The organism is candidate division WOR-3 bacterium (assembly GCA_039803925.1).
Classification (GTDB): Bacteria; Hydrothermota; Hydrothermia; order Hydrothermales; family JAJRUZ01; genus JBCNVI01.
This window is the reverse complement of the sequence record JBDRZL010000010.1, coordinates 1-57,671: the sequence shown is the minus strand read 5'-3', so window position 1 is coordinate 57,671 and position 57,671 is coordinate 1. Positions and strand designations below refer to the sequence as shown.

The following is a 57,671-nucleotide window of genomic DNA, read 5'->3' as shown; positions in this document are numbered from 1 at the left end:
TCGCCCTGATAGAGAATCCTCCCCCATTTTTCCTGCACGCTACCATTTGTTTGTACGGGCACCGGAGGGTATTTTTGTCTCACTTTACCCTGAACCAAAAATATTTTTGGAAAGACGAGAATTAACGGAAGAGGGCTATCCAGTCTTTGAACTGGCATCTTGTCGCCGATGTGGACAAGAATATTTGGTTGGTGATGTTAAGGAAGGAAAATTGAAGCATTCTTTAGCTGAGGTAGACACTTTAAGGAGAAACAAATTCTTTCTTTTGTGGGAAGAGGATACCCAATTAGAGGATGATGAAGACCAAGAAGTTGCAGTGCCTGAGGAAATTACTGAAAGAGGTAAAACTTGGAAATTATGTATAAAATGCGGAGCAATATGGGATGACAAACCTGTATGCGCTTGTAACCACGAAAGTAACACGATACGAACCTTGATCGAGATTACCCCTAAGGGTAGTATCCTTAATAAATGTTATTTGTGCGGGTTGCGTTCTATTGACATCGTTCGAGAATTCATTTTTCAACAAGATGCACCAGCTGCAGTATTGGCTACAGCTTTATACCAGAATCTTGAAAAGGAAAGCATAAAGGAGAAAAAAATACTTATCTTTTCAGATAGCAGGCAGGATGCTGCATTCTTTGCTCCATATCTGGAATTTACATACAAAAGGATTCTGTTTCGGCGATTGATTGTTGAGGCATTACAGAAAAATAGAACCGAATCTGATTATAGACTTAAATCACTATGCGAAGATGTTTTACAACTTGCTGAAGAAAGTAATGTGTTTGACTCAGACATAGATAAAAAAGAGAAGAAAAAAGAGACCTGGAAATGGATTCTTCAAGATTTTTGCGGCATTTGGGATAGAAGAAATTCCATAGAGGGAGTTGGATTAGTATCGTTTATACCTATTATCCCTAAAGATTGGAAACCGATTAAAGAATTACAAGAGCCTCCATGGAATCTTAGTAATGAAGAGGCAATAGCTATATACCAAGTATTGCTTAACACTCTGCGTTTCAATATGGCTATTACTTTTCCCGAAGATGGTCCAGACCCTCAAGACGAATTCTTTTCTCCAAGAAACAAGGAGTATAAATTTAGAGGCGAGGGTTCTGATATAAGAAAAGGAATATATTCTTTTATTCCTGCTCCTGGGAAGTTAAATGCAAGGTTAGAATATTTAATCAAATTATATAAGAAGATTACTAAGAAAAGTGATGACAATGAGGAATGTAGAAAACTTTTAGGGAAAATATGGGAAGACCTTAGCAGAAACTGGACTGGAAAAGGTATCCATCAATTTAGTAATTCAAGGGACGGAGTGCTTTATAAACTTGACTATAAATATTGGAAAATTATTCAAGAAGATCAGAATTCTCCATGGTTTATATGCGATCGATGCGGGACAATTACACCTATAAGTGTGAAAGAAATTTGTCCTACTTTCAACTGCAATGGTAATCTTGAACCAATAGATGCACAAAATAGAGATGAGATTTTGAAAAATCACTATCGCTACCTCTATACTAAAATTTCTCCTGTAAAGATGACATCGCACGAGCATACAGCTCAACTTACCACAGATTATGCATCAAATATTCAACAGAAATTTATAAAAGGAGAAATAAATGTGTTAAGTTGCTCAACAACATTTGAATTAGGAGTTGACCTTGGCGAGTTAGAAGCAATATTTCTGCGTAATGTTCCACCCGAGCCATCAAATTATATTCAACGGGCTGGAAGAGCAGGCAGAAGACTTGATACTATAGGTTTTACATTGACTTTTGCCCAACTCCGTTCGCACGACCTTACATACTTTAAAGAGTCTGAGAAAATGGTGGAAGGAAGAATAAAACCGCCTGCAGTTGAAATCCGCAATGAAAAAATCATCTCTCGCCATCTTTATTCTGTTGTTTTAGCAGACTTCTTTAGAAATTATCCCGATTATTTCGGAAGTGTAGAATCATTCTTTAAACTGGAAAGTAAAGAAACTTCAGGAACAGAAAAATTGAGAGAATATCTTAAAACAAAGCCAAAGTCTATTTTGAAGTCATTAAAGAGGATTATCCCTTATGACCTCCATGCCATATTTGATATAGAAAATTGGGGTTGGGCAGATAGACTAATTGGCAAGGATGGAGCACTTACTATTGCTGATGAAAAAATAAGAGATGAATTTATACGTTTAAAAGAATATTATAAGAACAAGGAAGAAGAGTGGAAAGGCACGACTAATCAGAAAAAGAGAAATGAATTAAATAACGATATGGATTGGGCAAGCCGAAGATTAGAAGAGCTCAAAAGAAAACAACTTATAGATTTTCTCGCATCACATATTGTTATCCCAAAATATGGTTTTCCTGTCGATGTTGTAGAGCTCGCCATTTTATCCCATATCCCTGCCTCTAAGAATATACAACTAGAAAGGGATTTACGCATAGCAATCTCAGAATTTGCACCTAGTAGCCAGGTGGTTGCAAATGGATATGTATGGGAAAGTGCTGGTTTAAGAGTTGTAAAGAATAAAACTTGGCCAATTTATTGGTATGCTATTTGCGGTCAATGTGGCCGATTTTACATCAAAACAGGTACAATTGAGGAGACGCCACCTTCTTTCGTGTGTCATGGAAGTATTCCACGGGAAAAAGTGTACAAATTCATTACACCTATATTTGGTTTTGTAACTTCTAAAGATTTTAAGCCAAGAAAACCAGGTGAGACACGGCCTAAGAGAGAATTTACTACAAGACCTTATTTCTTTTCGTATAAAACTCCTGAAAAAAAGGAATTTTCTATCGGCAAATTCAAGATCAAGTGTAGGTATTCCACAGATGGTGAATTAGCTGTTATCTGTAAAGGAGGAAAAGGAGTTGGATTTTGGATTTGTTTTACTTGCGGAGCAGCCTTTTCTGAAAAGCAAAGAGGAAAACATAAAACGCCTTACGGAATAGAGTGTTCATCTCCACTAAGGGGACCGTCACATCTTGGACATACTTTTAAAACGGATGTACTTTCTATATTTTTTGAAGAACCACAGGTTAGACAAGAAGATGATAGTTTTTGGTATTCTTCGCTTTATGCAATTCTTGAAGGTGCAAGTCAAGCCTTTGGAATAAGAAGGCAAGATTTAGATGGTTGCCTTTATCCCTCTGAGGAGGGAGTTATGCTTATTCTATTTGACAATGTTCCTGGTGGGGCTGGGCATGTGAAACGCTTAATGGATGAGGAGAACTTTAGTGAAGTTCTTAAAAGTGCTTTGGCTCGGGTGAAAAATTGTTCCTGTGGTATGGAAACAAGTTGTTATGGTTGTCTTAGAAACTATCAAAATCAATTCTGTCATGAACAATTAAAAAGAGGAGTCGTTTTAAAATTTCTCGAAAGTAATCTAAACGGCGAGAAATGAAAGAAATGATAGAAATACCGCCAAGCAAAACGCTTCGCCACTATCGTGGTTTGCCCTCACATTTGTTCCTGTCGCCTAACCGAGCGTATTTGAGTCTGTGCCTTCAAGAGTAGTCCAAATTCCTCGCTTCGCTCGGAACTTCAGATACGCTCAGCCGTTATATGAAAAAAATTCACAAAAATAAGTTCTCTTAAGAATTTTTATCCACGAGAAGTTAATGATAAAGATTTTTAATGGTGGCTTACAATGTTGATAGAAACATCTAACGAGGCGAATTGGAACAAATAAGAATAAACTCTCTCAATGGAATTATAGGATATAAAGGGAAAGCAGTGCGAGGAAAATTGCCAAAGGCGATCGTTCGAGCCTGAGAACTGTTACTTTATTTTTGTTTGTATTGTGTGATAAATCTCATTTTTAAATTTCAGAAATATGGTTTGAAAGTTGTTTAATATCGGTAGCCAATTTTGATAACACGAACTGTGGATTTTTGGAAGGATAATCGGAAATCCCTTTTTTCTTTTTATCCCCTCAATTTCTTTTTGCTGGGCAAGATTTTAAAGATATTTGAGGATATTTTGAAGCATTTGAGAAGAAAGAAAAAAGATTAAAAAAGAACTCTCTAAAAAATTTTAAAGAAATATTAGATAGGGAGGAAAAAGTAAGGGGGGTTGCTTTAAAGAGACTTGAGATTATCAAATTTTTTGAAAAACATGCGGCGAGGCAACAAAAGATGCTTTTGGAGTTAAGAATGGCTACAGTAGATTTATGGAAAAAGCAAAATCAATAACATTTAGTAGACACTCCTTGTAATCGTATTGAACAAAAAAAATTCAATATTGAGTTAATCAATTACCTTTTCTTTTATAATACTAAAAAACCTCATAAATCTTTAAATAACTTTTCTCCCCTTCTTTTATTTTTTAAAAACATATATTAATAATCCTTATCAGTCTAAAATGTTATGGTATTCTACATCGTTTTGACTTTTTAAATAAATTTGGAGCAAAATTTAATTGTTAAAATTAAAAGGAGGTTAAATATGTGGGTATTTATAATAATCCAAATAATAAATGGGTTCCCTGTTGATAAAAAAGAGGTAAAAGGAGGCTTTGATTCACTGAATGTCAGATTCATAGGTAACTGGCCATTTGGTCCTTCTTATGCAGTTTCTTTTGATCCTTCAAGAAATCTTGTATTTTTAGGTTCACGTGGTGGTGTATATATTTTAGATGTTTCAAATCCTTCTAATCCTCAAAAAGTTTCAGAAAAAATTCATACAAGGGGGATTGTTTATGGTCTTTTTTATGAATCAGTAAATAAGAGATTATATATTGCAGCAAGACAGGGTGGACTTGAGATATGGGATGTTACAGATGCATCAAATCCAATCAAACTGGGTTATTATTTCACACCAACCTATTCTTACGGTGTTTATGTTTCAGGAAATTATGCCTATGTTGCTGCTGGGAGTGCTGGTTTAAGGATAATAAATATTTCAAATCCTTCATCACCATATGAAGCAGGATATTATGATACACCTGGATATGCATGTGATGTTTATGTTTCAGGAAATTATGCCTATGTTGCTGATGATTATGCTGGTTTAAGGATAATAAATATTTCAGATCCTTCATCACCATATGAAGCAGGATATTATGATACACTTGGATCTGCATATGGTGTTTATGTTTCAGGAAATTATGCCTATGTTGCTGATGCTTATGCTGGTTTAAGGATAATAGATATTTCAAATCCTTCATCACCATATGAAGCAGGATATTATGATACACCTGGATATGCATGTGATGTTTATGTTTCAGGAAATTATGCCTATGTTGCTGATTATGATGCTGGTTTAAGGATAATAAATATTTCAAATCCTTCATCACCATATGAAGCAGGATATTATGATACACCTGGATATGCATTTAGTGTTTATGTTTCAGGAAATTATGCCTATGTTGCTGATTATGATGCTGGTTTAAGGATAATAAATATTTCAGATCCTTCATCACCATATGAAGCAGGATATTATGATACACCTGACCAGGCATGGGATGTTTATGTTTCAGGAAATTATGCCTATGTTGCTGATTATGATGCTGGTTTAAGGATAATAAATATTTCAGATCCTTCATCACCATATGAAGCAGGATATTATGATACACCTGGACAGGCATGTGGTGTTTATGTTTCAGGAAATTATGCCTATGTTGCTGATGGGAGTGCTGGTTTAAGGATAATAAATATTTCAAATCCTTCATCACCATATGGAGCAGGATATTATGATACACCTGGCTCGGCACGGGGTGTTTATGTTTCAGGAAATTATGCCTGTGTTGCTGATTATGCTGGTTTAAGGATAATAAATATTTCAAATCCCTCACTACCATATGAAGCAGGATATTATTATACACCTGGATCTGCATGTGGTGTTTATGTTTCAGGAAATTATGCCTATGTTGCTGATCTTGATGCTGGTTTAAGGATAATAAATATTTCAGATCCTTCATCACCATATGAAGCAGGATATTATGATACACCTGGATATGCATTTGATGTTTATGTTTCAGGAAATTATGCCTATGTTGCTGATTTTGCTGCTGGTTTACAGATTTATGAATTTTATGGAGTAGGAATAAAGGAGAAAGATTTTTCAAAAGAAGAATTCAGATTATTAAATAATATTGTTAAAAACGAAATAAAGATTGAATTAAGTCCTTTGATTAAAGATAAAATAAGTCAATTTGAACTTTATAATGTTCTTGGTGAGAAAGTTAGAACTTATATGGTGAATAAATTAAATTCAAAAATTTCATTATCCGTGGATGGAATTTGCCCGGGTATTTATTTTTTAAAATACAATAAGGAGGAAAAAATTTTAAAAGTTATAGTTAATAGGTAAATTTAGTAGAAAGGACAAATAAGGAACTATTTATTTTTGGTGCCATATGAGGTAAATGGTATTTTATAAGGTAAAAGAAGTGGCATCTGAAACATTGAGATTATAAATAAAAGGAAAAATTTTTTTATGCAAAACAACATCAAGTCTTTAACACTTTTTCACCCCTTGAATACTTTTTGAAAAATTATATAAGGAACAATTATTATTCTAATATGTATATAAATTGTACATTTACTTGACAAATTGAATTTAATATTGTATAATTAAACACCCCAAATAGGCCCGTAGCTCAACAAGGTAGAGCGTCGGATTCCAAATCCGATGGTTGGGGGTTCAAATCCCTCCGGGCCTGTTTTTAATAGAAGGAGAATTACCTCTGAATGAGGGAATTATTTTTTTTAACCTGTTCAGTTTGTAAAAGAAGGAATTATAGAATTACAAAATCAAAGGATAAAAAGATGGTAAAAATGGAAATAAAGAAATACTGTAAATGGTGTAAAAAGCATACGGTGCATAAGGAAACTAAAATTAAGTAATAAATATGAATCCAGTTTTAAAATTTATAAATTTTTTGCGTGAGGTAAAGGTGGAAATGGATAGAATGGCATGGCCTGAAAGAAAAATAGTTATGAGTGCTACTATAGGTGTAATTATATTTTCGATTATTGTATCTATTTTTATTTTTCTGCTTGACTTTATTTTTTCAAGACTAATTGGTTTAATACTAAAATGAAAGATTTAAAAGATTTAAAAGAAGAAACTCAGTGGATAGTTTTCTGGACACTGTCAGGAAGGGAAAACAAAGTGAAAAAAATCCTTGAAAATTTTATAGAGGAAAAAAATTTAAAAGATAAAATAAAGCAGGTTCTCGTTCCTACAGAGACAAAAATTAGAATTTTGAAGGACGGAAGAAGAGTGCCACACCAGAAGCCCCTTTTTGCTGGATATGTGCTTGTTGAAATAAAAAAGGATGCAAGGGAAGTTATTACAATGCTTCAAAATTATGCAGGTTTAAGGCCATTACTCGCAAGAGACCCTACGAAAGATATTCCAATTCTTAAGAGAGAGGAAGTTGAAAAACTTCTTTTAACAATAAAAGAGGAGCAGGAAAGAAGAAAGGCAGAAAGTCCTTTTTTGCCAGGAGATAAGGTTAGAATTCTTGTTGGACCTTTTGAAAATTTCACAGGTATAGTTGATAAGGTATTCCCTGATAAAGGAAAATTAAATGTAGTTGTAACAATTTTTGGAAGAGCAACAATGGTTTCTGACCTTGATTTTGATATGGTTGAAAGAGTGAGGTAAAAAATGAAGGGAAAAAAAGAAATAGTAACCCAAATAAAATTACAAATACCTGCGGGGCAGGCCAATCCTGCTCCTCCCATAGGCCCTGCTCTTGGGCAGCACGGAGTTAATATAATGGAATTCTGTAAAAGGTTTAATGAAGCTACAAAAAAGATGGAAGCAGGGCTTATCATCCCTGTTGTTATAACTGTTTATAAGGATAGGTCATTTGATTTTGTTTTGAAAACACCTCCGGCATCTGTTCTATTAAAAAAGAAGGCTCAAATAGTAAAGGGTTCTGGAGAGCCCAACAAGGTTAAAGTAGGTAGAGTCACAAAAAAGGATATTGAAGAGATTGCTAAAATGAAGATGAATGATTTAAATGCAACTACCTTGGAAGCAGCTATGAGGATTATTGAAGGAACAGCAAAAAGTATGGGAATTGAAGTTGTAGAATCTTAAAGGAGGTAAAAATGCCAAAACATAGTAAAAGATTTTTGGCTTTACTTGAAAAAGTAGATAGAAATAAGTATTATAAACCTGAAGAAGCTATACCTCTTTTAAAGGAACTTGCGACAGCTAAATTTCCAGAAACAGTTGAATGTGCTATCAAGTTAAATGTTGATCCAAGAAAGGCTGACCAGATGGTTAGAGGAACATGTCTTTTGCCTTATGGAACTGGTAAAAAGGTTAGAGTTTTAGTTTTAACTCCTGGTGAGGGAGAAAAAGAAGCTCTTGATGCTGGAGCTGATTATGTTGGATTTAAAGAATATATAGATAAAATTAATCAGGGCTGGCTTGATTTTGATGTTGTTGTTACAACACCTGAAGCTATGAAAGAAGTTTCAAAACTGGGTAAAATTTTGGGTCCAAGAGGTTTAATGCCCTCACCTAAAACAGGGACTGTTACAAAAGATATAGGAAGGGTTGTGAAAGAACTTAAAAAGGGAAGGATAGAGTTTAAGGTTGATAAAACAGGTAATATTCATGCTCCGATTGGTAAGGTAACTTTTTCTGAAGTAGAGTTGATTGAAAATTTTTATGCTTTTTTAAATGAAGTTTTAAATGCAAGACCACAAGGTGTAAAGGGGAATTATATTGAGAAAATTACCCTTTCAACAACTATGAGTCCTGGTTTAAAAATAGATTTAAATTATTCAATTGAAGAAGCAAGAAGGAGGAAAACATAATGCCCTCAGCACAAAAAATTAAATCTGTTGAAAGTTTCACAAAAATTTTGGAAAATGTTAAGGCTATGTATGTGGTTGATTTTACCGGTTTTAATGTGGCTGAGCTCAACGAATTAAGAAAAAAAATAAGAGAGGAAAAAGGACTTTTAAAAGTTGGTAAAAATACTCTATTTAAAATAGCCCTGAATAAATTGAAAATAGAAGGGATTGAAAAGTTTCTTACTGGTGTTTCTGCTCTGCTTTTGGCTTATGATGATCCTGTTTCACCCTTAAAGGTTTTTTATGAATATTCAAAAGAGAAGGAAAAGGGAAAAATTAAGGGTGGTTATATAGAAGGCAGAATAATATCCGAGGAAGATGTAAACATACTTGCAAAATTACCTCCCAGGAATGTATTAATACAAAATTTACTTTCAAGAATGGGGGGGCCTCTTTATGGATTTTTATTTGTTTTAAATGGACTTTTAAGAAATCTTTTATATGTTTTGGTTGAAATTAAAAACAAAAAAGAGGGTTCTAATCCCTGATTAATTTTTTAAAAGGTTAAAAATGGCACAAAAATTAACCTTGGAAGAGATAATAGGTGGAATAGAAAACTTAACAGTACTGGAACTTGCGGAGTTAATTAAGAAACTTGAAGAAAAATTCGGAGTGTCCGCACAAGCTCCTGTTTTTGCAGCAGCTCCTGGTGCTGTCCCTAGTGTGGTTTCTGCTGAAGTAAAGGAAGAAAAAACTGAATATACTGTGATTCTCCAAGATGCTGGAGCTGAAAAAATAAAGGTTTTAAGGGAAGTAAGAGCAATAACAGGTTTAGGGCTTAAAGAGGCTAAAGAATTGATTGATTCTGTTCCAAAACCTATCAAAGAAGGTGTATCAAAGGAAGAGGCTGAAGAAATAAAGAAAAAACTTGAAGCTCTTGGTGCTAAAGTAGAGTTAAAATAAAAAGGAATTTTTCTTGATATAAAAAATATAAAAAAGCCGGTCCAATACCGGCAGAAAACTTTTTATAAATTTTAAAATGTTAAGAGAAAGAATTGGAACAAAAAAAGAAATTTTACCCATACCGGATCTATTAAAAATTCAAATAAGTTCTTTTAAGGAGTTTCTTCAGGAAGATGTTGAGCCAGAAAAAAGAAAAGATGTTGGTTTAGAAAGTCTTTTTAGGGAATTTTTCCCGGTTGAAGATCCAGGTAAAAAATTTGTTCTTGAATATGTAGGATACAGGGTAGAAAAGCCAAGGTTTACTCCTGAAGAGTGTATTGAAAAAAATTTAACATACAGTGCACCTATTTATGTTAAATTTCTTTTAAGAGAACTTGATATAGAAACAGGTAAAACAAAAAAAGTAAGGGAAGAGGAAGTTTTCTTTCTTGATTTGCCTCTAATGACTCAAAGAGGAACTTTTATTGTAAACGGTATTGAAAGAGTTATAGTTAACCAATTGCACAGATCCCCTGGAGTTTATTTTGATATAGATCAGGAAGAGGGAAAATATAAATATATTGCTCTTTTTGTTCCCTATAGAGGCCCATGGATTGAATTCTCAATAGATTCTCAGAAAGTATTTGGAGTTACTATTCTTAAAAGAAGAAGATTTCCAGTTACAAGGATTATAAGAGCAATGGGGTATGATACCAATTCAGATATTTTAAAACTGTTCTTTGGCGAACCAGAATTAAAGCCTATAAAATCAATTGAACCAGAACTTTATATACTTGCCGAGGAGATAACAGGCCCAGAGGGTGAGCTCCTTTATGATACCTTGGATTTAATTACAGAAAAAGTTATAGCAGGTCTTGAGGCATTGGGTATTCAAAATGTAAAGGTTTATAATGTAGGAACCCCTGGTCTTGATGTTATTGTGACTACAATAAGCCATGATAGGGCTAAAACAAGATATGATGCCCTTAATGCTATATACAGGTTGCTAAAATATATTGCGCCACCAAGCTTAGAAGAAGCAGAAGAATTTTTTAATGAGACATTCTTTTCAAAAGTTAGAATGGAGCTTGGAGCTGTTGGAAGATATAAACTTAATGCAAGACTTGGACTGAACATTGATGAGAATGTTCACGAATTAACTAAAGAAGATTTAATAGCTCTTTTCAAAAAACTTCTTGATTTATATAATGGAAATGAAAAGCCTGATGACATAGATCACCTTGAAAATAGGAGAGTAAGAAGGGTTGGTGAGCTTCTTACAAATCATCTAAGGATGGCTTTTATGAAACTTCAGAGGAACATAAAGGAAAAAATGCTTTCAGAGAGAGATCAGATTATGACTCCAAGACAGCTCATCAATCCAAAGATTATTGCAAATCTTTTAAAGTCCTTTTTTACAGTTAACAGGTTATCCCAGTTTCTTGACCAGACAAACCCTCTGGCTGAATTAACTCACAAAAGAAGACTTTCAGCTTTAGGTCCAGGAGGTTTAACAAGGGAAACAGCAGGTTTTGAGGTTAGAGATGTTCATCCAAGCCATTATGGAAGGCTCTGTCCAATTGAAACTCCTGAAGGTCAGAATATAGGTCTTATTACTTCTTTAACAACCTATGCTGAAGTTGATGAGTTCGGTTTCATAAAAACCCCTTTAAGAAAAGTGGTTAATGGAAAAGTAAGAGACGAAATTGTTTTTATGACACCTGTTGAAGAAAAGAATTATAAAATAGCACCTGCGGATATAGAAATTAACGAAAAAGGTGAAATTGTTCAGGATTTTGTTCCTGTAAGATTTGGAGGAGGTTATCCTACTGTTAGAAAAGAAGAAGTAGATTTTATTGATGTTTCACCAAGACAGCTTGTTTCTCCTTCGGCTTCTCTAATTCCTTTCTTGGAACATGACGATGCTAATAGAGCTCTTATGGGTTCAAACATGCAAAGACAGGCTGTTCCACTTATTGAACCTGAAGCCCCATTAGTAGGAACAGGTATGGAAAGAAAGATAGCATATGATACGGGAATGGTGCTTCTTGCAAAAAGGGATGGTATTGTTCTTGAGGCTGATGCTAAAAAAATTGTTATAAAACCGGATAAGCCTTCAAAAACAGATCCCTTTGAGGAAGAGGATCTTGACATATATTATTTGACAAACTTTAAAAAAACAAATCAGGAAACAATTTTACATCATAGAGTAAGGGTTAAGCCTGGAGATAGAGTTAAAAAAGGAGATCTTCTTGCAGATAACGCAGCTACGGATATGGGAGAGTTATCTCTTGGAAGAAACTTACTTGTTGCTTTTATTCCCTGGTATGGTTATAATTTTGAGGATGCTATTGTGGTTTCTGAAAGGCTTGTTAAAGAAGATGTATTTACCTCAATACATATAAAGGAGCTTGAAACAGCTGTTAGAGAGACAAAATTGGGACCAGAAGAAATAACGAGAGATATTCCAAATATAAGTGAGGAAGCTTTAAAGAATCTTGATGAATATGGAATTATCAGAATTGGAGCAGAGGTTGGACCAGATGATATTGTTGTAGGAAAGGTTTCACCAAAGGGAGAAAAGGAATATTCTCCTGAAGATAAATTAATTCAAGCAATTTTTGAACATAAGGCAAGAGAAGTTAAAGATTCATCTTTAAGAGTACCTCCTGGAGTTCAGGGTGTTGTGGTTGATGTAGTAATTTTAACAAGAAATTTTGATCATCCTCTTGCTAAAAAGATAATAAGAGAAAGAAGGCAAAAGCTAGAAGAGGAATTTTTGAGAAAAAGGGAAAAGGTAATATATTCACTTAGAGATATGCTCTCTAAAATTTTGCTTGGTAAGAGAACAGAAATTTCCCTTAGAAATAAAAGAGGTAAAATTCTTTTAAGAAAGGGTAGCACATTTAATGAGGATTTCTTTAGAGGAACTAAATACCTCGATGTAGTTTTTGAAGAAGGATTTTTAGGGGGTAAAAAGGAAGAGAAAGAAGTTATAGAACTTACAAAAAAAGCAAATGAAAAACTTGAAGAAATACAAAAAACATATGAATCAAGAAAGCAACTTGTTGAAATTGGTGATGAACTTCCTTATGGTGTTAACATGCTGATTAAAATCTATGTTGCCCACAAAAGAGAATTGAAAGTAGGTGATAAACTTGCAGGAAGACACGGAAATAAAGGAGTTGTTGCTAAGATTGCTCCTGTTGAAGATATGCCCTTCCTTGAGGATGGGTCGCCTATTGACATTGTGTTAAACCCGCTTGGTGTTCCTTCAAGAATGAATATTGGACAGGTTCTTGAAACAATACTTGGTTGGGCAGCGAAGAAAAAGGGAGTGTATTATGCCTGTCCAGTTTTTGAAGGTATGACCATTGATGAAATAGAAAAAGAATTAAGGGAAGCTGGTTTGCCACCTAATGGAAGAGTAAAAATCAGAGATGGGAGAACCGGTGAATTTCTTGCCCAAGAGGTTACTGTTGGTTACATTTATATGATGAAGCTTGTTCATATGGTTGAAGATAAGATTCACGCAAGAGCTGTAGGACCTTACTCAATGATAACACAGCAACCCTTAGGTGGAAAGGCAAGATTTGGAGGACAGAGATTTGGAGAAATGGAAGTTTGGGCACTTGAAGCATATGGAGCAGCCTATACACTTCAAGAAATTTTAACAGTTAAGTCCGATGATGTTAAAGGGAGAAATAGATTGTATCAAGCAGTTATAAGAGGAGAAGAGGCACCTGAGCCCTCTTTACCTGTTTCTTTTGATGTATTGTTGAATGAATTAAGAGGGCTCTGTTTAGATGTAGAAATTGAAAAAGAAAAAATTTAGTAAAAAAGGAGGTTAAAGGAATGAAACATTTAGTAGCAGGATTACAACCTGAGGTTTTGAAAGCAATAAGGATTAAACTTGCGTCACCAGAGGCAATAAGAAGCTGGTCTTATGGTGAAGTAAAAACAGCAGAGACCATAAATTATAGAACTCAAAGACCTGAAAAAGGCGGACTCTTTTGTGAAGTAATTTTTGGTCCTGTCAAAGATTATGAATGCGCCTGTGGAGCATTTAAAGGAAAAAGATTCGCAGGAACTGTTTGTGATAAATGTGGGGTAGAAGTTACCTCTTCCTCTGTAAGAAGAGAAAGGATGGGGCATATTGAACTTGCTGTTCCAGTTGCTCATATATGGTTTTATAAAATTCCACCTTCCACCATAGCTCTTTTACTTGATATAACTTCAAACGATCTTGAAAGTATTCTTTATTATGATAAGTATATTGTTATTGATCCAGGTGATACTCCTTTACAGAAAAAACAAATTTTAACGGACAAAGAGTATGAGGAATTAATTTCTGAATATAAGGATGGTTTCTTAGCTGAGATGGGTGCTCCTGCAATAAAGAAACTTCTTAAAGAACTTGACCTTGAAGAACTTTCTGCAGAGCTCAGGGTTAAATTAAGAACTGAAAAAACAACACAAATGAGAGGGAAAGTTTTAAAAAGATTGCAGATTGTAGATGCTTTTATAAATTCAGGAAATAAACCAGAATGGATGATTCTTGAGGTATTACCTGTAATACCACCTGATTTGAGACCCCTTTTCCCTCTTGAAGGTGGAAGATATGCAACAAGTGATTTAAATGACCTTTATAGAAGAGTTATAAATAGAAACAACAGGATAAAAAATATAACAAAAATGGGTGCTCCTGAAATAATTCTAAGGAATGAGAAGAGATTACTTCAGGAATCTGTTGATGCATTACTTGATAATTCAAGAAGGTCAAGACCTGTAATGGGTAAGCAAGGAAAACCCTATAAATCTCTCTCCGATATGTTAAGAGGTAAAAAGGGTAGATTTAGAAGAAATCTATTAGGTAAGAGAGTTGATTATTCAGGTAGATCTACTATTGTTGTTGGTCCAGATTTGAAATTGAATGAAGTAGGAATTCCCAAAGAAATGGCTCTTGAACTCTTCAGACCTTTTGTAGAGAGAAGATTGGAAAAGAAAGGAATTGCTGAGTCATTAAGAAGTGCAAGAAAACTTGTTAGAGAAAGACCTGTGGAGATATGGGAGATTCTGGAAGATATTGTTAAAGATCACCCAGTTTTATTAAATAGGGCCCCCACTCTACATAGAGTCTCAATAGAGGCTTTTTATCCTAAATTAATAGAAGGGAAGGCTATACAGCTACATCCTCTTGTGTGTGTTCCATTTAATGCTGACTTTGATGGTGACCAGATGGCTGTTCATGTTCCTATATCACCAGAAGCAAGACTTGAATCACATTTTCTTATGCTACCAAGACATAATATTCTTTCACCTGCTCATGGTTCTCCCTTAATGGCTCCAACTCAGGACATAGTAATAGGATTACATTATATTACTAAAATAAGAAAAGGAGCAAAAGGAGAAGGAATGAGGTTTTCTACCTTTAATGAGGCAATTATTGCTTATGAACTTGGAAAAGTGGACCTTCACGCAGAAATTGAAGTTGACGAAGTTCCTTTAAAAAATAAAAAGACAACAGTAGGCAGAATAATATTTAACAGAACTCTTCCAGAAGGTTTTGAATACATTAATGAGGAGATGACAAAAAAGAAATTGCAGGAATTAATTAAAGAAATTTATATGGAAAAGGGTTCCCTTATTTGTGAGGAAGTTCTGGATAAACTGAAGGATCTTGGGTTTTACTGGGCTACAAAAGCAGGAATCACTTTTGGTATGGACGAAATGATTGTTCCTCCTGATAAAAAGAAAATTCTTAAAGAAACCGAAAGACAGCTTGAAAAAATAGAAAATGACTTTTTAAAGGGTAGAATATCAGCAGGAGAAAGATACAATGCTATTCTTGATTTATGGACAGAGGTAACTGAAATATTAACTGAAAAGATGGTTGAACTTATGAAAAATGATAGAGATGGGTTTAATTCTATATACATGATGATGAATTCAGGTGCGAGAGGATCCTTAGACCAGGTGAAACAGCTTGCAGCAATGAGGGGTCTTATGGCAAGACCTAAAAGGATAATTGGTTTAACAGGAGAATTTATAGAAACACCAATTAAATCAAATTTGAAAGAGGGAATGACTGTTCTTGAATATTTCATTTCTACACACGGTGCAAGAAAAGGTCTTGCTGATACGGCTCTTAAAACTGCTGATGCAGGTTATCTTACAAGAAGACTTGTTGATGTAGCTCAGTCAGTGGTTATAGTTGAAGAAGATTGTGGAACTATTCAAGGAAGAGAAGTAAGTGCTCTAAAGGAAGGTGAAACAATCATTGAAACTCTTTCAGAAAGAATAGAAGGACATTTTTCAGCAGAAAATGTTAGAAACCCATTCACAGGTGAAATTATTCTAAAAGTAGGCGAATTAATCAAAGAGGAAAAGGCTAAAGAAATAGAGGATCTCGGAATAGAAAAAGTAAAAGTTCGCCATGTTTTGACATGTGAATCAAAGGGTGGAATTTGTGTAAAATGTTACGGTAAGCATCTTGGCACAGGAAGAGTTGTAGAAATAGGTGAACCTGTGGGTGTTCTTGCTGCACAGAGTATAGGAGAACCTGGTACTCAGCTTACATTGAGAACCTTCCATATAGGTGGAGCTGCAACAAGAGTTCTTGAAAAATCAACACATGAAGCACCTTTCCCAGGAAAAGTTCTCTTTATTAACTTAAATATTTCAGAAAATAGCGAAGGTAAAATAGTTTCTATTTCTAAAAAGGGAATGATTGTTGTAACACACAAAGATAATCCTGAAGTTAAAAGATACTTTGCTGTTCCTCAAGGAGCCGAATTGAAAGTAAAAGATAAATCTGAGGTTGAAAAGGGTGATATTTTGTGTGAATGGGAACCCTATACAATACCTATTCTTGCCACAAAATCCGGGGTCGTGAAATTTGTAGATCTTGAGGAAGGTGTTACATACACTGAAACTGCTGAGGAGGGTAAAGTTGAAATAACAGTTATTGAAGATAGATCTAAAAAACTACACCCAAGAATAGAAATATTAAAAGACAAAAAAGTAGTTGAAGAAATTGCGCTTCCAAAAGAAGCAAGAATAACTGTTAGAGAAGGTCAAGAAGTAAAAGCTGGTGATATAGTAGCTAAATTGCCAAGGGAAGCAGGAAAAACAAGAGATATTACAGGTGGACTTCCCAGAGTAAATGATCTTTTTGAAGCTAAAGTTCCAAAAGATAAGGCAATTCTCGCTGAAATTAGTGGTATTGTGAGAGTTGGAAAGCCAGAAAAGGGTTATAGAGAAGTTAAAATAATTTCTGAGTCAGGACTTGAAATGTCATATAAAATTCCATATAGCAAGTATCTTCTTGTTGATGATGGAGAAAAAATTAATGCAGGTGAACCACTTACTCTTGGACCTATTGATCCCCATGATATTTTGAGAATTAAAGGTAGGATTGAAGTTCAGGAATTCCTTTTAGACCAGATACAGGAGATTTACAGGCTCTCAGGTGTTAGAATCCATGATAAACACATAGGTATAATTGTAAGACAGATGATGAGAAATGTGAAGGTAGAGGATCCTGGAGATACACATTTTGTTAGAGGACAATTTGTTAATATTGAGCAATTAGAGGAGGAAAATAAAAGAACAAGGGAAAGAGGAGGAAGGCCAGCTGTCTATTCTCCTGTTCTTCTTGGGATATCAAAAGCAGCTCTTTCTACAGATAGTTTCATTTCTGCTGCATCTTTCCAGGAAACAACAAGAGTTCTTGCTCAAGCTGCTCTTTATGGAAAAAGAGATGAATTAAAAGGTTTAAAAGAGAATGTGATTGTAGGTTCCCTTGTTCCTTGTGGCACAGGTTTAAGAGAATTTCAGCAAATTAAAGTTTTGCCTAAAATTGAGGAGGAAGAACAGTATCTTGCAGCATAACTATGGAGAAATTCAATTTTTATGAAATAGAAAAAAAATGGCAAAAATTCTGGGAAGAAAATAATTTATTTTCTGCACCGAAGATTCCAAATAATAAAATGTATATTCTTGGTATGTTCCCCTATCCTTCTGGGGATCTCCATATGGGTCATGCAAGAAATTATACAATAACAGATGTTCTTACAAGATATTTCAGAATGAAGGGAAAAGATGTTCTCCACCCTTTTGGATGGGATGCTTTTGGGTTGCCTGCTGAAAATGCTGCAATTAAAAGGGGTATACATCCAAGGGAATGGACTTTTAAAAATATTGAAGACTCAAGAGAGGATATTAAAAAAATGGGAATATCCTATGACTGGTCAAGGGAAATCTTTACCTGTAAACCAGATTATTATAAATGGACCCAATGGCTTTTTCTTTTACTTTATAAAAAGGGGTTAGCCTATAGAAAAAAAGCTTATGTCAATTTTTGCCCGTCATGTCAGACAGTTTTGGCCAATGAACAGGTTGTTGATAAAAAATGTGAAAGATGTGGAACTTTTGTTACTAAAAAAAATCTTCTTCAATGGTTTTTTAAAATAACAGAATACGCTGATAGACTTCTTGAAGATCTTAAATATCTTGAAGGAAAATGGCCTAAACAAGTTATTGAAATGCAAAGGAACTGGATCGGAAAAAGTGAAGGAACAAAAATTATCTTTAAATTAAAGAATAAAAATATTGATTTACCTGTTTTTACAACAAGAATTGATACTATATTCGGTGTCACCTTTCTTGCAATTGCTCCTGAACATGAATTGATGGAACAGATTATAGAAATTTCACCTAATAAAGATGAACTTATAAAGTACAGAGAAAAATCAATTTTAAAGTCAGATATAGAAAGAACAAAGGAACAAAAAACAAAAGAGGGTGTTTTTACAGGACTTTATGCTATTCATCCCTTAACACAGGAAGAACTTCCAATTTATACAGCAGATTATGTTCTGACCCATTACGGTACAGGAATAGTTATGGGTGTTCCAGCTCATGACCAGAGGGATTTTGAGTTTGCAAAAACTCACGGACTTAAAATTAAAATTGTGGTGCAGAAAGATGGCTATCCTAATAGTGTAGAGGATATGAATTCAGCAATGGAAGAATATGGAATTATGGTTAATTCCGGTGAGTTCTCTTCTTTAACTTCAGAAGAAGGTATCAAAAGATTAAATGAATATTTAAAAGAAAGAAATACGGGAGGATATGAAATTTCTTTTAAAATAAGAGACTGGTTAATTTCAAGACAGAGATACTGGGGTGCTCCAATACCAATTATTCACTGTGAAAAATGTGGAATTGTCCCTGTCCCTGAAAAGGATTTACCTGTTTTACTACCTGAAATTGTAGATTATATTCCTAAAGGTGTAAGTCCACTTGAATCTTCACAAGAATTCATAAATACAATTTGTCCGCAATGTAAGGAAAAGGCAAAAAGAGACCCAGATACAATGGATACTTTTGTTGATTCCTCCTGGTATTTTTTAAGATATATTGACCCCTCTAATAATGAAAAAATTTTTGATAAGGAACTTGTTAAAAAATGGATGCCTGTTGATTTTTATGTAGGTGGAGTAGAGCATGCTACAGGACACCTGATTTATTCAAGATTTATTCATAAGGTTCTTTATGATGAAGGTCTTGTTAATACACCGGAACCATTTTTAAGACTATTTACACAAGGAATGGTTTTAAAGAGAACAAAGGATGGTGGTCTTGAAATGATGAGTAAAAGGGCAGGTAATGCAGTATTAATAAGGGATTTTGTTAAAGAAAAAGGTGCAGATGTAGCAAGAGTCTATACTCTATTTGCTGGTCCTCCAGAGCAAGATTTTGAATGGACTGAAGAAGGAGTGAAGGGAGCAGAAAGATTCCTTTTAAGAGTTAAAAGAATTATAGATGAAAATAAAGAAGTATTTATAAAAGCAGAAGAGAATCCACCTTCAAATTATGATAATAAAGAAAAAAAATTACTTTATAAATGCTACAGTGTTATAAAGAAAGTGACTGAAGATATTGAGAATTTTAAATTCAATACAGCTCTTGCCTCTCTGATGGATTTTGTTAATTTTTTATATAATTTTGAAAATAAAAATTCTCCTTCTTTTGCCCATTCTTTATATGTTCTTTTAAAACTTCTTTATCCCTTTGCACCCCATCTTTGCGAAGAATTATGGTCTTATAGAGAAAAAGGGACTCTTATGAAAAAAAACTGGCCTAAAATATATGCTGAATTTTTAAAGGAAGAAAGGATTGTTATACCAGTTCAAATTAACGGAAAGGTTAGGGGTCAGATTGAAATAGAGCCCGATTTAGATGAAAAGGAAGTTATTGAAATTGCTAAGAATTCTCCAAATGTTAAAAAGTATATTGATAACAAAAAAATAAAGAAAGTTCATTATGTAAAGGGTAAAATTATAAGTTTTGTTATTGAGTGAAAAGTGGAATTAAAAATCTTGAGATTCCAGTAGATAAAATTAAAGGTGTAGGAACAAGGAGAAAGAAAGTTTTTTTAAAAGCAGGTATAAAAACTGTAAAAGATCTCTTATATTTTAAACCAAGAAAATATATTGATAGAAGGATAATCAAAAAAATAAAAGATCTAAAAGAGGATGAAGAAGTTGTAGTTATGGGAAAAATCTTTGCAAGGGGTGAAAGAAAGACAAAGGATAAAAAATTATTCATAGTTATAATAAAAGACGAAACAGGATTTATGGAACTTGTTTTTGTAAATACACCCTATATGAAGGATTATTTCCCTCTTGATAAAGAGATTATTGTTTCTGGTAAAGTGAAAAGGTTTGGTTCCATTTATCAAATTTTTCATCCTGAATTTGAAATACTTGATAGAGAAAATAAGGACTTGATTCATGCAGGTAAAATAGTTCCCATATATAGTAGCCTTGGTAAAGAAATCAAGCCACAAACTTTAAGAAAAATCATTTATGAAACTCTTACACAATTTTTAAATTTAATTCCTGAGACAATTCCAGAAGATATGAGAAAGAAATTTGGGCTTTTAAGTAAAAAAGAATCAATTAAAAATCTTCATTTTCCTTCATCTTATGAATTAATTGAAAAGAGCATTTATACTTTAAAATTTGAGGAGTTTTTTTACTTCTTTTTGAAACTCTTTATATATAAGAGAAGAAAAACAAAAGCACCACCCTTTATTTTACCTCCTACTTTAACAAGAAAATTTCTTGATGATTTACCTTTTGAATTAACGGAATCCCAGAAAAAGGCAATAAAAGAAATTGAAATTGATTTATCAAAACCCTATTCAATGCGTAAACTTCTTCAGGGGGATGTGGGTTCAGGTAAAACAGTTATTGCTATTTATGCTGCCCTGAGAGCAATAGAAAATGGATACCAGGTTGCTTTTATGGCTCCAACAGAAATTCTTGCTTTTCAACATTACGAAACTATTTTAAATTTTTTAAAAGAATTGAATGTTTCTTGTGATATTCTAACAGGAAGTAGAACCTTAAAAGAGAAAAGGGAAATATACGAAAGGGTTAGAAATGGAATAACACAGATTTTAATCGGAACCCATGCTCTCCTTGAAGAAAAACTCCAATTTAAAAATCTTGGACTTGTTATAATTGATGAGCAACATAAGTTCGGAGTTTCTCAGAGAGCAAGGTTACTTTCAAAGGGAGAAAGCCCTCATTTTCTTGTTATGACAGCAACTCCAATACCCCGTACTCTTGCTCTGACTTATTACGGTGACCTTGATGTTTTAACTTTAAAAGAGATGCCACCAGGAAGAGGAACTGTTGAAACAAAGGTTATTTACATAGAAAATAGAGAAGAATTTTACAGGAGATTTTTTGAAGCATTAAATAAAGAAAAGGCAAAAGCATATATTATTGCTCCCTTAATAGAAGAATCAGAGAAACTTGATACAAAATCCTGTATTGAGTTATATGAGGAATTAAAAAATAAATGGGCTAAAGATATTTCAATAAGTTATATTCATGGAAGAATGAGAAAGGAAGAAAAGGATGAGATAATGTTAAAATTTAAAAGAGGAGATATAAAAGTTCTTGTTTCTACCACAGTTCTTGAAGTTGGAATAGATGTCCCAGATGTTAAATATATGGTAATTGAAGGAGCTGAAAGGCTTGGACTTTCTACCCTGCATCAGTTAAGAGGAAGAGTTGCAAGAAAATTAGAAAAGGGTTTTTGTTTTATTTTCTGTTCTAAAGATATGCCACCTGAGACTTTAAAGAGAATTTCTGCTTTTAGAAATGTTCATGATGGATTTAAACTTTCAGAACTTGACTTAAAATTAAGGGGTCCTGGAAATATACTTGGATATGCTCAATCTGGTTTCTTTTCCTTTAAATTTGGTGATTTGGTTGAGGATAAGGAGCTTTTAATAAGAGTAAGAGAAACTGTGAAAAATTTATTAACTGTTGATCCTTTTTTAGAAAAAAAAGAAAATGTTATTTTAAGAGAAAATTTATCTCTTGATGAAAGATTGTGGCTTACTGAAATAGCTTAAATTTAAAAGTTAATTCTAACTCCAAAATTTATTTCATACCTTTTGTTTGTTATTCCCTGAATGTTATCTTTATTTGAATTATAAAGAATACCGAAGCTTCCTGTTATATCATCAGTAAACCTGAAATTTAAAGCTCCATTAAGATTTGTGCTTGTGTTGTTTTGCTGTTCAATTCCCCTAATTTGAGTTCTGTTATTCTGGTTTGTAAAGGAAATATTTGCGTTTACTTCTGATTTTACTTTTAAAAATCCGAATAATTTTTGGGAAATTGACCTTGAAATTGAAAAATCAAGATTGATATTAATTCCCTTTGAAAAAGTTTTAGATTCTGTTATAAAACCAGCTGAATTTGATAAATTTATTATTTCGTTTTTATTATAATTCAAAGTAAATCCTACACCATTCCTTGTCCTTCCTTGAATTGAAAATAAAGGTGTATAATTTTTAGACTTTCTCTCATTTGTGACATTAGTCCCTTCATCTTTTGATACATCAAGATTGTATGATGTTTTAAAAGATAAACTTGAAAGCATAGGGTCTAAAAATTTTATTCTCTTGTTTAACATATCAATTTGAACTGTGATATTAGGGAAATTTTGCCCTTTTGTAATTGTTTTGGTTCTCTGGTAGGGAAGGTAGCTCAAATTATTTCTTAATCCATAAGAAAGATTTACACTTATATCCTGAATTCTTGTTCCTGTATTTAAATTTAAATTTCTTGAATCATTTATGTTATTATTTATATTTTCAACATAATCAACACGAGGATTCATTGTTTTCCCTATTTCATACAGAAAACTCGGACTTTTTCTTAATTCATAATATCTTGAATTTAAGTTTCTTGAATAATTCACATTAACTGGTTGGAAAATACTTCTCAATTTATTTATATCTTTTAATGCTTCTTTATTACCTAAACTTACAATGAAGTATATAATTTCAAAAGTATTAACATTACCCTGAATTGTATAATTTGATGTATTGTTTACAGTTCTTAAAGGATTTATACTATCCTTTTGATTTATAGGGTCATGTTCGTCATTAAAGGTTGGGTTGTAAGAGAAACTTAAATTTCCTATGAATTTTTTTAAATTTAAAGGAAGTGTGGGATTGTATTTAAAGTAATAAAAAGAAGACCTTTTTATGTCTTTACCATAAAATTTATTTGTTAATTTTTTTAAACCTATATCATAGTCAATTTTTCCTCCAAAATCGATATTTATTGAGTTTAGAGGCGATATTCCTGAGAAACTATAATCCAAGTTTCCTCCTTCCCTTTTATAAATATTTGTTTGAACCCATAAAGAATCCCTGGGATCAAAAGATAATCCCTTATTTTTAACTTTAGAGTGGGTTATAACCATATTAATATTCTGTGGAAAAGGTTTTATTTTTTGATTAAGAAAACTTAAACCAGTGAAAGGTAAATTAAGTTTATAGCTAAGGGATTGTTGAAAGTTTCTGTTATAATTTAAATTAGCAGGTGATAAATTATTATTATACTGGTAAGATAAATTGTAATTCATTGGATTAACTGTATATTTCATTATTCTTTCTAAAATATTTTTACTTGTTTCCTGAGATGTAATTTTTCTTGAAAGAGAAAAATTAAACCCATTATTGAAAGAGGTATTTTTTTCTCTTTCTGCGAGATTTTCATTTAGCCTCACATCACTTCCAGTTTTGAAGATAGGCAACTTCTTTGAATTTTTTATAGAATAATTAACTGGTAAATTTAAAAAATTAATATTGAATAATTTGTCAAGGTTTAATTTTATACTTCCACCAATATCTTCATTTGAAAAAGTTTCTCTCTGTAAATTCATACCGGAAAAACCTGGAGAGCTCCTTGCATAGTTTAAATTCATATTACCAATTTCTCCCATATCCATTATTGCTGTATTTTCAAGAGAATAGGCTCCTTTTCTATCAGGGGAACTAAGTAAGAGTTCATTAAACCATATTTCACCTGAAATTACTTTATCACTTTCATTTTTAACACCTATAATGAACCTGTCTATTCTTTTAAAGTTTGGATGTCCCTTTACATAATATCCAGGAAAAGCAGGGTCTGAGAATAATTTATTTATGTTTTCTTTTCCTCTTTTAAGTTTAAGGTTTGTAAATTTTTCAATATCAATTTCATATCTTTCCCAAAAGGAGGGAACATTTTCTACTTTATATTCATAGTAATTGTTTGTATCTACTGTTACAAATTTTATAAAGAAATGGGGTTTATTTCTTAGTGTATCTGGATAAGATTTTAAATAAAAACTTATTTTTTTATACTGCCAGTAATCCTGTGGTGAAAATAATTTTTTTGATGCTGTTCCATAATCACCTTGACCGAAATTTTCAAATCTCAAAACAAGTGTTCTTTCTTCTGATTCACCCTCCTGGGTTTTTTCTATAACTGCATCAGGAGGAGGTTTATATACATTTGCATCTTCCTGATTGCTGTAGGTTAAGACTGTGAGTTTTTTATCAGGGTCACTTACAGGTTTTCCATTATTAAAAACTCCTTGGGAAATATACTTATTACCCGTTATGCTAATTTTTGCTATATATACTGTATCAGTCTTTGAAAATCCTGTGAAAAATATTCTAATTTTTTTAATTCTTATGATTTCAGGGTTCCCATATTTCTTTGCGAATTTATCAAGGGGGATTTTGTAAAACTTAAAACCATTGTATATCTGATAATAATCCCTTGTTAAATCTATTATATAGGTAAAGCAATCATCTCTATCAGGATTAAAACCGTCTCCATCAATATCTTCTGTATCAAGTTTTCCATTTCCTTCTGTTCTATTTATTTTATTAATATCTCCATATTCGTAATTATCATTACCAGCATCACCTGGTGCTCCATCGGGCACCATATCAAGCCCGACATCCTCTCTAGCCTGTAATTTTGAGTCTTTCCATCCACCATTTGCTCCATCCTCTGAATTTAATATCCCTATTCCTAACAGATTTCCCTTTGAATCTCTGAAACAGGCATCTTCTGCGATTTCAGAACCTATATCTATTCCTATTATACCGCTTTTACCTTTTACAATAACTTCCAGATAACCGTAGGATGTTATATCAATACCATCTTTTGAAATGAGTTGATTTAAGGAGGCAAATCCAACATCTCCTTTATTGCCAGGTTTTAAAATTACTTCAAGCACACTTAAAGTTCTGTTACCCTGTTGTCCTGGAATGTATGGGTAAATATCTTTATATAAAAATTTATTTGTCTCAAACCATATTAAATTATTTTCAAAATAGTCTTCAAAAGTTCTTATGTAACCATTTGTTGAATCCTTTAAATATGAAGGTAATGAACCGTAAATCCAGTTAAAATGGTTTAAATCAGCAAAAATTTCAAGGGTAGCTGATTCCATATCATCAAGATATGCATAATTTCTTGTATTAGGATCAGGGAAAGACTGGTTAAATCTTGATAAAATTTTTAATTTGGGTTCCCTTAATTCCTTTAACCAGGGTAAAAAAGAAAAGAAATTAAAAGGCAACTCTTTTTCAAGATTTAAATTTGAATTAAAAAGAAAAACCCTTTTAGGTTCCTCTCCAAATCTTATTTTCTGTTCCGCAGTTGACTCGCCTCTGTAATCAACACCAAAAGTAAGAGTAGAATTCTCTGATATATTATAATTACCCTTTAAATTCATAAAGGTTCTTTTTTTAGTTTGAAACAGAGCTCTTTCATTGAATTTAATCTTCAATTCACGGGAAAGGTCATTTAAGTAATCCTTATTCAAAATCTGCATAATACCTGAATCATAATCAATTATATAATCTTTCCCAGATTCCCATCTTTCACTTCCAAAATAGATTTCCTCAGAATTTTTTACAATTCCTGTCATTCCAAGATTTATTGTTGTTGGTCTTCTCCTTGTAACAGTGATGATTTTATAAATATGATCTCTCTGGGAAATCTCTGTTTCTGAAAAGGTTCTGTAAATTATTGTATCCTTTACACTCAGAGAATCATAGGCAAAAGGTTCAGGCTTTGGAATAAATAAATAACCATTAACATATGGAATAAAATTCGTTACCCCTCCATAATTTATATATCTATCTAAAACTCCGTCTGAATTTTTATCAAGACCTAAAATGTGTAGAAAAGTCTTACCATTTTCTTGTTCAATATTGTATGGAGAATCATATCTTACAATCTTTAATGAGGCAGAGTCAATCTGACCAACATAATAAATATTTTTTAACATGAATTTCCATGTAGGGTCTTTATAGTTATTTAATCCATATTCCCTTAAAAGAAGGAATTTGTTTGAAGTATCAAGGGGATTGGATTTATTTAACTTTCCTATCCATCCTGAGTTTTTAGTTTTGTATGCAACAGCAAGTATAAAGTCAGTAGATGTTGGGATTTTAATTTCAATTATGTTACTGAAAAATATGTTTGAATATGCTGAATCTCTTTTAAGAATTTGAAAGGTGTAAATTTTATTACTGAAAGAATCAGGATTTTCATAAAGAAAAGTTTTACCCTTAAAGGGGTTTCTTATTAAAGTGTCATTTGATTCAATATTATCATTATAAAAAACAAAAATTGAATCTATTATTATTTGGTCTCCAGGTGAAAGAGGTATTAAAAAGAATTTATTTTTTTCATAATCCTTATCTTCAATTTTTACTGTATCTTCAACAACTCCACCTTTTGAAAGGACGATTTCTTTTTTGTTACCCATTTCTCTTGATGCTGTTGCTTCAAAATCAAAAGAACCAAACTGGAATTTTCCTGCAAGCCCAAAAAGACCACCAGTAGCACCTCTCCCTCCTATTTGATTACCACCTTCAAGGTATTTTATTACTTCATCTTCATCTCCTTCATATCTTATTTTGATTGTTTGTAAATCTTGAGTTTCCCTTTGAGAATCATGGTCAAGTAAAAGGTGTATTTTACCCCCTATTATTCCTTCTGCATTAACCTTTAGCTGTTGTTCAAGCTTTATACCAGGACTTGATGCACCCTGAGAAGTTCTTCGTGACTCTGATGAAAATTCATCCCTCTGCAATCCCATTGATAAATTTTGAAATCCACCTATTTTTACCTTTGTTTCATCTGTTAATCCAAAAGGGAGCTCAACAGGAATTGGAATTGTTATATCTGGTATGAGTCCTGTTCCCCTGAAAGCTGCTTTTTCTTCTATTTTTTTATTTAATTCTTGTCTTGTTATCTCTTCAATTTTTTTATCCAGGTTTTTCTCTATTTCCTTTTTTTCTATTCTAACGAGATGATCTTTTCTATAGGAAAATATTAATTCAAAATTATCAAAATTCTTTGAACTATCTGTTTCATAATTTTTATTAAGGTTTTTAAGCAAAAGAGAATCAAGGTATGTAGATTTAGCTAAAATAAATAGTAAAATTATCATTTTTCCTTTCTTATAATTGAAAAAAAGATTATTCCAGCAATTCCTATGGATATAAAAGTATCAGCAATGTTAAAAATTGGCCAATGAAGATTCTCTGAAATACCAACTTCTATGAAATCAACAACTGCTTTCATTCTTAATCTATCAAAAAGGTTTCCAAAGGCTCCACCCAGTATAAACCCGTAAAATACATTATAAAGAAATTTTTTTTCTTTGGCAATGAAAATAAACAAAAGTAAAATGGCAAAAAGTGCTATAGGCTCATAAGGCAAAACCTTAGTAATTGGTAAACCCCAAACACCGTATGGGTTAAAAACAAGAGTAAATCTAAAATAAGGTCCAAGGATTTCAAAGGGAACCCCGTATTCAAGATTTTTTAAAGCCAGGTTTTTTGTTAATTGGTCTAGAATGAAAACTAAAATTCCAAGAGAAAGTCCGAATAGGATTCTTTTTAAAATATCCTTTATGCTTTTTCCTCTATTTCCCTCTGACATTTAATACAGTATCTTGCGTAGGGTATTGCTTTTAATCTGTATAAAGGAATAGGTTTTGAACATTTTAAACATATACCATAGGTTCCATCTTTTATTCTTGAAATTGCATCTTCTATAAGAGCAAGCTCTTCCCTTAATCTTGTAGCATTCATAAAGGCAAGTTCCTTTAATTCCTCATCAGTGGCAGTATCTGATATATGGTGATGAAATATCCTTTCACCACTTTCAGCCCAGCTCATTCCGCTTTTTTCAGCTTTTTCTAAAAATTTTATTATTTTTTCTCTTTTTTCTATTATTTTTTTCTTTAATTTTTCAATTTCCTTATCTTTCATATAAATAATCCTTTTTTTAAAAGAACTTCTTCACACCTTTTACATAATTTTTTCTCATTTTTCTTAACCTCTTCAAGATATCGCCAGCATCTATCACACTTTTCTCCCTTACTTCTTTTAACATAGATTTTGATATTTTCCTTTTCTGATGAAAGTTCAAAACTTTGTGGTTTCCCCTTTTTAATCTGTGAAACTATAAAAATTTCTGGTAAATATTCAAAATATTTTTCTATAATTTCGTCCTCCCCCTCAATGTAAACATCTGCTTCCAGGGAGGAGCCAATCTTTTTGTTAATTCTCATTTCCTCAAGTAATTTAAAGACGATATCTCTTAATTCAAGAATTTTTTCAAAATCCTTTACAAGGTTATCATCCTTATATTTCCTTTCCTTTGTTACTGTTTCAAGGAAGACGCTATCCTTTTCTTTATAAGGCATTTCTTGATATGCCTCTTCACAGGTAAAAGATAAAATAGGAGCTCCAAGAACAATTAGTGTCTTAAGTATATAGTAAAGGGCAGTTTGTGCACTTCTTCTCTCCTTTGAATCAAAGTAAAAGGTATAAAGGCGATCTTTTAATATATCAAGATAAAAAGAAGATAAATCAAGGGCACAAAATTTGTGATAAAGATGGAAGGCTCTGTGAAAAGAATACTCTTCATAAAAATCAATAATTTTTTCTTTAAATTCATCAGTTTTAATCATCATGTATTTATCAACAGGTAACATTTCTTCAAAATTAACTGAATTCTCCTTTGGATTAAAATCGTATAAATTACCGAGGAGGAACCTGTATGTGTTTCTTACTTTTCTGTAATTTTCAACCATGAGGTTCAAAATATTGTCAGAAATCCTCACATCCTGTGTATATTCAGAAAAAGCTGTCCATACTCTTAGAATTTCCGAACCGAACTTTTCTATAACCTCAAGGGGGGATATAACATTTCCAAGGGATTTATGCATTGCCCTCCCTTTTTCATCAAGTGTCCATCCATGGGTGATAACTGTTTTATAGGGTGCCTTTTCCTTTATAGCTACACTTATCATTAAAGAAGCATTGAACCATCCACGGTGCTGGTCTGGTCCCTCAATAAAAACATCACTTGGCCAAGAGAGATTTCTCTGTTTAAGAACAATTAAATTTGTGACTCCTGAATCTATCCAAACATCGAGAACATCCTTTTCCTTTTCAAGTTCCTTTGATTTACAGAAAGGACAGAGTGGAAGCTCTATTTCATTTTCTTCCCAGAAAATCTGTGATCCCTTTTTCTCAACAAGATTTGCAAGTTTTAAAACATAATCAGGATCAATGAAACTCTTAGAGCATTTTTTGCATTTAAAAGCAGGTATAGGAAGACCCCATGCTCTCTGTCTTGATATACACCAGTCAGGTCTTTCAAGAACTGCATTATAAATACTCTGCTTGCTTGCTGGTGGTATCCAGTTAACTTTATTAATTTCTTCCAGTGCTCTTTTTCTCAAATTTTTGTGGTCAACCCTTAAGAACCATTGTTCTGTGGCTCTGAAAATTAAAGGATTTTTACATCTCCAGCAGTGGGGATAGGAATGAATAATTTCTCCTTTCTTTAATAATTTATTATTTTTTTCAAGAATTTCTATTACTTTTTTTGATGCAGAATCTGTATCCATTCCCTCAAATCCTTCTGCTTCCTTTGTAAATTTTCCTGTATCATCAATTGGAGATAATATAGGTAAGTTATATTTGCTTCCTATTTCAAAATCTTCTTTTCCGTGACCAGGAGCAATATGAACTATTCCTGAACCTGTTTCTTTTTCTACAAATTCTGCAAGGATTCCAAGAGATTCTCTATTATAAAAGGGGTGTAAAAACTTTTTATATTCGAGTTCCTCCCCTTTAAATTCTTTTAAAACATTAAATTTTTCAAATTGAAGTTCTTCTTTTAACCTATCAAGGGTTTCAAGAGCAAAGAGGAATCTACCTTTTTCTGTTTCAATTACACCATAATGGAAATAGGGGTTAAAGGCAAGGGCAACATTTGAAATTATTGTCCAGGGAGTTGTTGTCCATACAAGAATATAAGTTTTTTCTGGAAACTCTTTAATGTTTAATGGTTCCATTAAAAAGTAAATCGATGGAGATGTTTTATTTTTATATTCAATTTCAGCCATAGCGAGGACAGTCTTACAATGAGCACAAAAGTGGAGTGGCATAAATCCTTTTTCTATATACCCTAACTTTGCAAGTTGAGCCAGTATTTTAAGCTCTTCAGCCTCATACTCAGGATGCATTGTAAAATAAGGATTCTCCCAGTCTCCCATACATAAAAGCCTTTTAAATTCCTCTTTCTGTATATTCATCCATTTCCTGGCAAAATTCTCGCATTTTTTCCTTAAGGTTTTTCTTACTTCTTCTTTTTTAAGCGCAAAAGGGTCTTTTGAAAGGATTTCTCTTATTTCCTTATCTTCTTTTATTACTTCATTTTCAATTGGCATCCCATGGTTATCCCATCCAGGAATATAGGGAGTTTTATATCCCATTATCATTTTACTTTTAACTATAAAATCTTTGAGGATTTTATTCATTGCTGTACCTATATGTATGTGACCATTGGAATACGGAGGTCCATCATGAAGGATGAATAAGGGTCTATCTTCTTCAAGAATACGGAAATATACCCTTTTTTCCTCCCAGAATTTAAGCATAAGAGGCTCTCTCTCTTTAAGAGAAGCCTTCATTGGAAATTTTGTATTTGGAAGATTGAGTGTTTCTTTTAGTTTTTCGCTATTCATTTTTGAGCATACTAATATAGGCTTTTGCCTTTGAATTTTCAGGGTTATTTTTTAAAACTTCCTGCAGAATTTCCCGCGCTTTATTTTTTTCTCCCTTTTTATAATAACATATCCCAAGTATTACCTTTGCTTCCTCATATTTAGGATTTAACAAAAGAATTTCTTCAAGGGAATATATAGCTTTTTCAATTTCATTCAATTGCATAAGAGTTCTTGCATGCTTTGTTCTTATATCAAGGAAATAAGGTGCTATTTCAATTGCCTTTTCATATTCCTCTTTTGCTCTTTCATACTCACCTATTTCATAAAAAGTATCCCCCAATTTCATATAAGTATTTGCAAGGTTATTTCTTAAACTTACGGGTATTCTTCCTCCTTCCTTTTCCAGTTTTACAGCCTTTTCGTAATGTTCCTTTGCTCTTATGTAATCCCCCTTATCATTAAGAGCTATTGATAAGTTAAGGTGTGCTTCAATATAGTTCGGATTTATTTCAATTGCCTTTTCAAACTGGGAAATTGCTTCATCTAGCATTGAAAGAGAATAGTATATAACTCCAAGAAAATGCTGAAAATCAGCATAGTTTTCTCTTTTTTGTGCAAGATCTTTCATAATTTTCAAAGACTCCCATAATTTTCCTTCATTATATAATTTTTTTGCCTCATTAAACAATTTTTCTTCTTTCATGTTTTATAATTTTATAGGAATTTACTCTCTACTTTCAAAATAAATATGAATTAATTTAAAATAAACCTTATGAATAAAGTCTGTATAATAGGAATAGATGGTGCAACTTTTAAGATAATTGATCCTTTATTTAAAAGGGGAAAATTAAAGGCCATTTCAAATCTTATAAAAGAAGGGAAAAAATACGAACTTGAAACGACTATTCCGCCACTTACACCTTCAGCCTGGTCTTCCTTTATGACAGGCAAAAATCCTGGTAAGCATGGAATACTTGATTTCTATGAATTAGATGATAAGCTGGAATACAGGTTATCCTCTTTTAAATTGAGAAAACAAAAAAAATTATGGAACATTCTGTCTTTAAATAATTTAAAATCCATTATTTACTTTGTTCCTTTCACATATCCGCCTGAAAAAATAAATGGTATATTTGTATCTGGTTTTTTAACACCTTCCTTAAACTCTGATTTTACATATCCAAGTGAGTTTAAAAATGAACTTTTGAAGAAATTTCCCAATTATAGGATAGGAGAAAAAGTTAAATTTTCAAAGAAAAATCCAGAGATATTTTTCAGGGATTTAATAGAACTTACAGAGATTCATGGAGATGTTATGGAATATTTAGTTAAAAATAAATACTTTGATTTATTTATGGGAGTTTTCATGACTTGTGATCATGCCCAACACTGGTTATGGTATGATAAAGAAAAAGTAGAATCTGTCTATGAAAAAATTGATGAAGAAATAGATAAAATTGTCTCAAATTTACCTGAGGGAACTTTAATTATTTTAATGTCAGACCATGGTTTTCAGGATTTAAAAGGACATTTCTATATAAATTCCTTTCTTTTAAAAGAAGGTTTTTTAAAATTAAAAAAGAATTACAAAAACTTATTAAAAATGATTTCCTATAAAAGTGGATTTTCACCTTTAAAACTATCAAAGATCATTTATAAATTGGGTCTTGAGGGGATTTTGAGAAAAAATAAGGAAAGTTTCGGTAAAACAGCTTCAAAAGTCGGATTTTCCTATTCTGATATTGATTTTGAAAAAACCTATGCTTTTGGATTCGGTTATTATGGATTTATATATATAAATCAGAAAGATAGATTCCCTTTTGGATTCGTTGAAAAAAAAGAAAAGGAAAAAATTATAGAGGATATAAAAAATTCCTTAATTGATCTTTCAAGGGAATTTAAGGTTAAAATAAGAATTTTTGAAAGGGAAGAAATTTTTAAAGGTGAAAATTTAGATTTAATGCCTGATATTGTTTATTCCCTTGATGACTTTGCCTATGTTTCTTCCTGGGTTCCTTTTCCTGATTTAAAATTTTTTGGTGAGTCTATGACAGAAAAAACAGGTGACCATGACACTAAGGGGATACTGATTATTTCTCAAAAGGGAAGAAAGATTAGTTTAAAAGAGAAAAGTTATGCAAAAATAACCGATATATTACCTACGGTTCTTAATTTTTTAAATCTTGAAATCCCTTCTGATATAGATGGTTCTTCTCTTTTAGAGTAAAGGGTAAAATTTTTCTTTTAATTTCTCTTTCCTTCTGAATTTTTCTTCTAAAAATAAATACTTAGTGTGTTCAAAAATTAATTCTGGTTTTCTAATCATTACATATTTATCTTTTCTTCTATTAACAATGCCTTTTTGTTCCAAATTATCTAAGAAGTAAGATATTTTTTCTTCTTCAATATCTGTGAAATATGCAATTTCATCAATATCAAAAACTGTTTTCTTATCTTCCATATATTTAACACCAAAGTAAAAACATAATCTAAATTCTTCATGAAGAAAAGATATAAGGTTTATTTTTTCATCTAAATTTTTAATTCTTTAATATCAGAAATTTCCTCTTCCTTAATTATTTCTAAAACAGTATCTTCAAGTGTAAAAGCATTTGCACTTCTTTTTGATTTTGATAAAACTCCAATTTCTCCAAATAACTCACCAGGACCTAATACTGCTAAAATTTTTTCTTTGTGTTGTTTAACTTTAAAAATCTTAACTTTACCTGAATCTATGATATATATATAATTCGGATCATCTCCTTCCCTGAATATGTATTCATTTTTTTTATACAAAACTTTATCCATACTTATACCTCCAAATACACTAACTTCTAAATTATAACCTAAAAATTTATTTTTTTCAAAGAAAATAAAAATTTTAAAAAGTGTTTAACTTTTACTTAAAATAAATTTCTATGGATAAAAAAGAGGCAATTAAAATTCTTGATGAATGGGTTTTTAGTTTTAATCTAAAAAAGCATCTATATTCTGTGGCTTACATTTTGGAAGCCTATGCTGAAAAATTAGAAGAAAATAAGGATAAATGGTTCATAACAGGGCTTTTACATGACCTTGATTATGAGAAATATCCTGAATTACATCCAGAAAAAGCTGTTGAATTTTTAAAAGATAAGGTCGATAGTGAGGTAATCTCTGCAATTAAAAAACATGCCTATCCAGAGGAAAAAAGGGAAACTCTTCTTGAAAAATATCTTGTTGCAGTAGACGAACTTTCAGGATTTCTTATTGCTATTTCCCTTGTTATGCCGGGTAAAAGTTTTAAGGAAATAAAATACACTACTTTCAAGAAAAAGTGGAAGGATAAAGCTTTTGCAAGGGGTGTTGATAGAAAGCTTGTTGAGAAGTTTTTAAAAGAGGCAAATCTGGATATGGAGGAGCATGTGAATTTTATGATAAAAGTTCTTTCAGAAAAGGAGGAAAATTTTAAGTGAAAATTAAAAATAAAGTAGGGAATAATCTTATTATTTCACTAATTGATGAAAAACCTGAATTTGAATATATTTCTTTAAATCAGGTTCATGGTGATAAAGTGTTTTTTGCCGAGGATTATAAGGAAAAGGATAAAAAAGGTGATGGACTTATAACAAGAACTGGTAAAATTTTATGTGTAAAGACTGCTGATTGTATTCCTCTTGTTATTTTAACGGAAAATCCGCTTTTTTATGGGATTTTTCATGTAGGATGGCGCTCACTTTTTAAGGGGATAATAAAAAAAGGAATAAGAGAATTTTTAAAATACGGATTTAACCTTAAAAATCTTTATGCTTATCTTGGACCTTCAATATGTTCAAACTGTTATGAAGTTGGAATTGAGTTTAAAGATTTTGACAACCAATTTTTATTTAAAAGAAAGAATAAATTTTTTTATGATTTAAGGGGAAAAAGTGTATATGAGCTTTTAAAAATGGGAGTTAAAAATATACATCTTTCAAGTCTTTGCACCTTTGAAAAAAATTTTCTGCCTTCTTATAGAAGGGATAAAAACAAAAGGAGAATTTTTAGTTTTGTAATGCCATATAAAATATGAAAAACTTGATTTTTTTATGTTTTTTATATTAATTTTATAAACTTATGAAAAAAATTTTTTTCTTAATTTTCATCCTTTTCTATTTTTGTGAAAGAAAAGTTGAAACCATAAGAGAAATTGTTTTCCCTGAAGGGCCATTTATAGTTGAAAGTGTCTTATGTACCAAGGTAGTTAATGGAAACCCCTATGGTATTACAAATCAATTTTTTCTTGGTGATACAGTAAATCTCTGGATTTACTGGATGGGAATGAAAGGTAAGCATAAAATAAGTTGTTTCTGGGTCAAGCCTTATGGACAGGATTTTGCCCGTGATTCCATTCTTGTTGATTCTGATTCTACAAAACTTATCACTGTATTCTCTGTAGTTACAAGGAGTTATGACCCTCAAGGTGAATGGTCCTGTGAAATTTATCTTGATAAAAAATTTCAGAGGAGCTTATTATTTTATCTTTCTCAATAAATTTTGGAAAATTTAAAAAATATACTTTTTGATTTAATAAGGATACCTTCAGAAAGCAATAATTTAATCGCACTTAAAGAAATAGTCGATTATGTTGAAAATATTTTCAAGTATAAACCCATTTTTATAGAGAGAATTGATGTTAATAATAAACCTTCAATTTATTTATCCTTTGAAAAGAATTATAAACCATTAGTTTTATTTTCAGGTCATCTTGATGTTGTTCCCCCTGATTCTGAAGAGCAGTTTGTTCCTTTTGAAAAGGATGGAAAGATTTATGGAAGGGGTTCTTTTGATATGAAAGGTTCCTGTGCTTCAATGATTGTTCTTCTGCTTGAACTTATTGAGAAAAAAATTAAAAAAAATATTGCTTTTCTTTTTACCACAGATGAAGAGGTTGGTTCAAAGGATGGTGTTGAATACTGGGTGAAAAATAAAAATTTACTTCCTGATTTTGCAATAATCCCTGACGGTGGTTTTAATTTCAAGATAATGAATGAGGGTAAGGGGGTTTTGCATGTTAAATTTAAGGCATTTGGAAAATCGGCTCATGGTTCAACACCATGGGAAGGTGAAAATGCTGCTGATAAATTAATTGATTTATATAAAGAGTATAAACTCTGGGTTGATTCAGAAAAAGGTCCACCTGAGGAACCAACTTGGAAAATTACCCTATCCCTTGGAAAGTTTAATGCAGGAAAAGCAGTTAACATAGTCCCCGGTGAGGCAGAAATGGAACTTGATTTCAGATTTCCCCCCCCTTGGAGGGCAAAGGATTTTGAGAATAAATTAAGAGAATTTTTAAAGGATAAAAAGGGTATAGAAATGGAAGTTAAAAGTTATGGAGAGCCTGTTTATACTGATAGGGAAAATTCCTATCTGAAAAAATTCGCAGAATCTGTTAAGAAAATAAAGGGAAAGGTAGAATATGGAAGGATATATGGTGCTACTGATGGAAGATTTTTTTCAGAAAAGGGAATACCGGTTCTTATGATTTATGGAATTGGTGATGGGATACACGGAAAAGAGGAGTGGGTTGATTTAAAATCTCTTTATGATTTAAAGGAAATATTTTTAGACTTTTTAAATAGAATATGAAAAAAGTAAAAGTTTTTCTTGCTCAACTTTCAACTCAGCTTGGTGATGTTAAGGGAAATGAGGAAAAGATTTTAAGGGCAATTGAAAAGGCAAAAAAGGAAAAGGCATATATTTTTGTTACTCCAGAACTTTCGACCCTTGGTTATGGAAGCGGTGATATATACCTTGATAAGGTAGATGAAAATTTAGTTTCCCTTGATAGAATAAGGAAAGAAGTTGATGATTTTTATGCAATAATAGGTTATGTTGAGAAGGATAGTTACGGTTTCTTTTACAATTCAGCCTGTTTGATACATGATAAAAAAATTATAGGAAATTACAGAAAGGTTCAACTTGTGAATTACAGATTGTTTGATGAAAAGAGATACTTTAAAAGAGGAACAAAATTAGATGTATTTAATATAGGGGGGATAAAGATAGGGATTCTTATATGTGAGGATGTTTGGTTTCCTGAGCCTTCAAGAGCAATGGCTTTAAGGGGAGCTGATTTACTCATTGTTCTTGGTGCTTCCCCCTATGAAAGATTTAAAAAGGAAATATGGGAAGATTTTTTAGTTCAAAGGGCAAGGGATAATATAATTCCCCTTGTATTTTGCAATCAGGCAGGATGTCAGGATGGAGTTACATATCTTGGATATTCAATGTATGTTTCAGCATCTGGAAATATTTTAAAAACAGGAAAATTACTTGAAGAGGATTATGTTATAGTTATAGTTGATCTTGAAGAAGCGAAGAGATTGAGAAGGAGAGATACAAGGTTGAGGGAGTTAAGAAAGGATATTCTTGAGGAACTATTAAAAGCATACGAGGAGATGGAAAATGGTGGAAGTTAAATTTAAGGAGGAAGAGTTAGAACTTGTAAAGAAAGCAATTGTAAATTCAATAAGAGAGAGGGTTAAAAAATTTAATTTTAAGGGTGCTGTTATAAATCTTTCAGGTGGTGTTGATTCTTCTCTTGTTTTAAAATTGGTAAGTCTTGCTATCGGGAATAAAAAGACTTATGCCCTTATATTGCCTGAGGAAGGTATTACTACAAAAGAAGATATTGAGGATGCTTTAAAACTCTGTAAGGAACTTAAGGTTAATTATGAAATTATACCGATAAATAAGCCTCTTTCAGCCTTTAAGGAGACTTTGAGGGATATAAAAGGGGATATAGATTGGGGTTTAACAAATTTAAAACCCAGAGTTAGAATGATCTATGCTTATTTTTATGCAAATGCAAAAAAATTGCTTGTGGTAGGAACTTCAAATAAGACTGAGCTTCTTTTAGGTTATGGAACAAAGTATGGAGATCTTGGTGCTGATATTTACCCAATAGGAGACCTTTATAAAACCCAGGTCTGGCAACTTGCTGAATATATAAGTATTCCAACTGATATTGTTAGAAAAACGCCTTCTGCAGGTCTCTGGAAAGGTCAAACTGATGAAGAAGAACTTGGTTTTACATATTATCAGATAGATAGAGTTTTATACTGTCTTGTTGATCTTGAGTTATCTGTTAGAGAAACATCGGAACTTTTGAATATAAGTGAAAATGCTGTAATGGATTTATATGAAAGAATAGTTAAAAATGAGCATAAAAGGAGACCACCAACAATAACAAAAATTTCAAGAATGTGTCTTGATAAGGACTGGCGATATCCTGTTGAGAGATTTTAAATTAGTGGAAAGTTTTCCAGGGCTTAATATTAAAAAAGAGGGTATAGTATTAACAGGAAATGATAAAAGTCTTTTTTTTATTGATAAAGAGGGAAGAATTCTTTATGTTTTTTTGGAAAATAAAGGTTATAGAATTGGGCTTTCAGGTGAGATTATAGAGAAAAAGAGAAAAAATGGAGAAAAGTTAATAAATAGATTTAAATCTTTAAGGTTTTTAAAAGAAATCTATAAAAGGGCAGAAAATACTCTTGAAGATGAATTTTTTAAAGAAAATAAAAGTTTTTTAAAAGATTTTTTGAAAAGGGGTTATAAAAATTTTAAAAGGACAATAAAAAGTTTTAAAGAAGTTTATGGAAAGGTTCCAATAGTTCCACCTGATATGTATCTTTCCCTTTATATTCAAGTGACAAGGGGTTGTTCTTATAATAAATGCACTTTCTGTAATTTCTATAAAGGTGAAAAATTTAGAGTTTTGAGTAAAGAGGAATTAATCTTACATATTAATAAGGTAAAAAAATTTTTTGGTGAAGGTATAAAAACAAGAAAAAACATTTTTCTTGGTGATGCTGATGCTCTTTTATTGACAGAGGATAGAATTTTTGAATATTTTAAACTTATAAAAAATAGTTTTAAAGAGGAAAACTTAAGTAAAATTTCTTCCTTTTTAGATGTATGGACTGGGAGGAAAAAAAATTTAAATTTCTGGCAAACTTTAAAGGAACTTTCCCTTTTCAGGGTATATATAGGTCTTGAATCAGGAAGTGAAAATTTATTAAAGAGACTTAATAAACCCTTTAATCCTGAGGAGTTTATTTTTTTAGTGGAAAATTTAAAAAAGATAGGTATTTCAGTGGGTGTAATTATTCTTCTTGGTATAGCGGGTGATTTAGAGGAAGAGCATAAATCAAAAACTTATGATTTATTAAAAAATTTAAGTCTTGATAAAAGTGACATTTTATATCTTTCTCCTTATTATCCCTTTAAAGGCTTGTATCCTGAGGAAGCTAATTATGAGGAAATAAAAAGGGAGATAGATTTTTTTAAATTACTTTTCTCTGAGAAAAAAATCAGGGTTTCAGTTTATGATATCAGAGAATTTGTTTATTAAATTTTATTTACCTCTAAAAACCTTATAAGGTCAAGGGTAAAGGCACAGGAAAAGTGGAGTAGTGTTGGGGTAAAAATGGATTTATCTTTATAGGCAATATATCCAAGAACTAATCCGGCAATAAAGGAACCGTATATTTCAGGGACAGGTTTTCCAAAATGGACGAGAACATAAGGAAAATTACTTATTAATATTGATTTTATTCCAAAAAATCTTGAAAGCCCGATAACAAGAACACCTCTAAAGAAAACTTCAGTTGATAAATATGTGAAAAAATTTATAATTTCATAAATTGTAAAAATTCTTAAAGATAAAAGGGCTTTTTTATATTCTGGATAATATTTTTTAAAATCAGGTCTTTCAGATGCATAGATTAAAAGGGGAAGCATTAAAAGGTATAAAATAAAAAAGTAAAAAATAAAAGATTTTAATTCAGGTAACCTAAAACCATAATCAGAGAATTTTGTTTTAAAAATTAAAATTAGGAGAAAGGGAAAAAGAAAATCAGGAAGATAGATTAGAATTTCTTTCAAGAAATAGGATTTAGCCATAAGGTTATTAATATAATCAAAGGAAATACCCATATAGCGGGTAAAGGTCAGAATAAGAGGGGCAAAAATAAGTATAAATACATCTTCCATAGGACTTGAAAAATAAAATTAAATCTCTTATAATTATTACATGCTGAAAATAAGACTTGCAAGATTTGGTAAAAATAAAGAACCAAGATACCGAATTGTGGTTATGGATTCAAGAAATAAAAGGGAAGGAAGGGTTATTGATATAATTGGACATTATGATCCGAGAAGAGATTCTGATTTCAAGATTGATTTACAAAAAATTGAAGAGTGGACTTCTAAAGGTGCTAAAATGACTGAAAGGGTTATTTCCCTTGTTAAGAGAGCAAAAAGAGAATCCCCCGCGTCTTCAAACTGAAAAATTAAACTTGTGGGTTCAAGTCCCTCAAATGCCTAAACCTCTGGAGGTAAAAAATGAAGGGAGAACAGGTTGAACTCAAAGACCTAATAGAATATATTGTAAAACATCTTGTGGATGAACCTAATGCTGTAGAAGTTAAAGAGGTTTCAGGAGAAAGAGCTGTTATATACGAACTCAGAGTTAGACCCACAGATGTTGGAAAAATAATTGGGAAGGGTGGGAGAACTGCCCAGGCTCTAAGAACCCTTGTTAGTGCTGTTGGAGCTAAAAAGGGTAAAAGAGCTCTTCTTGACATTATAGAACCTGGTTCAAGTGGTAGTTTTTAATTTGAGTGCAAAATTTTTATATCTTAAAAATTCTAAAGAGCTACGGAAAAGAAGGGAGAATTTTAGCGAAACTTCTTGTAAATAATGAAAAAACTTTACAAAGAGGCAAAAAGTTATTTTTCTATTATAAAGGCGAAGAAAGGTTTTGTGTTTTAAAAGGATTTGAAAGACGCGGGGGAAAATCTTATATAATAACTTTAAGTTCAGTTGATTCAAAAGAAAAGGCTGATTCTTTAAAGGGAACTCTTCTTTATATTAAAAAAAGAGAAAAAAGGGATGAAGAAGATATAACAGGGTATAAGGTTTATGATGTTAAAAAAGGATACTTAGGTAAAATAGACTTTGTTGAAAAAACAGCTTTTCTAAAAAGACTATACATTAAAACAGAAGAGGGTAAGGAAATTATTTTACCATGGGCAAAGGATTTTGTTAAAGGTGTTGATAAAAAAAAGAAATTAATAAAAGTTAATTCAGAAAATTTAATATAAAAATGAATATTTATTGCATCACACTTTTTCCTGATTTTTTTGAAAAGATTAAAGAATTTGGTCCAATAAAAAGAGCAATATTATCAGGTTCCCTTTTACTTAAAGCAATTGATTTAAGAAAATTTGCAGAAGGTCCAAAGGAGGTGGATGATAGACCCTACGGTGGGGGAGGAGGAATGGTTATAAGGGTTGATGTTACTGTAAAGGCTTTAAAAAGTATAAAGGAAAATACTTATAAAATTCTTTTGGATCCAAGAGGAAAGGTTTTAAATCAAAAAATAATACATGATTTATCAAAAAAAGAAAGTATAACAATTATATGTGGAAGATATAAGGGAATTGATGAAAGAATAAGAGATTATGTGGATGATGAAATTTCCATAGGTGATTATGTTATATCAGGAGGGGAACCAGCAGCATATGTACTTATTGATGCAGTTTCAAGACTTTTACCCGGCTCAATGGGAGATAAGGATTCAAGAGAAGAAGATTCTTTTGAGAAAGGAGTCCTTGGCTACCCTGTTTACACAAAACCCAGAGAATTTGAAGGAAAAAAAGTTCCAGAAATTTTGATTTCAGGGAATCATGAAGAAATAAGAAAGTATTTAAAAAAAGAGGCTCTTAAAGAAACACTTTTGAAGAGAAAAGACCTTATTGAAAGGGCAAATTTAGAGGAGGAGGATAAAATTCTCTTAAAAGAGATTGAAAAGGAATTAAAGGAAAAGGTATAATTAATTTTCAAAAAGTTTATCTAAGGGAGTTCAATTCTCCTTTTAAAAATTTTTTTAAGAAATGGAGACTCTCATAAAAAAAGTTGAAGAAAAATTTATGAAAAAGGATATTCCTGATTTCAGGGCAGGTGATACTGTTAGAGTTCATGTTAAGATTACCGAATTAAAGGAAGATACGAAGACAAAGAAACTTGTAGAAAAGACAAGAATTCAGCCTTTTGAAGGTATTGTTCTTGAAAGAAGGGGGAGTGGATTATCAGAAACTTTTACTGTTAGAAGAGTTACTCAGGGAATCGGTGTTGAAAGGACATTTCCTCTCCATTCACCTTTTATTGAAAAAATAGAGGTTGTTAGAAGGGGAAAGGTAAGAAAGGCAAAAATTTTCTGGATAAGGGAGAAGAAAGGTAAAAAGGCAAGGATTAAGGAGTTGAAGTAATTTGGAGAGTGTTTACAGGTTTTTAGATTATATTAATATAAAGGCAAAAAAACCAATTGGAGTAGATGAAGCAGGAAGGGGTCCTCTTGCAGGTCCGATAGTTGCTTGTGCCTTATATGTTCCAGAAGGAGAAAATATTTCTTTTGTAAGGGATTCAAAAATTTTAACTTATGAGAAAAGAAGAGAGTTTTTAGACAGGTTATTAGAAAAAAATATTAGATTTGGTGTGGGATTTGTTTTTCCAGAAGAGATTGATAGAATCGGTATTCAGGAGGCAAATTACCTTGCAATGAAAAGAGCAATAAGAAATTTAAGAATAAGGACTGACCTTATTCTTGTTGATGGATTTAAAATCAAATCTTTAAAAAAGAGACAGATTGTGGTTATAAAGGGTGATAAAAGGATTGATGTAATAGCAGGAGCAAGTATAATAGCAAAGGTAACAAGGGATATGTGGATGGAGGCAATGCACGAAGTTTACCCCGATTATAGATTTGATATAAATAAAGGGTACTATTCTGATTTTCATGTTGAAATGATAAAGAAAAAGGGAGTTTCTCCCTTACACAGGAAAACTTTTGAACCTATTAAAACAATTTTAAAAGAAAAGGGGGTTTTATGAAAAAATTTATATTCGGAAACTGGAAAATGAATATGTTAAAGGGAGATATTAAAAAGTGGAGAGATGATTTTTTGAAGGAGTATAGTGATAAAAGTGGAAAAATTGAAGTAGCAGTTTTTGTTCCTTTTACTCACATAAGTTATGCAAAAAGGATTCTGTCAAAGATAAATGTTGAAGTTGGTGCTCAAAACATGTATTTTGAGGAAAAGGGTGCTTTTACAGGTGAGATTTCTCCTTTACATCTTAAAGATTTAAAAGTAAAAAGAGTAATAATAGGTCATTCAGAAAGGAGAAAAATTTTTAAAGAAGATGATGATTTACTTGCAAAAAAATTAAAAAAGGCAATAGAATTTGGATTTGAACCTGTTTTTTGTGTTGGTGAAACACTTGAGGAAAGAGAAAAAGGAGAAATAGAAAAAGTTCTTGAAATACAGATAAGGGAAGGTTTTAAGTTTCTTCAAAAAGAAGAAATTAAAAAAATAATAATAGCCTATGAGCCAGTTTGGGCAATAGGAACAGGAAGGGTAGCAACTCCTGATGAAGCACTTTTAGCTCATAAGTTTATAATTGAATTTATGGAAAATAATTATGGTGTAAGGGTTCCTGTATTGTATGGAGGAAGTATAACCCCTGAGAATTTTGACCCTCTTATTTCAAAGGAAGAGATTTCAGGTGGTCTTGTTGGAGGAACCTCTTTGAAAGGAGATTTGTTTGCAAAACTTATAAAAATTGCTTTAAATTATATATTATGTTAGCTCTTTTAATTTTTTTACATGTATTCCTTGTAATAATTTTAATTGCAGTTATTCTCGTTCAGCAACCAAGGGGAAGGGGGCTTGGTGCTTTTTTTGGTGGAGGTGCTCAGGACCTTCTTGGTGTTAGAGGTGCTCCAACTTTTTTCCAGAAATTGACCTGGGGACTTGCTGCTTTTATAGGGCTTCTTGCTATTTTAATTGCAATTGTCTCAAAATCCAGTTCACCTGAAAATAGAGCCCGGATTACTGAAAGACCGGGTATTTCTAATATTATTCCATTATTTTCAGAGGAGCCAAAAGGAGAAAATTCACCTCTTCCCTTACAAGAAGAGAAGGTAAAGGAAGAGAAAAAATAATTTACTTTTAAAATCTTTTAAAAGTATAATCATAAATATGAAAAAAGTAATTGTTGCTGTTAGTATTACACCTATTGGCACAGGAAGCGCCTCAGTTTCAGAGTTTATAGCAGAAAGTTTGAAAGTTCTTGATAAATATCCTGATATAAAGTATGAGATAGATCCAATGTTTACAATTCTTTATGGTGATAAAGAAAAAATTTTTAAGGCTATAATTAAAATGCAGGAGGTGATGTTTAGAAAGGGAGCAATGAGAGTTTCAACGGTAATAAAGATTGATGAAAGGAGGGATAAAGAGCAGAGTCCTCTTGATAAGATTGAATCCCTTAAAAAACATTTTAAAAAATAAATATGGTTCAAACCCAATTTTTTAAAATTTAAAAAATGAAAATATCAAAAAGAATTCAAGAGGCTCAATATTCTCCTATAAGAAAGTTTTATACCTTTGCTAATGAAGCAAAAAAGAAGGGTATAGAAGTTTTTCATCTTAATATTGGAGAACCTGATGTTAAACCTCCTGAAACTTTTTTTAAAGTTATAAGAGAGTTTAATAAAGAAATAATTGGATACGGCCCCTCTGATGGCATTCCTGAACTCAAAGATGCCTGGTACAGATATTATTTAAGAAGGGGATATAAAATTGAACCTGAAGATGTCCTTGTAACAATAGCAGGTAGTGAAGCACTTATTTTTTCTTTTTTCAGTACTTCTGATTGGGGAGAAGAAATAATTGTATTTGAGCCCTTTTATACAAATTATAATACTTTTGCCAAAATTGCAGGTGTTAAACTTGTTCCAATTCCGACCTCTATAAAGAACAATTTCTTACTACCTCCTGAAAAGGAAATAGAGAAATATATTAATAAGAAAACAAGAGCTATTGTTTACGCAAATCCTAACAATCCAACTGGAAAAGTTTACTCTAAGGAGGAAATAGAGGTTTTAATCAAGTTAGCAAAAAAACACAATCTTTTTATAATAGCCGATGAAGTATACAGGGAATTTGTATATGGAGATTATAAACATTATTCAATTCTTGAATTTGAGGAAATTTATGATTTAGCAATTGTGGCTGACTCAGTATCCAAAAGATATTCTCTCTGTGGAGCAAGAATTGGTGCTCTTGTTACAAGGAATAAAAAATTAAGGGAAAATATTTTAAAACTAATGCAGGCGAGACTTTCTGCTCCTCTTATTGAACAGTATGCCTGTGCTGAGGTTATTAATAAGGAGGATAAATTCATAGAAGAATGTAGGAAAGAGTACGAAAAGAGAATAAAAATGGGAATGAAAATATTAATGAGTTCGGATTATATTTTTTCCTTTGAACCACACGGCGCCTTTTATACGATGGTTGATTTAAAGGATATTAACAGTGAAAGGTATACAGAGTTCTTATTAAGGAATTTTGAAATAGAAAGGAAAACTGTAATGGTGGCACCTGGTAATGGATTTTATGTTACAAAAGGAAAAGGTGAAAATGAAGTAAGAATAGCCTTTGTTTTAAATTCAAATAAACTGGAGGTTGCTTTAAATATATTTTTAGAGGGAATTAAGAAATTTAAAGAAAAAAATAAATGAAAAATTTAAAGATTCTATTTGCTTCTGATTTTTATTATCCTTATGTAGGAGGAATTTCTGAACATATTTATCATTTAAAAAAAGAATTAGAAAAAAGGGGTCACGATGTTTATGTTTTAACATGTGGTTATAGTAAAGATGATTTTCCTGATTATAAAGATGATGAAAAGACAATAAGGATAGGAAAATCAATTCCGATTCTTTTTAATAAATCTGTTGGCAGAATTACTTTTTCTGCAAGAGGTGGAAAGAAAATAAAGGAAATAATTGAAAAAGGTAAATTTGATATTATTCATACTCATGGTCCCCTTGCCCCTATGATGCCCTATTATGCTTTAAAGTACTCCAATACCTTAAATTTTTCTACATTTCATGCTGCTCACGACCCTTCAAAACTTTATGAAATATTTAAAAGACATTTGATTAAAATCTTTGAAAAAATTGATGGAAAAATTGCTGTTTCTCCAGTTGCAAGAGACTCAATAAAGAGGCATTTCGGTGGCGAATACAGAATTATTCCAAACGGAGTTGATATTGAAAGGTTCAGTCCTTCAAAAAAGGGAGAAAGTAATTTACCAAAAAATAAAAAGATTGTTTTGTTCGTAGGGAGATTTGAGCAAAGAAAGGGTTTTAAATATTTAAGAAAAGCTTTTAAAAGAGTGATAAATGAAGTAAAGGATGCTCATCTTATAGCTGTTGGAACTGGCCCTCTATTAAGAATTGAAAAAGAAAAAGCAAAATTTGAATTGAAGGATAATGTTTCATTTCTCGGGAGAGTCTCCTTTGAAGATTTACCTAAAATTTACGCTGATTCACATGTTTTTTGTTCCCCTGCTATAGGGTACGAATCTCAGGGGATTGTTTTACTTGAAGCAATGGCATCATCTGTTCCTGTTGTAGCTTCAAATATAGAGGGTTACAGATTTGTTTTAGAAGATGGAAAGGAGGGTTTCTTCTCAGAGCCAAAAAATCCTGATGATATTGCTGAAAAATTAATCTATCTTTTGAAAAATGAGGATTTAAGAATAAGGATGGGAGAAATGGGAAGAAAAAAAGTTATAGAAAAATTTTCCTGGGATAAAATAGCATCTCAAGTTGAGTCCTATTATTTTGAAATTAAGGAGAAAATAAAAATTGAAAGATAAGGGAATTACAAAAGTTTTTAAAAACAGGAATTTTCTTTTATATTCCCTTGCTCAAACAATTTCCCTTATAGGAGATAAACTTGACCATATGGCTTTAATAGCGCTTGTTAGAGCTTACGCTTATGGACATTCGGTTGCCTTTTCACATCTTGCTTTCTTTTTTACAATTCCAGGTGTTATTTTTGGACCAATTGCAGGTATAATTGCTGACAAGATGAATAGAAAAAAAATACTTATTTTTGGTGATTTTGCAAGAGCTATACTTGTTATTATGATACCTCTTCTCGTTTTATCTTTCAGACATATATTTCCCATGTATTTTATAGTCTTTTTTGTTTTTCTTATAGGTGTTGTTTATAATGCAACAAAAATGGCTATAGTACCAGGACTTTTAAAATCAAGTGATGAAATTTTAGCAGCTAATTCAACTATAACTTTAGCTGGAAGACTTGCAACAGTTCTTGGTCTTTTTTTAGGAGGACTTATTGTAGACTGGGAAATATGGAAAAATTTTGGTATTGAGGGATGGCAAGCGGGTTTTTATCTTGATGGAATCACTTTTTTCCTTTCGGGCTTTTTTTTAATTTTTATTTTTATTCCTGACCACAGAACACATAAAAAAGAAGAACTTGCAAAATTAATAATTGAGGAGGAAAAAAATTATTTTCAAAAAACTGTTTCTGATTTAAAAGACGCCATTTCATTGATAAAGAAAGATAAAAATGTATCCTTTGTTCTTTTTTCTATTTTATTTCTTGTTTTTGTAGGTGCAAATGTATATGTTTTGATTGTTATTTTAGTTCAACAGTTTCTTGGATATGGAACAACTGGAGTTGGAAAACTTGGGGCTTTAACAGCTTTTGGAATGGCTTCAGGTGCTTTTATATTGGGTTTTCTTGGTGATAAATGGGACAGAAAAAATGTTATCATTTATTCCTTTCTTACAATCTCAGCCTTACTTATAATCTTTCCCTTTCTCAAAAAATTTGCCTATATAGGATTTTTATCCTTTTTAGGTGGTCTTTTGCTTTCACCTGTTATGATTTCTCAAGATACCCTTTTACATGAAAATGTTCCTTCAGAATTCAGGGGAAGAATTTTTGCGAGTAAGGAGTTAATTATAAATGGTATATTCCTTATTTTATCCTATATTTTTGGAATTCTTGCTGAATGGATTTATCCAGCCAAAATTATATTTTTTAACGGTTTAATTTTAATGATTTCTACTATATTTTTTCTTTTAAAAAGAAAATGAAAAAGAAAAATATTCTTATAGTGGAATCTCCGTCAAAGGCAAAGACGATTGAAAAATATCTAAAAGGTGAATTTAAGGTTCTTGCCTCAAGGGGTCATGTTAAAGATTTACCTGAAAATAAATTTGGAATTGATATAGAAAAAGATTTTGAACCAGAATTTGAAATAATAGAAAGTAAGAAAAAAATTTTAGAAGAGCTAAAAAAAGAAGCAAAAGATGCTGAAAAAATTTTATTGGGCTTAGATCCTGATAGAGAAGGAGAGGCAATTGCTTTTCATATAAAGGAGATAATTAAAAGAAGTGATGCCAAAAGAGTGCTTTTTTACGAAATAACAGAAGAGGAAGTTAAAAAAGGAGTGGAGAATCCTGTTGAGATTGATATGAATAAAGTGGAATCACAATTTTCAAGAAGAATCCTTGACAGAATTGTAGGTTATAAGGTTTCACCACTACTTTGGAAATTGATAAAAAGGGGACTATCTGCAGGGAGAGTTCAGACTGTTGCTTTGAGATTATTGGTAGAAAGAGAAAGAGAAATAGAGAAATTTATACCAGAGAAATTTTTTAAGGTTGAAGTTATATTTTTAAAAAATGGAGTTGAGTTTAAAGGTGAGATAAAAAAATATAAGGGGAAGGATGTAAGCAAAATAAAGGAAAGAGAGTTTGCAGAAGAAATAAAAAATAAAGTGTTTAATTCTCTTATAAAAGTAGAGAATGTAGAAAGTAAAATTAGAGAAATAACTCCACCTGAACCCTTTAAAACAAGCACTTTACAGGAAAGTGCTTCCAAGATTCTTTCTTTTTCACCTGGTAAAACAATGCAGATAGCACAGAGATTATTTGAAGGACTTGAAACTCCTGAAGGAAGAATAGGGCTTATAACATATCACAGAACAGATTCTGTGAGAATAAGTGAGAAAGTAGTACCTGAGATTAAAAAGAAGATAAGAGAAATTTTCGGGGAGGAATATGTTAGAAAAAAGGAGAGAGTATTTAAGGAAAAAGGGAGAATTCAGGGAGCACATGAGGGAATAAGACCTACAAAGTTAAACTTAAAACCAGAGGACCTTTCAAATTATTTAAAGGAGGATGAACTTAAACTTTATGAAATTATATATTTAAGAACCCTTTCATCTTTTTCTGAAAATGCAAAAGTAGAGTATAAAAAAATAAAGTTTATAAATGGCGAAATTGAAGGAGAAATAAAAGGTAAAAAGATAGTTTTTGATGGGTTTATGAAAATAATAGGAAAAGATTTTGAGGAAATCTATATTCCTCAGCTTTCAAAAGGGGAAACATTAAAAATAAAGGATGTAAATATTTTAGAGAAAGAAACGAATCCACCTGAAAGATATACAGAGGCTGAACTTATTAAGACTTTAGAAAAACTTGGAATTGGTAGACCTTCAACATATGCTCCAATAATTGAAATTCTTTATCAGAGAAATTATGTGGAAAAAAGAGGTAAAACTTTATTCCCTACTGAACTTGGTAAAAAAGTTTGTGATATACTTGTAAAGGAATTTCCTGAAATTTTTAATGTTGAATTTACTAAGAAAATGGAAGATTTACTTGATGAAATTGAAAAAGGAAATTTAGGGAGGAAGGAATTTCTCAAAAATTTCTGGGAAGAATTCAGTAAAGTTCTATTTAAAGTAGAGGAAAATCTTTATGGTTTGAAAAAGGAATATCTTGAAGAATATCTTGAGGAGCAATGTCCTGAGTGTGGAGAAAGGCTTTTAGTAAAATGGGGTAAATATGGTAAGTTTATTTCCTGTTCAAATTTTCCAGAATGTAAATATAAAAGGGATTATATTGAAAAGAAATTTTTGTGCCCTGAATGTAAAAAGGGTTATTTAGTTAAAAGAAAAAACAAAAAAATTTTTTATGGTTGTTCTCTTTATCCAGAGTGTAAATTTGTATCAGCTTTTCCTCCCTTTGAAAAAAGATGTCCCTACTGTTCTTTTGATTATTCTTTTAAAATTTATAAAAATAAAAAAACTTTTTATAGATGTCCCTCTTGTGGAAAATTCTTTAAATGATAACTTAAAATAATTTATGACTTTATTAAGCATTATTCATTTAATTTTAAGTGTATTTTTTTCTTTCTTGCATTACAGGTTATTAACATTTTCAGGAGAAAAGTTTTTTTCCCTTCCTCTTTTTGTTATAACTTTTCTTCTTGTGTTTTTTTTTAGATTTTTTAGATTCCCGATAAGAAACTTTTATTTTTTTTCCTTTTGTCCTGTAATATCTGCTTTCTTCTCTTACCTATCACCCTTTTCAGGAGCTTTTGCTTCATTCCTTTCAATATTTTTATTTGGACATTTCATTTTAAAAAATAGTATAGAGAGTGTCCTTTATGGTTCTTCTTCCTATCTATCAGGAGCATTATTTTTAAGTCTTATTAGATATCTAAATTTTTCGATTAATTTAAAATTGCTTATCTTTCTTATAATTACCTCTTTTTTATATCCTCTTTTTTTCTATTTTCCTCTAATATTAAAGTCAAGATTTTCATTTAAGAAACATTTATATATTCTTTCAAGAGAGATTGTTTTTCTTTTCTTTTATACTTCTTTAATTTTCTTTATTTTTAATTTCTTAAGGGATAATAACATTTATGGTTTCATTATACTTATTCCTGTTATTTTTATAAGTATATTGACTCTTAGAGATTCTTTAAAACTTGATAGGCTTTTTCTTTTACATAAAATAGAGGAAAGTCTTGCAGGTGTTTTTTCCCTTGAAAAAGCTTTTCAGGATGTAAAAAAAATTCTTTTAGATTATATTCCTTTTGATTCCATGAAAGTTTTTGTTAAAGAGAATGAAAATTTTAAGTGTATTTTTTCTGATGATAAAAATTATGTTGGAGAGATTTTTTCTTTTAATCTCTTTAATGATTTATTAAAAAATGAAAGAATTTATATTAAAAAAAGGGAAAAGGATTATAAATTTATTTCAAAGGATACTCTTTCCTTTTATGCAATATCTCTTTACAGGGATAATAAATTATCAGGTTTGATTATATTTGAATCTAAATTGGAGGATAATTTTTCTGAGGATGATAGAGAAAGACTTTTAACTGTTTCTTACTTAGTGAGCAGAATAATTGGAAGTTATCTTTCAATCCAGAAATTACCTGATCTATCAGAGACTATTAAGGATAAAACCTCAAGACTTATTGAAATGTTAAAGAATTTCTCTTCTTATACCTCGAAATTTGGTCTTTCCCTTTCCCATGTTGAGGGTTCTTTTAGAGATATACAGGACAAAATAAGTAAAAATTTTGATATTCTTGAAAATATAGCTCGTGAATTTGAGAAAGGTTCTTCTGAACTTTCTTCTTTTGTTTCCTTCTTTAGAAGCAAAAGATCTTTAGTAGAGATGATACTTTATTCCTTAAAAATTGCTGAGGAAAGTTTTGGAAAGTTAATCGAGGAGTTTAAAAGGTTAAAGGATAACATTTTTATGGTTGTAACTTTACTTGAGAAAATACAGGGTTTTGTTGAATTTATGAAAGATTATGCTTCTAAAACGAGACTTTTATCTCTTAATGCCTCTATTGAAGCAACAAGAATGGGTGAGGAAGCAAAGGGATTTTCTATAATAGCAGAAGAAATCGGGACACTTGCTCAATCAGTGGAAAATGTTATTACAAAATTGACCCATGAATTTTCTTCTACAAGCGAAATACTTGAAAATACCAAAAACTTTATTGTTGAATATGAAAAATTAATAGAAAATTATAAAAGGAAATTTACTGAATCTGGTGAAAAGGAAAAAGAACTTTTGATTAATACTCTTGATCTATTACCAAAAATTGAAAATTTACCTTTGTTTTTTGAAACTACTGTATTCAAGCTTACAGAAGTTATAAGACTGATAGGTGAGGAATTACAGGAGACTGAAACCGGTAATCAGAAAATGAAAGAGATATTAGATGAACTCAAAGAAATTAATTATCTACTTGAAAAAATTGAGAATGGAATAAATGAATGTAAGCTTATCTCTGATAGAATGAGAATTCTTGAGGAAGAGATAAGAAGTGGTTGATAACAAAAGAATAAACATTGGAATAATAGGTGTTGGTCATATTTCCCAGATAGGTTATATACCCTCAATTAAAAGATTAAGAGATAAGATAAATCTATATGCTTTATGTGATCTTGACGAAGCAAAGTTATATAAGGCTAAGGAAATACATGGTGCTGAAGCAATTTATACTGATTTTGAAGATTTACTTTCTGATAAAAATGTTGATGCTGTTATTATAACAACTCCAAATCATCTTCATTATCCAATTGCACTTGCTGCTCTCACTTATGGAAAACATATTCTCTGTGAATTACCTGTATCAATAAGACTGGAAGAGGCTTATGAGTTAAAAAAGAAGATTGCTGATACTCAAAGAATTTATATGCCTGCGATGAATTATTCTTTAAGGCCTGATATTCTAAAAATAAAGGAAATTGTTTTTGATAAAAAGGTTCTGGGTAATATCATTCATGTTAAATTTATACGAAGAAGGAAAAGATTTGAATTCTCAGGGCCTTTATGGATGCAGGATCCAAATTCAGCTGGTTCAGTTTTCCATTCAACTCTCATTCATATTTTTGAAATATATTATACATATTTTAAAACTGAACCATTAAAGTTTTTAAAAGCTTTCAAAAAGAATGAGAATGGAATTGAATGGGAGGGGACCCTTTATTTAGAACTAAAAGATAATACAGGTGTTTTAATAGAAATTTTATGGGATCCTTTTATTGAAAGTGATAAATTTCAGATTGAAATATACTGTGAAAAGGGAAATGCTTATCTTTCACCTTTTAAGATAGTTCAGAAACATTTCGGACAACTTATAGATATAACACCAAGAATAACAGAGGAAAAAAGTTTTTATAGGCTCTCCTTTGATTTACTTCTTGAGCATTTTGTTAACTCTATAACAGGAGCTGAAATTCCGAAATTCAAAATAGATGAAGGAATTAAGATTCTTGAAATTATTGAAAAAATCAGAAGTTAAAAATATTCTTTTATTTATTTTATCCTTAATTTTGCTTTTATTTTCCTTTCCTCCTTTTTATTTTTTCCCTTTTGCTTTTTTTTCTTTTATTCCCCTTTTCGTCTTATTAAAAAGGATTAGAAGAAGTTTTCTGTCAGGCTTTTTGTATGGCACTATTTTTTCTTTTTGCGAGTTGAACTGGATTTTTAACTTAACTCAAATTGAAAAGGAAGCAAGTTTTTGGATAACTCTTGGGACCTTTTTAATATTTTTAACCCATGGAGTTTATTTTGGTATCTTTACTTATTTTTTTAAAAAATTCCATAAAGAAAATTTCTCTTTTCTTTTAGTGCCCTTAATCTATACCCTTCTTGAAATAATCCGTTCAAAATCAGAAATAGGTTTTCCATGGGTAGTTCTTTTTTTATCACAGAAAAATAATTTACCTTTAATTCAGATAATTGAAATTACAGGTCCATTTTTTATAACTTTCTTGATTGTTTTTTTTAATTTTTTAATTTTCACTTTAAAAAAATTATACATAGCTTTTTCTATTTTTTTAATTTTTTTACTTCATATTTTTGGAATTTATCTTTTAAAAAAAGAAAATAGGGAATTTAGAAAAATTGAGATAGCTCTTTATCAACCTCACATACCTCTGAATTATTCTCAGAGAGAGGAATTTAAAATAGCAGAGAAGATATATGATTCTCTTTCTGTTAAAGGAGTTTTAATTTCTATATTTCCTGAATCCTCTATTCCTTCTTTTGCAAGATATGATACAAATGTATTGAAAATTGTCAGTAATTTTACAAAAAAAACTGAAAGTTATCTTATTTTTGGTAATGCCGATGCAATAAAAATTAAAGGAAAATACAGATTTTTTAATACTGCTTTTCTTGTAAATAAAAAAGGAGAGCTTATTGATTATTACCATAAAACCCATCTTACACCTTTTGGTGAGGCTTTACCCTATGATGAGATTTTTCCCTTTTTAAGAAAACTTGATTTCGGACAGGGAAATTATTCAAGAGGGAAAACTTTGAGATTGTTTAAAATTGAAGACTTTTTAGTATTTGTTCCGATATGTTTTGAATCAATTTTTACTGAAATTTCAAGGGAAGCTGTTAAAAAAGGTGCTAATTTACTTATCAATATAACAAGTGATGGTTGGTTTGGAAAATCTCTTGGTCCAAAAGTTCACAGAGACCTGGCAATTTTCAGGGCAATAGAAACAAGAAGATATCTTGTAAGGTCAGCAAGAAGTGGGATAAGTTGTGTTATTGATGAAAAGGGCAGAATTCTAAAGGAAATTCCTCTCTTTAAAAGGGGTGTTATTAAAGGTGAGGTAAAAATTTTTTCTGATGAGACTATTTATGTTAAATACGGTTATTTAATTGATATTTTTTATTTTGTTTTTTTTATTTTTTTAATAGTTCTAAGGAAATTTCAAAAATTTTTTCAGGTTCAAAAAGGCTTAAACATTTAAAATCTTTTCTTTTACAGTAATTTAAATTTTTTGTTTCACAGGGATGACATTCAAGAGTAGGTTTTATAAACTTATGATTTTGAAAATCAGGTGGTGTCCAGTTTAAAGGGTTTGTATGGGTAAAAAGTGTTAAGGTTTTAGTTTTTTGTGATACTGCTATATGTTTAGGACCTGTATCAGGACCTATATAAAGTTTTGAATACTTTAATATAAAAATCAGTTCCCTTAAATTTGGAGAGAATATAAATTCTGGCTCTATTTTACATAATTTTTTAATTTCTAAAAATTTCTTTTCTCCCATTCTATCAAATATAAAAAAAACATTAAATCCTTTTTCCTTGAATTTATCATTTAAAAAGGAAAAAATGTAGGAGGGAAAATCTCTTACTTTGCCTCTTGCGTAAGGGAAAATTGTGATATAATCTTTTTTTAATAAGTCTTTGAATTTCCTTTTAAAAACTTTTTCTTCTTCCTTATAAAGATAGGTTTCTGGCAAAGGATTTTCAGGTTGATTTTCTATATTTAAAAGTTTTAAAAGTTTTAATCTATGTTTAACTGTATAAGTGGGTGAGGGATCAAAGGGTATTTTTAAATTTAAAAAGGGGATTTTCTTTTTAAAGCCCATTCTATATTTTGGTCTTAAAAGAGCAAAAAGAATAAGTGTCATAGAGTTTCCCATCATATCAACAAAGAGGTCACATTTTTTAAAGAGAAGTTCTAAAAGATTTTTTTTAGGAAGGATTTCGTCTATATAAGGGTTTGCTATGAGGACATCTTTATTTGAGGGTGATGTTAAGACTTTTAAATTTACATTTTTAAAATTTTCTTTTATTATTCTAAAAAGAGGTGTGTCAAGAATAAGGTCTCCAAGTCCTTTCCATCTGAAAAAGATAATATTTTCAAAATATATATCTGTCATAGTGATTTTTATTTTATAATAAATTTATGGAAAATAAAAATTTTTTTCTCTTTATTTTCCTTTTTATTTTATTTTCTTTTTTTTCTCTTTTTGCACCGATAACAGATGATGAGGGTATTCCTTTAAATGGTTCAATAGTTTTGCTTGAAGGGAAAGATATTTATAAGGATCTTGTTAAAATAGAAGGACCCTTAACTTTTTTGATAAATTTACCTCTTCTTAAATTTTTGCCTCAGAACCTTCTTTTCCCGAGGATTTTTACATCACTTTTAGTTTCAATATCTTTTCTTTTTATTTTTCTTTTATCAAAGGAAATTCTAAATAAAAAATTTTCTTTATTATTTATTTTTTTATTTTCCATTAGTACTTTAATATTAACGGGTATTATTCCTTCACATAAGTGGTATTCTTTTATTTTAAATGTTTTCTCTGTTTATTTTATTTTAATTTTTATAAAAAATAAAAATTATCTTTTTTTATTTCTATCAGGGCTTCTTACAGGTCTTAATTTACTTACAATGATAAATAACGGTTTGTTTAATTTTTTAAGTTTAGTAATATTTTTTTTGATAAAACATAAAAAAGATTTTTTTAAAATTTTAATGATATTTTGTTATGGTTTTTTATTACCTCTTGTATTATGGTTTTCCTATGCATTTTATAGAGGTATCCTTGATGATTACTTTAGAAGTATTTACATTTATGTAATTAAGGGAAGTTATACAAAGGCTCAGTGGAATTATAACAATGACTGGTTCAATTATTTCAATAATTTTAAAGATTTTTATCTTAATTTAATAAAATTAAAGATTAATCTGATTTACAGTGATTTTATTACATTTTTTGTGAATATACTTCCTCCTTTTATATATTTTATTTCTTTTATAAATTTAAAAAAGGAAAAGAACTCTTATTACTTTCTATTTCTTATAACAGGTTTTTTTCAGTTTATTTCAATGTTTATTCAGGGGCCAAATGTGATGAGGGGTATTTACAGTTTAGGGATTGGTTTTTTGTTGATGTGTTATTTTTTAGAAAGAATATATAAATCAGGATTAAAAAAATTCTTCTATATACTTTTACCTGTTTTAATTTATTTTCCTTTTAGATTTTTAACTCATGCAGAATTTTTGATAAAGGGTAAGATTTTTTTTAGTGATAAAAGGTTTTTAGTTTTTGTAAAGGAGGAAGAAAAGAAGGGGTATATGGAATTAAAGAAGTTTTTCAAAGAGAATACAGAGGGAAAAGGTGAGGTTTTTTTTCTTGATAATGGAACGATATTTTATTTTCTTTATGAAAAAGAAATACCTGTAAGGTATGATTTTATTGAGCCATATTTTTTGCCCTTTGAGTCAGAATTAGAGATTGTTGAATATTTAAATTTAAAGAAAATTAAGTATGTTATTCATACAGAAAATATTTTTTATCCAAAGGATTGGGAAAAAAGTTATATATATAATTTTGTAATAAAAAATTATGAAAAAGTAAAGGAAATTGATTTTGGGGAGAATAAGGTTGCAAAGATTTATAGAATTAAAATAAAATAAGTGTATTTTTGCTCAAATAACTTCTAAGGAGGGTATTCCCCTTAATGGTTCTATTATTTTACTTTAGGGTAAGGATATTTATAAGGACCTTTTTAAATTGGAGGTTCCTTTTAATTTTTTAGTTAATCTTCCTATTCTTTATTTTTTTTTAAAAATCTTTTATTTCCGAGATTATTTACAGTTTTATTGATAGCAATTTCTCTTTTTTTGTTATATCAAAAGAAATACTGGTTTATAATACCAATTCACAGGATTTATTCATTTTATTTCTGCTTTTATTCAGGGACCAGATGCAGCAAGATGGCTTTTTAGTTTGGGGATAAGTTTTTGCTTTTAACTTATTTTCTTCAAAAAATATATAAAACCAGAAGAAAAGTGTGGTATATTTTTTACCCTTTTTACTACATTTTCCTTTAAAATTCATAACTAATACATAATTTGTGATATTTGGAGGCGGAATAGTTGCAGAAATTTATAGATTTAAAGGTATTTAATGGTTTAAAATTAAAAATTGAAAATCTTAATAACAGGAGTTGCCGGTTTTATAGGTAAAAATCTTGCC

At 31.0% G+C, this 57,671-nt stretch carries 47 protein-coding genes and 1 tRNA gene (1 of these 48 running past the window's edge); 39 read left to right on the top strand and 9 right to left on the bottom strand.

Annotated features, from left to right (window positions below):
* The 14 genes from ABIN17_05525 to recG all read left to right on the top strand — a co-directional run.
* Positions 1-3,409, top strand: partial view of a DEAD/DEAH box helicase gene (locus tag ABIN17_05525; GenBank protein MEO0284518.1) — the 3' portion only. The gene continues 1,379 nt to the left of window position 1, outside the view; only the last 3,409 of its 4,788 coding nucleotides appear in the window; its start codon lies off the left edge, out of view; it ends in the stop codon at positions 3,407-3,409.
* Between the two features lie 1,042 nt (positions 3,410-4,451).
* Complete coding sequence (locus tag ABIN17_05520) at positions 4,452-6,317, top strand: T9SS type A sorting domain-containing protein (GenBank protein MEO0284517.1); 1,866 nt, start codon at positions 4,452-4,454, stop codon at positions 6,315-6,317.
* A gap of 278 nt (positions 6,318-6,595) precedes the next feature.
* A tRNA-Trp gene (locus ABIN17_05515) sits at positions 6,596-6,669 on the top strand.
* 28 nt (positions 6,670-6,697) lie between these two features.
* Complete coding sequence (rpmG, locus tag ABIN17_05510; protein MEO0284516.1) at positions 6,698-6,853, top strand: 50S ribosomal protein L33; 156 nt, start codon at positions 6,698-6,700, stop codon at positions 6,851-6,853.
* Positions 6,854-6,858: 5 nt separating this feature from the next.
* Complete coding sequence (gene secE / locus ABIN17_05505) at positions 6,859-7,050, top strand: preprotein translocase subunit SecE (GenBank protein ID MEO0284515.1); 192 nt, start codon at positions 6,859-6,861, stop codon at positions 7,048-7,050.
* Positions 7,047-7,619 carry a transcription termination/antitermination NusG family protein gene (locus ABIN17_05500; protein ID MEO0284514.1) on the top strand — a complete coding sequence of 191 codons (573 nt, stop codon included), beginning with the start codon at positions 7,047-7,049 and terminating at the stop codon, positions 7,617-7,619. The genes secE and ABIN17_05500 overlap by 4 nt, the downstream gene beginning before the upstream one ends.
* A gap of 3 nt (positions 7,620-7,622) precedes the next feature.
* The gene (gene rplK, locus ABIN17_05495) at positions 7,623-8,060 is read left to right on the top strand and encodes a 50S ribosomal protein L11 (protein ID MEO0284513.1); all 438 of its coding nucleotides are present in this window, start codon (positions 7,623-7,625) and stop codon (positions 8,058-8,060) included.
* A gap of 11 nt (positions 8,061-8,071) precedes the next feature.
* On the top strand, positions 8,072-8,788 hold the full coding sequence (gene rplA, locus ABIN17_05490) for a 50S ribosomal protein L1 (GenBank protein ID MEO0284512.1): 717 nt from the start codon (positions 8,072-8,074) through the stop codon (positions 8,786-8,788).
* Positions 8,788-9,315: a 50S ribosomal protein L10 gene (gene rplJ / locus ABIN17_05485; protein MEO0284511.1), complete on the top strand. Its 528-nt coding sequence runs from the start codon at positions 8,788-8,790 to the stop codon at positions 9,313-9,315. Before rplA ends, rplJ begins: the two co-directional genes overlap by 1 nt.
* A 22-nt stretch (positions 9,316-9,337) precedes the next feature.
* Complete coding sequence (gene rplL / locus ABIN17_05480) at positions 9,338-9,730, top strand: 50S ribosomal protein L7/L12 (protein MEO0284510.1); 393 nt, start codon at positions 9,338-9,340, stop codon at positions 9,728-9,730.
* Between the two features lie 76 nt (positions 9,731-9,806).
* Positions 9,807-13,544 (top strand): DNA-directed RNA polymerase subunit beta, encoded by a 3,738-nt coding sequence (rpoB, locus tag ABIN17_05475; GenBank protein MEO0284509.1) that lies wholly within the window; start codon positions 9,807-9,809, stop codon positions 13,542-13,544.
* A gap of 20 nt (positions 13,545-13,564) precedes the next feature.
* Entirely contained in the window at positions 13,565-17,602 is a 4,038-nt protein-coding gene (rpoC, locus tag ABIN17_05470; GenBank protein MEO0284508.1) for a DNA-directed RNA polymerase subunit beta', read from the top strand.
* A 2-nt stretch (positions 17,603-17,604) separates the two neighbouring features.
* A complete protein-coding gene (gene leuS / locus ABIN17_05465) occupies positions 17,605-20,076 on the top strand; it encodes a leucine--tRNA ligase (protein ID MEO0284507.1) in 2,472 nt (823 codons plus the stop codon).
* Positions 20,073-22,148, top strand: coding sequence for an ATP-dependent DNA helicase RecG (gene recG, locus ABIN17_05460; GenBank protein MEO0284506.1), 2,076 nt, complete (start codon positions 20,073-20,075; stop codon positions 22,146-22,148). Before leuS ends, recG begins: the two co-directional genes overlap by 4 nt.
* A gap of 2 nt (positions 22,149-22,150) precedes the next feature.
* Here the strand turns inward: recG and ABIN17_05455 are convergent, their stop codons facing one another.
* The 5 genes from ABIN17_05455 to ABIN17_05435 are packed head-to-tail and all read right to left on the bottom strand — an operon-like array spanning position 22,151 to position 31,835.
* Positions 22,151-27,553, bottom strand: coding sequence for a hypothetical protein (locus tag ABIN17_05455; protein ID MEO0284505.1), 5,403 nt, complete (start codon positions 27,551-27,553; stop codon positions 22,151-22,153).
* Complete coding sequence (gene lspA, locus ABIN17_05450; GenBank protein MEO0284504.1) at positions 27,550-28,047, bottom strand: signal peptidase II; 498 nt, start codon at positions 28,045-28,047, stop codon at positions 27,550-27,552. Before lspA ends, ABIN17_05455 begins: the two co-directional genes overlap by 4 nt.
* A complete protein-coding gene (locus tag ABIN17_05445) occupies positions 28,017-28,379 on the bottom strand; it encodes a TraR/DksA family transcriptional regulator (GenBank protein ID MEO0284503.1) in 363 nt (120 codons plus the stop codon). Before ABIN17_05445 ends, lspA begins: the two co-directional genes overlap by 31 nt.
* Complete coding sequence (gene ileS, locus ABIN17_05440) at positions 28,376-31,150, bottom strand: isoleucine--tRNA ligase (GenBank protein MEO0284502.1); 2,775 nt, start codon at positions 31,148-31,150, stop codon at positions 28,376-28,378. The genes ABIN17_05445 and ileS overlap by 4 nt, the downstream gene beginning before the upstream one ends.
* Positions 31,143-31,835, bottom strand: coding sequence for a tetratricopeptide repeat protein (locus ABIN17_05435; GenBank protein ID MEO0284501.1), 693 nt, complete (start codon positions 31,833-31,835; stop codon positions 31,143-31,145). Before ABIN17_05435 ends, ileS begins: the two co-directional genes overlap by 8 nt.
* Before the next feature lie 69 nt (positions 31,836-31,904).
* Between ABIN17_05435 and ABIN17_05430 the strand changes: the two genes are divergently transcribed.
* Positions 31,905-33,359 (top strand): alkaline phosphatase family protein, encoded by a 1,455-nt coding sequence (locus tag ABIN17_05430; protein MEO0284500.1) that lies wholly within the window; start codon positions 31,905-31,907, stop codon positions 33,357-33,359.
* On the opposite strand, the gene ABIN17_05425 is transcribed toward ABIN17_05430, so the two are convergent.
* A complete protein-coding gene (locus ABIN17_05425) occupies positions 33,351-33,593 on the bottom strand; it encodes a hypothetical protein (protein MEO0284499.1) in 243 nt (80 codons plus the stop codon). The genes ABIN17_05430 and ABIN17_05425 overlap by 9 nt on opposite strands.
* 71 nt (positions 33,594-33,664) lie before the next feature.
* Complete coding sequence (locus ABIN17_05420) at positions 33,665-33,940, bottom strand: cyclic nucleotide-binding domain-containing protein (GenBank protein ID MEO0284498.1); 276 nt, start codon at positions 33,938-33,940, stop codon at positions 33,665-33,667.
* Positions 33,941-34,050: 110 nt separating this feature from the next.
* Between ABIN17_05420 and ABIN17_05415 the strand changes: the two genes are divergently transcribed.
* Genes ABIN17_05415 through ABIN17_05385 form a run of 7 tightly spaced genes read left to right on the top strand, consistent with a single transcriptional unit; the run spans position 34,051 to position 39,512 of the window.
* Positions 34,051-34,587, top strand: coding sequence for an HD domain-containing protein (locus tag ABIN17_05415; protein MEO0284497.1), 537 nt, complete (start codon positions 34,051-34,053; stop codon positions 34,585-34,587).
* Complete coding sequence (locus ABIN17_05410; protein MEO0284496.1) at positions 34,584-35,183, top strand: polyphenol oxidase family protein; 600 nt, start codon at positions 34,584-34,586, stop codon at positions 35,181-35,183. Before ABIN17_05415 ends, ABIN17_05410 begins: the two co-directional genes overlap by 4 nt.
* 44 nt (positions 35,184-35,227) lie before the next feature.
* Positions 35,228-35,644 (top strand): hypothetical protein, encoded by a 417-nt coding sequence (locus ABIN17_05405; protein MEO0284495.1) that lies wholly within the window; start codon positions 35,228-35,230, stop codon positions 35,642-35,644.
* Between the two features lie 3 nt (positions 35,645-35,647).
* A complete protein-coding gene (locus ABIN17_05400) occupies positions 35,648-36,742 on the top strand; it encodes a M20/M25/M40 family metallo-hydrolase (GenBank protein ID MEO0284494.1) in 1,095 nt (364 codons plus the stop codon).
* A complete protein-coding gene (locus tag ABIN17_05395; GenBank protein MEO0284493.1) occupies positions 36,739-37,575 on the top strand; it encodes a nitrilase-related carbon-nitrogen hydrolase in 837 nt (278 codons plus the stop codon). Before ABIN17_05400 ends, ABIN17_05395 begins: the two co-directional genes overlap by 4 nt.
* Positions 37,562-38,404, top strand: a complete 843-nt coding sequence (locus tag ABIN17_05390) for an NAD+ synthase (GenBank protein ID MEO0284492.1) — start codon at positions 37,562-37,564, stop codon at positions 38,402-38,404. Before ABIN17_05395 ends, ABIN17_05390 begins: the two co-directional genes overlap by 14 nt.
* A complete protein-coding gene (locus tag ABIN17_05385; protein MEO0284491.1) occupies positions 38,391-39,512 on the top strand; it encodes a radical SAM protein in 1,122 nt (373 codons plus the stop codon). Before ABIN17_05390 ends, ABIN17_05385 begins: the two co-directional genes overlap by 14 nt.
* Here the strand turns inward: ABIN17_05385 and ABIN17_05380 are convergent.
* On the bottom strand, positions 39,509-40,153 hold the full coding sequence (locus tag ABIN17_05380) for a CPBP family intramembrane glutamic endopeptidase (protein MEO0284490.1): 645 nt from the start codon (positions 40,151-40,153) through the stop codon (positions 39,509-39,511). The two genes, ABIN17_05385 and ABIN17_05380, sit on opposite strands and share 4 nt — an antisense overlap.
* A 40-nt stretch (positions 40,154-40,193) precedes the next feature.
* Here ABIN17_05380 and rpsP point away from each other — a divergent pair, with 40 nt between their 5' ends.
* The 16 genes from rpsP to lnt all read left to right on the top strand — a co-directional run bounded on the left by rpsP (position 40,194) and on the right by lnt (position 54,643).
* Positions 40,194-40,448, top strand: a complete 255-nt coding sequence (rpsP, locus tag ABIN17_05375; protein MEO0284489.1) for a 30S ribosomal protein S16 — start codon at positions 40,194-40,196, stop codon at positions 40,446-40,448.
* Between the two features lie 56 nt (positions 40,449-40,504).
* Positions 40,505-40,777, top strand: coding sequence for a KH domain-containing protein (locus tag ABIN17_05370; protein ID MEO0284488.1), 273 nt, complete (start codon positions 40,505-40,507; stop codon positions 40,775-40,777).
* 5 nt (positions 40,778-40,782) lie between these two features.
* Positions 40,783-41,265, top strand: a complete 483-nt coding sequence (locus ABIN17_05365; protein ID MEO0284487.1) for a hypothetical protein — start codon at positions 40,783-40,785, stop codon at positions 41,263-41,265.
* 2 nt (positions 41,266-41,267) lie between these two features.
* Positions 41,268-41,996: a tRNA (guanosine(37)-N1)-methyltransferase TrmD gene (gene trmD / locus ABIN17_05360; protein MEO0284486.1), complete on the top strand. Its 729-nt coding sequence runs from the start codon at positions 41,268-41,270 to the stop codon at positions 41,994-41,996.
* A 61-nt stretch (positions 41,997-42,057) separates the two neighbouring features.
* Positions 42,058-42,432 carry a 50S ribosomal protein L19 gene (gene rplS, locus ABIN17_05355; protein ID MEO0284485.1) on the top strand — a complete coding sequence of 125 codons (375 nt, stop codon included), beginning with the start codon at positions 42,058-42,060 and terminating at the stop codon, positions 42,430-42,432.
* A gap of 1 nt (position 42,433) precedes the next feature.
* Positions 42,434-43,054, top strand: coding sequence for a ribonuclease HII (locus ABIN17_05350; GenBank protein ID MEO0284484.1), 621 nt, complete (start codon positions 42,434-42,436; stop codon positions 43,052-43,054).
* Positions 43,051-43,809, top strand: a complete 759-nt coding sequence (tpiA, locus tag ABIN17_05345; protein MEO0284483.1) for a triose-phosphate isomerase — start codon at positions 43,051-43,053, stop codon at positions 43,807-43,809. The genes ABIN17_05350 and tpiA overlap by 4 nt, the downstream gene beginning before the upstream one ends.
* Positions 43,803-44,165 carry a preprotein translocase subunit SecG gene (gene secG / locus ABIN17_05340; protein MEO0284482.1) on the top strand — a complete coding sequence of 121 codons (363 nt, stop codon included), beginning with the start codon at positions 43,803-43,805 and terminating at the stop codon, positions 44,163-44,165. The genes tpiA and secG overlap by 7 nt, the downstream gene beginning before the upstream one ends.
* Before the next feature lie 37 nt (positions 44,166-44,202).
* The gene (locus tag ABIN17_05335) at positions 44,203-44,514 is read left to right on the top strand and encodes an MTH1187 family thiamine-binding protein (GenBank protein ID MEO0284481.1); all 312 of its coding nucleotides are present in this window, start codon (positions 44,203-44,205) and stop codon (positions 44,512-44,514) included.
* A 35-nt stretch (positions 44,515-44,549) separates the two neighbouring features.
* A complete protein-coding gene (locus ABIN17_05330) occupies positions 44,550-45,746 on the top strand; it encodes a pyridoxal phosphate-dependent aminotransferase (GenBank protein ID MEO0284480.1) in 1,197 nt (398 codons plus the stop codon).
* Positions 45,743-46,891 carry a glycosyltransferase family 4 protein gene (locus ABIN17_05325; protein ID MEO0284479.1) on the top strand — a complete coding sequence of 383 codons (1,149 nt, stop codon included), beginning with the start codon at positions 45,743-45,745 and terminating at the stop codon, positions 46,889-46,891. The genes ABIN17_05330 and ABIN17_05325 overlap by 4 nt, the downstream gene beginning before the upstream one ends.
* Positions 46,881-48,146, top strand: a complete 1,266-nt coding sequence (locus ABIN17_05320) for an MFS transporter (protein MEO0284478.1) — start codon at positions 46,881-46,883, stop codon at positions 48,144-48,146. The genes ABIN17_05325 and ABIN17_05320 overlap by 11 nt, the downstream gene beginning before the upstream one ends.
* A complete protein-coding gene (gene topA, locus ABIN17_05315) occupies positions 48,143-50,188 on the top strand; it encodes a type I DNA topoisomerase (protein MEO0284477.1) in 2,046 nt (681 codons plus the stop codon). Before ABIN17_05320 ends, topA begins: the two co-directional genes overlap by 4 nt.
* A 16-nt stretch (positions 50,189-50,204) precedes the next feature.
* Positions 50,205-52,202, top strand: coding sequence for a methyl-accepting chemotaxis protein (locus ABIN17_05310; GenBank protein MEO0284476.1), 1,998 nt, complete (start codon positions 50,205-50,207; stop codon positions 52,200-52,202).
* Positions 52,195-53,175, top strand: a complete 981-nt coding sequence (locus ABIN17_05305) for a Gfo/Idh/MocA family oxidoreductase (protein MEO0284475.1) — start codon at positions 52,195-52,197, stop codon at positions 53,173-53,175. The genes ABIN17_05310 and ABIN17_05305 overlap by 8 nt, the downstream gene beginning before the upstream one ends.
* Positions 53,129-54,643, top strand: a complete 1,515-nt coding sequence (gene lnt, locus ABIN17_05300; GenBank protein ID MEO0284474.1) for an apolipoprotein N-acyltransferase — start codon at positions 53,129-53,131, stop codon at positions 54,641-54,643. Before ABIN17_05305 ends, lnt begins: the two co-directional genes overlap by 47 nt.
* Here the strand turns inward: lnt and ABIN17_05295 are convergent.
* Positions 54,576-55,562 carry a glycosyltransferase family 9 protein gene (locus ABIN17_05295; protein ID MEO0284473.1) on the bottom strand — a complete coding sequence of 329 codons (987 nt, stop codon included), beginning with the start codon at positions 55,560-55,562 and terminating at the stop codon, positions 54,576-54,578. The genes lnt and ABIN17_05295 overlap by 68 nt on opposite strands.
* 26 nt (positions 55,563-55,588) lie before the next feature.
* Between ABIN17_05295 and ABIN17_05290 the strand changes: the two genes are divergently transcribed.
* The gene (locus ABIN17_05290; GenBank protein ID MEO0284472.1) at positions 55,589-57,109 is read left to right on the top strand and encodes a hypothetical protein; all 1,521 of its coding nucleotides are present in this window, start codon (positions 55,589-55,591) and stop codon (positions 57,107-57,109) included.
* The last annotated feature ends 562 nt before the right edge of the window (positions 57,110-57,671 follow it).

Coding starts and splice junctions, on each gene's coding strand:
- tpiA (MEO0284483.1), top strand. CDS start 43,051: ATGAAAAAATTTATATTCGGAAACTGGAAAATGAATATGTTAAAGGGA.
- ABIN17_05445 (MEO0284503.1), bottom strand. CDS start 28,379: ATGAAAGATAAGGAAATTGAAAAATTAAAGAAAAAAATAATAGAAAAA.
- ABIN17_05500 (MEO0284514.1), top strand. CDS start 7,047: ATGAAAGATTTAAAAGATTTAAAAGAAGAAACTCAGTGGATAGTTTTC.
- topA (MEO0284477.1), top strand. CDS start 48,143: ATGAAAAAGAAAAATATTCTTATAGTGGAATCTCCGTCAAAGGCAAAG.
- ABIN17_05420 (MEO0284498.1), bottom strand. CDS start 33,940: ATGGATAAAGTTTTGTATAAAAAAAATGAATACATATTCAGGGAAGGA.
- rplL (MEO0284510.1), top strand. CDS start 9,338: ATGGCACAAAAATTAACCTTGGAAGAGATAATAGGTGGAATAGAAAAC.
- ABIN17_05435 (MEO0284501.1), bottom strand. CDS start 31,835: ATGAAAGAAGAAAAATTGTTTAATGAGGCAAAAAAATTATATAATGAA.
- rplA (MEO0284512.1), top strand. CDS start 8,072: ATGCCAAAACATAGTAAAAGATTTTTGGCTTTACTTGAAAAAGTAGAT.
- rpmG (MEO0284516.1), top strand. CDS start 6,698: ATGAGGGAATTATTTTTTTTAACCTGTTCAGTTTGTAAAAGAAGGAAT.
- ABIN17_05415 (MEO0284497.1), top strand. CDS start 34,051: ATGGATAAAAAAGAGGCAATTAAAATTCTTGATGAATGGGTTTTTAGT.
- ABIN17_05310 (MEO0284476.1), top strand. CDS start 50,205: ATGACTTTATTAAGCATTATTCATTTAATTTTAAGTGTATTTTTTTCT.
- ABIN17_05455 (MEO0284505.1), bottom strand. CDS start 27,553: ATGATAATTTTACTATTTATTTTAGCTAAATCTACATACCTTGATTCT.
- ABIN17_05405 (MEO0284495.1), top strand. CDS start 35,228: ATGAAAAAAATTTTTTTCTTAATTTTCATCCTTTTCTATTTTTGTGAA.
- ABIN17_05290 (MEO0284472.1), top strand. CDS start 55,589: ATGGAAAATAAAAATTTTTTTCTCTTTATTTTCCTTTTTATTTTATTT.
- ABIN17_05330 (MEO0284480.1), top strand. CDS start 44,550: ATGAAAATATCAAAAAGAATTCAAGAGGCTCAATATTCTCCTATAAGA.
- ABIN17_05390 (MEO0284492.1), top strand. CDS start 37,562: ATGGTGGAAGTTAAATTTAAGGAGGAAGAGTTAGAACTTGTAAAGAAA.
- lnt (MEO0284474.1), top strand. CDS start 53,129: ATGAAGGAATTAAGATTCTTGAAATTATTGAAAAAATCAGAAGTTAAA.
- rpoC (MEO0284508.1), top strand. CDS start 13,565: ATGAAACATTTAGTAGCAGGATTACAACCTGAGGTTTTGAAAGCAATA.
- trmD (MEO0284486.1), top strand. CDS start 41,268: ATGAATATTTATTGCATCACACTTTTTCCTGATTTTTTTGAAAAGATT.
- ABIN17_05370 (MEO0284488.1), top strand. CDS start 40,505: ATGAAGGGAGAACAGGTTGAACTCAAAGACCTAATAGAATATATTGTA.
- ABIN17_05430 (MEO0284500.1), top strand. CDS start 31,905: ATGAATAAAGTCTGTATAATAGGAATAGATGGTGCAACTTTTAAGATA.
- rplJ (MEO0284511.1), top strand. CDS start 8,788: ATGCCCTCAGCACAAAAAATTAAATCTGTTGAAAGTTTCACAAAAATT.
- ABIN17_05425 (MEO0284499.1), bottom strand. CDS start 33,593: ATGGAAGATAAGAAAACAGTTTTTGATATTGATGAAATTGCATATTTC.
- ABIN17_05380 (MEO0284490.1), bottom strand. CDS start 40,153: ATGGAAGATGTATTTATACTTATTTTTGCCCCTCTTATTCTGACCTTT.
- rpsP (MEO0284489.1), top strand. CDS start 40,194: ATGCTGAAAATAAGACTTGCAAGATTTGGTAAAAATAAAGAACCAAGA.
- ABIN17_05325 (MEO0284479.1), top strand. CDS start 45,743: ATGAAAAATTTAAAGATTCTATTTGCTTCTGATTTTTATTATCCTTAT.
- rplS (MEO0284485.1), top strand. CDS start 42,058: ATGGAGACTCTCATAAAAAAAGTTGAAGAAAAATTTATGAAAAAGGAT.
- leuS (MEO0284507.1), top strand. CDS start 17,605: ATGGAGAAATTCAATTTTTATGAAATAGAAAAAAAATGGCAAAAATTC.
- ABIN17_05520 (MEO0284517.1), top strand. CDS start 4,452: ATGTGGGTATTTATAATAATCCAAATAATAAATGGGTTCCCTGTTGAT.
- ABIN17_05335 (MEO0284481.1), top strand. CDS start 44,203: ATGAAAAAAGTAATTGTTGCTGTTAGTATTACACCTATTGGCACAGGA.
- ABIN17_05295 (MEO0284473.1), bottom strand. CDS start 55,562: ATGACAGATATATATTTTGAAAATATTATCTTTTTCAGATGGAAAGGA.
- ileS (MEO0284502.1), bottom strand. CDS start 31,150: ATGAATAGCGAAAAACTAAAAGAAACACTCAATCTTCCAAATACAAAA.
- secG (MEO0284482.1), top strand. CDS start 43,803: ATGTTAGCTCTTTTAATTTTTTTACATGTATTCCTTGTAATAATTTTA.
- rpoB (MEO0284509.1), top strand. CDS start 9,807: ATGTTAAGAGAAAGAATTGGAACAAAAAAAGAAATTTTACCCATACCG.
- ABIN17_05395 (MEO0284493.1), top strand. CDS start 36,739: ATGAAAAAAGTAAAAGTTTTTCTTGCTCAACTTTCAACTCAGCTTGGT.
- secE (MEO0284515.1), top strand. CDS start 6,859: ATGAATCCAGTTTTAAAATTTATAAATTTTTTGCGTGAGGTAAAGGTG.
- rplK (MEO0284513.1), top strand. CDS start 7,623: ATGAAGGGAAAAAAAGAAATAGTAACCCAAATAAAATTACAAATACCT.
- lspA (MEO0284504.1), bottom strand. CDS start 28,047: ATGTCAGAGGGAAATAGAGGAAAAAGCATAAAGGATATTTTAAAAAGA.